The following is a 57,671-nucleotide window of genomic DNA, read 5'->3' on the forward strand; positions in this document are numbered from 1 at the left end:
GCAAACCGTATTGTTTGGGAACCCCAACAAATATTATAGAGCCATAAAACGAAGTGACTACTGTTCGCTTGCCTTATTTTTCTTCTAAACTTACTAGAGTCTGATTCAATAACAAATCAAATGAATTATGTTATTTAAGAATCGAATTAACAGCTTTTCCTAATTTCTTAACTCCCTCGACAATATCTTTTTCGTCAGCATAACTGAAGGAAAGACGGAGAAACTCAATTCCATCGTTTTGGTCCAGGAAAAAATATTTGCCAGGAATGAACGATACCCCCTCAGATAGTGCATGTGTCAACAACTGAGCGGTATCAACGCCAGGAAGGTTAACCCAAACAAAATAGCCGCCATTCGGCACATACCAAGATACTGATTCCGGGAGGAATTGTTCGAGTGCAGAGATTAATACAGCACACTTAGACCGGTACCTATCTCTTAAAAGATTAATCCTTTCCTCAAAAATGATATCTTCCATGAATGTTGCCATAGTTGCTTGAGCAAATGGATGGTCTAAGTCTTTTTTAAACCAAGCTAAAGCAGAAATAAATCCGTTTGTTCCTGCTATCCATCCTACGCGCAATCCAGGTGCTATAACCTTAGATAATGAACCCACATGCAAAACACGCCCATCTTTATCATTTGCTTTTAACGGCTGTGGACTATGATTGAAGCTTAATTCACCGTATGCATCATCCTCAAGAATGAGGAAATTGTACTTAGCGGCTAGCTCCAATACTCTCTGCCGGCGTTCTGCTGCCATGGTTGTCCCTGTTGGATTCTGAAAGGTGGGAATTGTATATAGAAAACGCGGAAGAGTAAGCCCTAATCTTTTCCTTTCGGAGAGCACTTCTTCCAGCAAATCTGTTTGCAGCCCATGTTCATCTACCGGAATGCTAATAAAGTGCTGTGTATAGTTTTTAAAGATTTCTAAAGCCTCCATATACGTGGGAGACTCAACAGCCACGACAGCTTCATCATTAAGCAGAATTCGCGCTATTAGATCGATAGCCTGACAAGCTCCTGAAGTAATCAATAGTTCATCTTTTGAAATAGAAATACCTCTATCTGCCATTCTAACTTGAATCTGCTGTTTCAATTTTTCTATTCTCGGACTTCCTAAATAATGGAGCGGTAAATCCTGTTCCTCTTCAAGCAATTTGGCTACTGCTGCCTTTAGCTGTTCAGAAGGAACAAGAGCAGGTGCCGGAAAACCGGAACTTAGCCGAATGCACTTATCCGGAATCGATGGCATCCATTCACCGGGTGGATCATTTTTAAGGGCTGCTTTTATGTTTTCTGAAAAAAATGATTCAACCTTCACTTTGACCATTCACCTTTCCGTTACTCAAATCATTATCGATACTCTACAAAGTTAAAAGACTTAAAATATAAATAATCTTCTTTCTTATATCGATTTTAAACTTTCTTCTCTGATTAACGACAGTAATTCTTCTTTATATTGGGCAAATTCGGTTGTTCCTTTTACACTGAACTCCCTTGGCCGATCTAATTGGATGGGAACCTTTTTCTTTAAGCGCCCAGGCCTAGCAGTCATTACATAAACAGAGTCTGCCAGAAAAATAGACTCATCTACATCATGAGTGATAAATAGTATTGTTTTTTTGCTTTCATCCCATGCCTTTAACAGAACTTCCTGCATGATATTCCTGGTTTGAGCATCCAGTGCTCCAAAGGGCTCATCCATTAATAATATTTTAGGATCGTTAGCAAGTGCACGTGCGATGGCAACCCGCTGCTTCATTCCCCCAGATAATTGTATGGGATAGTGCTTTTCAAAGCCTTCCAAGCCAATTAATTGCAGGTAATGCCTCGCAACATCGTCCCGTTCTTTTTGCGAGACACCATTTAATTTTAAACCGAACGTTATATTTTCTTTCACAGTTAACCATGGATATAACGTGTACGACTGAAATACCATTCCACGATCAGGGCCTGGCCCATGGATGGCTTCTCCATCAAGCAGCACATGTCCAGAAGTTGCTTCTTCCAGTCCCGCAACAATTCGGAGTACAGTTGACTTGCCGCATCCAGAAGGCCCTAGAATTGTTACAAACTCCCCTTCGCTAATCGTAAAGGAAGTCTTTTCCAGTGCCGTAGTCTCTCCGGTTTTTGTTTTAAAAATTTTCCCGACATCTTTGATTTCGAGTTTCGGTTTCCCCATATGGACTGATTCCTTTTCTCCATTCATTGTATGTGGTGAGACCATTTTACAAACCATCCTTTCTCATCCATGAAAATGAAGCTCGATAAATGGCTTTAAAGATCATATCTGTTAAAAGCCCCAATAAACCGATAATTATAATTCCAACTATTATTTTATCCGGCTGCAGGAATCGGGATGCCTGCATTATCATATAGCCTAATCCACTGGATGCTCCAACAATTTCGGCTACCACTAAATATGTCCAGGCCCAGCCGAACGTAATCCTTAAAGTATCTACAATTCCCGGCAATGCTGCTGGCAATATTACCTTAGTAAATAATTGTACCTTTTTTGCACCTAATGTATAGGAAACCTCAATTAATTCATTTTGAACATTTTTTGTTACATCCATAATCATGAGAGTTAGCTGGAAAAAGGTACCTAGGAAAATGACGCTCATTTTTTCTGCTTCACCCAGTCCAATCCACAGAATTAACAACGGAATAAAGGCGGATGCCGGCATATAGCGAATAAATCCGATGATTGGTTCAAAAGCGCCTTCCATAATTCGTAATGAGCCCATCAAAATTCCTAGAGGGATTCCTATGGCAGCAGCCACAAGAAATCCGACAAGAACCCTTGAGAAAGAGATGCCGATATCAGAAAGAAGACTACCATTTGCAAATAAATCAATAGCTGTTGCTAAAACAGTCGTCGGAGTCGGCAAAAATAACGCATTTACCACTCCACCATAGGTCAAAACTGACCAAATAACCAGAAATATAATAAACGTAAGAAAACCCGCTGAGGTATAAATTGTTTTGGGAATTTCTTTATTTGGCGTAAACAATTTTGCTAGCACTCAACTCACCCAATTCTATCAATGTTTTTAAAAAAGCCTAACATATGAGAGTCTCATATGTTAGGCTCTGAAATAAACCACCAATTCTTAAAACTAAAAATCCTCTTATTGGAAGCTAGGATTAATAATATCTTCCGCTTTTGGTTCTTTTGTTATAATTTCTTGTTCTTTGTAGAAGCTAATTGCGTTTTCTGTTGCTTCATATATGGAGCCCTTTTTACCTTCAGTTCCAAATAGTTCTGCATTATCTTCTTTTGAGTAAAACTTCAAACCTTCTTCAGTTGCCACAAATTCAGCTGTATCGATTTTAAGGCCTTTTGCCATGATCTCATCAGCATCTTCTTTATTCTCTTTCCAGTAATCCATCGCTTCGCCCATTGCCTTCACAAATGCCTTCACATCATCTGGGCGGTTTTTGATTACGTCTTCTTTAAAGCTAACAGTGTCAACAATGATTCCTGGCAGATCTTTTGTTGATAATAGTACTTTTCCATTAGCTTGTGAACCTTTTGATAACCATGGTTCCCATGTTACAGCAGCATCTACTTTTCCTGCAGCAAATGCGGCACCTGCATCACCGGCAGACATTTGAACAACTTCTACATCTTTTTCTGTTAAGCCGCCTTGCTTTAGGGCAGTTAAGGCAAGCAAATGGCTGGTGGAACCAACTTCAAAAGCCATTGTTTTGCCTTTTAAGTCTTTCACATCATTGATTCCATTTTTGACAAGAATTCCATCGCCTCCATAAGAATCATCTAAAATCCAGACTACATTAACCGGAATGTCGGAGGCTGCTAATGTTACCTGAACATCAAGAGCCGTCGCCATCCCATCAATTTTTCCGCTTGCTAATGCTTGTTTCCGTTCAGCCAATCCCTCAACAATGGAAAGCTCCACATCAATACCATTTTTTTCGAAAAATCCTTTTTCTTTGGCTAAAAATAAGGGTCCGTACCCTGTCCAGGTCGGCAATGTCACTTTCAATGGCTCAGACGATTTATCCTTTGAACTATCAGATCCAGATGTCTGCTCTTTACCACAAGCCGTCAAGGCAAATACAAGTATGAATGAACATATGATAACTAACCACTTTTTCAATGATAACTCCCCCAATATTCTCTAAATAATTATTTTGAACATCTCATTAACGTATTGATCAGCCTCGCTGATTGCTGTGATAACCATATCTTCTATCAAAACTGTCAATATTAGCTATAGAGCTTTCTTCCTCCATACCATATAGATTGTTTCAGTGCGACACCTTGTTCAGATAAAAACTGGTCGTTAGAGTCTTTTCAATGATTTTCCTGCTTGTATTCCCTCCAATTAGTGCAGCCTTCTTGCCAAATTTCTCTATGTATAATCCTGTGTCGGTTAATAATCCAGGCTTTCTAATATATTGACCCGGACCTGTTGTAACCTTCAAATACATTCTTTCTTCCTCACTTCAGATGGATAAATATAAATATTATTCTATTAATATAAGTTAATAGTTTTTTTATGTCAATGAGGTTTTTAAATATTAAAATAACTTATATTTAATCACGATTTTGAATAACTATTCCATTTTCGATTGCTATTTCAGGAAAAAGTTTTTCGATACATTTAGTAAACGTGAAAAGACAAAATTAGAGTGCAAAAATTGAAATTACTATAAAAATACGCATTAAAACGTTTGCCCAGCGTTTTTGTTTTTATGATAGGAAACCCGTTCTAAAGATGAATTTTCATTTGCTATTAGACTTGAGGGTAGAGTTACACCTTACTCATTCAAAACTCCTGAACTTTATTTATTATGGTCCTTTTTATATTGCATTAATTATTTACAGTAAATATGTGTTTAATAATTTATGAACTTGTTCAATCCCACGTGTGAATCATATATGATTCTTTATAATGCTTTAGGTGGTGATATTTATGATAGACGATAGAGAACGTGAGCAGGATTTGGAAGGTGAACGGAATCGGAAACGGTGCGAGAAATGGAAGTGGTAGAAACCCGTGTCGGTAACCGGATTTAAGACTATCGGTATGATAAAGATAAGGGCTGCTGAGATATAACTCCTTCCGACTGAATAAATGAGACTCATTTCTTGACATAGATTGCAACAAAGCACGCTGTTATGCGTGCTTTTTCCATTCTTCACTACCGAGCCATTCCTACTGTGCTAGCACAAAAAACTTCGGTCGGAATTAAACTCAGTTTGGATAAATTAATACCCCTTCAAAGTATCCGCCTGATTAGGCAGCGGTTCATTATTCTCTAGTTTTCTTAAAGTCTCAAGAAAGCATTCAATGGCTTCATTTATTTCCGTTACTGCTGAAATATGCGGGGTAATAATAACGTCCTCTCTCGACCAAAGGCTAGAACTCTCCGGCAAAGGTTCTGTCTCCAGTACATCTAAGACAGCGGAATGCAGCTTCCCTGTGTCCAGAGCTTCGATCAGCGCCTCCTCGTCCACTGTTGCCCCTCTTCCAACATTAATAAAAGATCCATTTAGATGGTGAAAAAATTCCTTGTTAAACATCTTATTGGTGTTAGTTGTGAGTGGCAGTGTACTAATAACCCAATCCGCTTTAGATACCAAAGCAGGAGCTGAAGCTGTGTCAGCAACCTCTTTGAAATGCGGTTTTGAGGCACCACTTTGAGATACTCCGTAAACAGTTGCTCCAAAGAGACTAAACGTTTTCGCTACCTCTTGCCCAATAGCACCCGTGCCAAAAATGACAATTGTCTGGTCCCTTAGCATTTTTGGCGTTTTCTGCTCCCACTTTTTTTCCAATTTATTCCTCTGAAAACCCTCATGATATTGAAGGTCCCGAAGGATAAAGCTTAAGCAGTATTCGCTAATCCTCTCGCCAAATGAACAAACCGTTCGGGTGAGCAGTACTTTTTGATCATCCCAGCCATCAATTTCCAGATAGTTATTCACACCCGCATTAAAGGAATGAACCCATTTAAAATACGATGGATGAAAATTTGGAGAAGGCTTAAACCCTACATACGCATCAGTCCAGGAAAGATCCTCATCCGTTATTTCTTCGACAGACAAAAACCTAAACTGCTGCGGCAGATGGACCGTGAGATACTTTTTGAATTCCTCCTCGTAATTTCCTGCGATAAGTATTTTTTTAATTTTCATATGTACACCCCGTTTTATGCTCAAGTATAGATAATCATTATTTTACCATTAAAAATCGAGGAAGCTTCTCTATATTTTTGGTTTTTCGAGACGGGTAGATTTTATCTTACCTTCTGGAAGAAACAATATCTATAACGACATGACTATAGTATTATGGTTATTTATATTTCTGTTTATTCTTTTTAATTATTGTTTTAGGTCAATTGTACTTTTTCTTTCTTAATTATGATCCTTACCATATATGATAAAAACACGCAGGAGATTTTGCGATCAACTGCGAGTTTACTGCTTAACACTAAATAGAACATCATTCTCCTTAAGTCCAAAAAAATAGTACTAATAATAGTTCAAGAATTTTCCCTCTTTACTTTTTGAACAGATTATATTAATATAGTAAATCGTAAATCATACTAAACTTATCGGTTATGAGGTGAAAAGAGTGTCACAAACCAGTTTAAATACATCAAAAGTGATCCATAAATCATGGAATCAAAAATCGACCACTTTTGTCACTAATCTAAGCTCGGTGCAAAAGGGTCTAGTTACCATAGGGATTCTTGCTTCCATTATTCTATTAATAGCTATTGTCCAATCAGCTAATTTGGTTCAGGGCATTCTATTTATCATTGGATTATTATTGGGAGCTACACTGCTTTATGCACGTTTTGGTTTCACATCCGCATTTCGCAGACTCGTCTCCGTTGGCAATGTCCAAGGGCTTCAGGCTCACATGCTATTATTAGCCATTGCTTCAACACTGTTTGCAGTTATTTTAAGCACAGGTTTTACTTTTACCGATGTTACACCAAAGGGTCTTGTTTCCCCTGTTGGTGTTAGCCTTTTAGTCGGTGCCTTCTTATTTGGAATTGGGATGCAGCTCGGTAATGGGTGTGCTTCAGGTACACTGTACAGTCTGGGTGGAGGTTCTACTTCCATGGTGTTAACCCTTTCAGCCTTTATTACAGGTTCAACAGTGGGTGCTTATCATTTTGAATTCTGGATGGAAGATACTCCGTCCCTCCCGCCAATATCTTTGGCTGAATCTACTGGCCTTGGTTACTTTGGTGCTTGGGTCGTACAAATGGTATTATTCATCGCGATCTACCTTATTACTATTCAGATTGCAAAAAAGAAAAATCCGCCAATGATGAAGCCCCTTCCTACCACAACTGGCTGGAAAAAGGTGCTTCGTGGATCTTGGCCATTGTTTACAGCTGCTATTGTTTTAGCATTATTAAACGCTTTAACTCTAGCTGTAAAAGGTTCACCATGGGGAATTACTTCTGCTTTTGCTCTCTGGGGAGGAAAAGCGTTAATGGCCACAGGGGTTGATGTTTCTGCCTGGAGTTACTTTGAAGGTCCTAATGGAGCCGCTCTGACTAATACGGTACTAGCCGATCCTACAAGTGTTATGAACTTTGGAATTATTTTAGGTGCGTTTATTGCAGCATCACTCCAAGGTACTTTTAAACCTAGAAAAATGAAGCCGGGTGTAGCCGGTGCTGCCATTCTTGGCGGACTTTTGATGGGATATGGAGCACGCCTCGCATTTGGCTGCAACATTGGAGCTTACTTCAGTGGAATCTCATCCTTTAGTCTTCACGGATGGGTTTGGGCAGTTATGGCGATGCTTGGTACATTCGCAGCCCTATTCATACGTCCATTGTTCGGATTGAAAAATCCATCATCAAAAGACACGTTTTGTTAATTAAATAGCAGTCCATGAACTTCCGCACAATGTCGTGCGGGAGTTTTTTCACTTTGAATATGTCTGAATCGAATAAAGCATACTGTTTTCTTCTTTCATCATGAATAATTATCTTATCTGTATATTTACATGCCATAATAACGAATAAAAAATGATGATTAATGGAGCATTGTTCATTCTTTGCAATTGGCTTAACTTTCATATTTTTCTTTAATAGTTTTTGCATAAAAAAGAGCAGCGACCGTAATACGCTGCTCTTTCTACATTAGAAATTCTCTAAAATTTTCTTAGCGGTGTTTTCTCCATTTTTAATACAGTCCGGAATGCCGACTCCGTAATAGGAGCATCCGGCAAGCCAAATTCCCGGATATTGATCAGCCAGCCTTTTTTCCAGCTCGGTCACTGTTTCCGGATGGGAAATTAAATAATTTGGCATGCTTTCCATCCAGTTAGTTACTTCAGTTGCTACTGGCTCAGCCGAAAGCCCGAGGCTTTTTTCTATATCAGCTAAAGCTTTCTTAAGCAGTTCCTTATGGCTCATTTCTTTTAAAGAGGTGAACTCTGGAAGGCTGCTTTTATAAAATAACCTTACAAGCAAGTTTCCGCTCTCAGAAGTATGCTTCCACTTTCGGCTTGTCCATGTGCATGCATTACATAATATATCGTCCGAATTGGAGGTGATAAAGCCGGTACCGTCCGCCGGCAGCTGGCTGTCGGGTATATCAAATCCAACATAAATAGAGATAACCGAACTGTTTTTAAGTGCGGCAAATTCATTCTCAAGAACCGGATCTCTGAACAATAGTTCAGCAGCATTATGTGGAATGCTGAGGATTACATGGTCTGCTTCTAGGATGTCCCCATTTGAAAAAGTAATGTGATACCTACCATCTGCTTTTTCAACTTTATCAGCTCTTGTATTTTTTAAAATTTCTGCACCCTTCAAATGGTCCTCGTAAGCATTAATAAGTGCTCCTAGGCCGTCTTTGAAAGAAAGAAATTTGCTCTCACCAGAGCTTTGCCACACTTTCTTGTTTTCTTCAAAGCCTTTTATGATGCTGCCGTACTTTTCTTTATAATCAAATACCTGTGGAAGGGTCTTCGCAATCGTTAAGTCGCTCAAATTCCCGGAATAGACACCGGAAAGCACAGGCGCGATTTGCTTTTCAACCAATTCTTTTCCGAAAAAATGCTCCAGAAATTCTCCGATCGAACTATTCTTTGTAAAGCCTTCATTTTTTGTATAAAAATCCTTCAGGGCCTCTACTTTTCCCTCAGCTGACACAAGCATACTTTTCGCCAATGCTTCCACACTGGCTGGAATCCCGAATACCGTATCCTCAGGAATTGGCTTAAGCTCCCCATCACTGTATATGAATGACCTGCCAGCTGTATTATATACTACTTCATCTTCCAATCCCAGTTCCTTAATAAAATCCATACTAATTGCTTTTCGGGTCACCATCGAGTCTGCCCCTGACTCCATCACGAACCCGCCTGCTTTAACTGTATGGATTTTTCCGCCCAGCTCGTCTAAAGCCTCGGCAAGGACAAGCCTGATATCGGATTGGTTTTCTATCTTCCATTTATTCAGCTCATACATAGCGGCCAGCCCAGTAACTCCCCCGCCAATCACTGCTACTGTTTTCACGTTTGAACACCTCGGTTAACATCCAGTAATACCTAAAGTGTACCACAATATATCTTGATAATTGATTTTGCTTTTGTCCCTAATATGCTTTTTCCATTCAATTTCACAAAATTGCCTCATTCTTAATCCTAGTACGAAATGCGCAGATTTCTATATTCCTGCTAGAATGATATTCAGATGAATTTTCGGAAGACTATGCTTGGAGATGATAACTAATCTGGATCATGCTACTCATTGGGAAGCATATAAGCACCAGCATAGTATGACTTGCGGGCTCACGAATATAAGGCATGACGATCATATTGATTACATTCTTAATAATCATTTGCACTATGAACATCAAGGCACTGGGATAAATGTAACATTCTAATTAAGTAATAATCCAGATGAATGTAAGCCGGTTGACTGGGCTGTAGTCACGATAGCAATTGCGGACATGAAACCTGGTTCCTCACGGAGACTATTGGATTACCTAGTTAATGGCCCGCTTCATCATGCTCACTATGGTCATTGTGATGATCACGTTTCTTTAGAAATTGTGCTTTAAACGACTCAAATCATAACGAAAAAGAGGGCTCCATATAATAGGGAGCTCTAAAGTGTCCTAGGAAACAGCTTTCGTGATAACCTGGGAACAAACAGCACTAAAAATACGGAACGCCCTGCGCTAAACAGTATGAAGGATAGCCATAATCCATGATTCCCGGCAATGGGCACCACTCGAAAATAAGCAATTAAATAGATGAATAAGGCGAGGAGCATGGAATCCCGAATAGGTGCAGCTTCGGTTGCTCCTGTGTAAACTCCAAACAGTACAATACCTAAGCTGATTACAATCGGAAACACGATAATCCAAATTTCATAGTTATGAGCCATTTCAATAATCTCTGGAATACTTGTAAATAGCCTTAGAATGTAATCACTTAACAAATAGTAGGTAGTGGCTATTATCATTGATGAGTAAATAGCCCACTGCCAGGATAACTTGAGCGTCTGCTGATACAGGGATTTATCCTTTGACCCAATTGCTTTTCCTGTCAGGATACTGGAGGCATTGGCAAAACCATCAAAAAAATAAGCCATGATGTAATGGATCTGGATGAGGATTGCATTTGCAGCAAGGGTTTCCGTTCCAAAGGAAGCCCCTTTGGCGGTAAATAAATTGAAAACTGTTAATAAACACACGGTTCGAATAAACAAATCCCTGTTAACCTTCATCATTTTCTTGAATGATGACGGGACTATCACTTTATGAAAAGTGGGAAGCTTCCGTTTGAATGGAGAAGCATTCCAAACAATTGCCAATCCGATGACAAAAGCCGTTATTTCTGACAGTAAAGTGGCTGCTGCTACACCAGAAACACCCCAGGAAAATCCAAATACAAATAGTAGATCAAGCACAATATTCATGCAGTTCATCAACACTTGCAAAAACAGCGAGACCTTGATCATGGACATTCCCATCAGCCAGCCTAGAATGACATAGTTTAAGAGAGCAAAAGGCGCACCCCAAAACCGGATCTGTAAATAATCTTTGGCAAGTGACTGTACGTGGGGATCAGGAGTTAACAGCGGCAAACACAATCCTATAATCGGCCACTGAAGAGCAATCAAACCAATTCCTACTAATACAGCGATAAAGAATGGACGAGCAATAGCAAGAATACCGCCTTCCGTGTCACCTGCCCCATGAGCTTGAGCGGCAAATCCGGATGTACTGACCCTCAAAAATCCAAACAGCCAATACATCGTATTAAAGATAATCGTTCCTACCGCAACTGCAGCAATGTAGGACGGATCTGGCAGCTGGCCCGCCACCGCTGTATCAACTGCCCCCAATAAGGGGGTGGTAATGGTAGAAAAAATAAGGGGAAGCGCCAAAGCAAGATATGCTTTATGATTCATGGATGTACCTCCTTATCCTTCAAAGACATGCAGCAATTCCTTTGTATATGGTTCTCTTTTCAGTGAGAACAAGTCATATTTGCTAAATTCATCTACTATTTTCCCTTGTTTCATCACCATGATTCGGTCGCTCATAAAGTTCACTGCTGCCAAATCATGTGAAATAAATAGATAGGAAACTCCTAAATATTGCTGGAGGTCTTTTAATAGATTCATTATTTTTGCCTGCACCGAAACATCAAGGCTCGCTGTGGGTTCGTCAAGAATGATAAGCGCGGGCTCAATACTTATGGCTCTGGCGATAGTCACCCTTTGCTTTTGGCCTCCGCTTAATTCATGGGGATAACAGGAAAGATATTTCGATGGAAGCTCCACCATTTCAAGCAGTTGTTCTGCTGCCTTTTCTCGCTGATGCCGAATTCCTTTTAAAAAAGATGGCTGGATATTTTTTTGAAAATCCAGTGGTTCCATCAAAGAATCGATGATTTTCAGTTTCGGATTCAGCGCGGCAGCAGGATTTTGAAAGACAGCCTGCACTTCCCTTCTTATGTAACGAAGGTCCTCCTTATTAGCCAAATGCAGCGGCTTTTCCTTAAACCAAATTTCACCCTGATCCACTTTTTCCAACGCTAGGACACACCTGGCCAATGTGCTTTTCCCGCTCCCGCTCTCCCCAACAAGGCCCAAACATTCGTCCTTTTTTATGACGAAGGAGACCTGATCGACCGCTTTCTGTCCGGACGAATATTGCTTCGTAACATTTTTCGCTACTAGCACTTCTTGTTCAACTATCCTCATTTAATTTCCCCATTTTTCAAAATCATATTTTTTATATGGTTACTAGTCGGTTTTTAGTCGACCTCAAAGAAGGAATGGCCGCTATTAATGCTTTCGTATAGGCATGTTGCGGTTGTTGTAGGATCGACGTTTTTGATCCTGACTCGACAATCTCGCCCTTTAGCATGACGGCCATCTTATTGGCATATTTCCGCACATGCCGCAAATCATGGGTTATAAACAAAACCGCGCAGTTTGTTTGCTGTTGTAAATTAGAAATCAGCTGAAGAACATGGGTTGCTGTGATGCTGTCAAGAGCGGTTGTCGGTTCATCAGCAATGAGCAATTTCGGTTTCAACATCATCGCCATGGCAATGGCTGCACGCTGCAACTGCCCTCCGCTTAGCTGAAATGGATAGCTTTTATAGACTCTTTCTTCAGGCAGATTTACGTTTTTTAAAGTTTCCAAAGCCCTTTCTTTTCTTTGTTGTTTTGAATTATTGGTATGAGTTTTCAGCATTTCATCAAAGTGAGCTCCAATGGTCATAAATGGAGTGAAAGCTCCCTGATAATCTTGAAAAATATAGGAAATAACTTTCCCGCGATAGTTTTGCCATTCTTTTTCTTTTAAGTCTAATAGATTTGCTTCACCAAAATGGATCCTGCCAGATGAAATGATAAGCTCACGAGGCAGCAGCCCCCCGATGGAGGAAGCTGTTACGCTTTTTCCGCTTCCACTCTCACCGACAAGCGCTAGCCAATCTCCTTCATTGACGGAAAGTCTGATATTTTGCACCAAGGTTTCTTCCCTATGTTTTATGGTTAGACTCGAAATCGTTAAAACAGACATCATTTGCCTCCGTTCTGATTTTTCACATCATAATGATCTCTCAAGTAATCACCAACTAAATTAAAAATTAGAACAATCACCATGATCGATAAACCTGGAATCAGCATTAAATGAGGAGCATTATAAAAGAATGCCTTTGCTTCATTCAGCATCGCCCCCCACTCTGGGATCGGAGGCTGAGCCCCTAACCCGATATAGGAAAGAGAGGCGATCATTAAAATGATTTTTCCAGCATCCAAGGTCGCAAGTACCATTACATTTCCTAATACATGCGGGATCATATGTCTTCTCAATATATTCATAGGGCCAACGCCATTGACTTTAGCTATTAATATATAATCCCTTTGCTTTTCCGTCAGCACGGTACTCCTTGCTAATCTGGCATACCCGATCCACTTCACCATTACAATAGCAAAGACCAAATTGAATATCCCCGGCCCTAGCAAGCCGCTCAAAATAATCGCGACAATATAGTCGGGGAACGCCATAAAAGCATCGACAAACCTCATTAGAAAACGGTCTAATCTTCCTCCGACAAATCCAGAAACGAGACCAATTGGAACACCAATAAGCAGTGAAATGGCCAAGACCAGGAAACTCGTACCGACTGTCGTTTGGGCGCCTGCCAGTATCCGGGAAAAAACATCTCTCCCTAAATGGTCCGTCCCAAAGAAATGCTCCAAACTTATCGGTTTTAACCGATCCCCCATTTTGACATCTGTTGGGTCAAATGGGGCGATATAAGGAGCAATGATGATGGTAATAAAAAAAAGACCTATTAATAATAAAATTCCTGGCTTTGTTATACGGAATCCATTGATCATCGCCGGTCTCCACCCTTCAAACGGATTTCCGGATTGAGGTATCGATAAGAAAGGTCCACTAAAAGATTAATCATGACGACAAACAGCCCCATAAAAAGTATGTATCCCTGGATGATTGGGTAATCTCTCCTAACGATTGCTTCTACAACCAGCTTGCCAACACCAGGGTATGCAAAAAGGACTTCTATAATGACTGTTCCTCCAAGCAAGCTGCCCAGACTTACCCCAAAAATGGTAATAACCGGTGTGAGGCTGTGGCGAAAAGCGTGGAAAAGAAAAATTCTCCTCTGCGAAAGTCCCCGCGACTTCGCTGCCCTAATAAAATCCTGTCCCAGACTTTCCAGCAGACTGGACCGGAGCAGTCTTACATAGACAGCCGCCATCGCTATTCCCAATGTTAATGAAGGCATCAGCAAATGAAGAACGGTTCCCTTTCCCATAGCTGGCAGAATTCCCATTTTAACAGAAAAAAGCTGCATTAAAAGCAGGCCCAGCCAGAAGCTGGGGATTGAAGCACCTATTAAGGCAAAAATTCTGCTGAGGTGATCAATCCATTTATTCTTATACAAGGCGGCAAGAGTTCCAATTGGTGCTGCTATCATTATCATGACCGCCATAGATGAAAAGGTTAAGGCCATTGTGTCAGGAATTTTGCTCGCCAGTTCCTTCAAGACCGGCTGTTTCGTCATATAAGAATCCCCCAGATCGAACTGAAAGAATCGCATCAACCAATTCAAATACTGTATGTAAATGGGATCGTTAAAGCCTAACTCTTCTCTGAGCTCTTCAATCTGTTCATCGGTAATAGAAACGTCATCAATGTTCAGTATGTACCTTACCGGGTCACCCGGGGCAGCTTTCATGAAAACAAAGCTGATAAAAGATAATAAGAACAGGAACAACACAAGCTCCAAAAGTCTTTTACCTACCTGTTTCACTTTACCCTCACATCTAAATCCTTGGTTAATGTGTAATATTCACTTTTACTGGTCTGCCAATTTAGGACATAGTCCTTATACGCAACAAAATTATTGGGATGAACAAGAAATGAATGCAGGGCTTCCTGATCAATGATTTTGATTGTTTCCTTCGAAAGTTCATTCCGTTTTTTGTTATCTAACGTTTGGTTCAAATCTTCTATAAGCTTGGTAATCCTATCGTTTTGGATCTGCCCTGGATTAATAGCTCCCCCGGCCATATACGCGGAATTAAGGAAATAGCTCGCATCTCCTCGTGGAGCAGTAATTAAGCTGTAAGTGGCTATATCCCAGTCTGTTTTCTCCGCCAGATACTCGTCTATATTTTCAACCTGTTGAATTTCAATGGTAATCCCCAGTTCTTTTGCATTTGATTGCAGCAATTGGGAGATTAATGGCAATTCAGGTCGATAGGAATAGGTCATGAGGTTAAGAGTTAGCTGTTTGCCGTCTTTTACCATCTTTCCATCTTTTAGCTCATAACCTGCTTTTTCTAAATGCTTTTTTGCCTTTTCTACGCTAAATTGCTTCTTTTCATAATCCGGTGAGTATGGAGAATCCGCCAGAAAAGGCCCTTTGGCCACCGTCGCTTGCCCTGCCATAATATCGTCGGCAACCGATTGACGGTCGATCAGGGCATCAAATGCTTTTCTCACGTTGATATCCTTAAATGTTTCTTTACCTGAGTTGTACATAAGAAGATGCGTCCGAAGACTGGCGACCACATCTGTTTTAATTGACTTGTCACTTTTCAGACTTTCAATGCTTTCAATAGCAGGGCGGTAAACAATATCTGCATCTCCGGATTGAAGGGCCGTTGTCCGCGCGTTGGCATCCTCGTTGAATGTCATGGTTGCCCGATCAAGCTTGACCTCTCCGTCCCAGTAACCTTCATACTTTTCCAGTTCCAGCTTGCTATTCGGTTCAAAAGAGACCACTTTAAACGGACCAGTTCCTATTGGTTTTTGTTCAATGTTTTCTGCCATACTATCCACTATTGCCGTGTTAGGATGGACAAGCTCGGAAGGAAAATGAGGCAATTTCCGCTCATTTGAAATGATCAAGGTTTGCCCGTCCGCTTCCATTGTTTTGATTTTTAATGCCGTTTTCATGGCTTCACTCACTTGTATGTTTCGTTCCAAAGAAGCCTTCACAGCTGCTGCATCTACTTTCTTCCCATTTTGAAATGTGATATTTTTTTTAATATGAAAGCTCCAAGTCTGCCCGCCATCACTTGTTTTCCAGCTTTCCGCAAGCCAAGGTTCAATCTCTTGATTCTGATTGACTTTTACTAGTGTTTCGGTAACTCCAGCCCTGACAGCGGTATAGTTTAGATGTGGATCAAGCGTTTCACTTGGAAAATTGGAAAGAAACGTTATCTCTTTCTTTTTTTCTTCTCCACCATTTCTTCCCGTAGATGAATTGGAGCTTTCTATAGAACAAGCTGTAAGAAACATCAAAAATACTACTAGTACTGAGGTAATGCGAAATTTCTTATTCAATGACCTTCCCCCTCGATAAAAAATCATTTTTAATCCCACTGCCCATCAGTGAGATGGTTATTTTCCATTTAGCAGATTACATAACTCCTCTATAACTGAAATACGCTGAATTGTGAAAGATTATTTTGTTTCCCTGTGTAATGTACGTCTTTTTAAACGCGGGGAATATTTCATTAGTTCAATACGATCTGGATTCTTTCGCTTATTTTTGGTGGTAATATAATTGCGGTCTCCTGTTTCAGTACATGCTAATGTAATTTTTACTCTCATTTTTATTTCCTCCAATTTGATTTTTTTTAAACAGAAACGGTAAAGGGTGGAAGTGGATCATCAAATAAATACCAGTCCATATTCATTTCTTCATCCGTCAACAAACATCGGTCTAAAGAAGCTTCGATTTCTTCGCGATTTATATCAATCCCGATTAAAACGAGGTCTGTCATCCGATCCCCAAAATCTTCATCCCAATTTTCCAAAAGCTCTGGTTCTTCCACTAGGATTTGAGTTCTTTCTTGTTCAGGATAAGCCGCAAGCCAATCACCTGCTCCCTGAAGCATAATCGAAGGTCCAGCTTGTGACAGCAAACCTGTAGTATCATTTCTTGTTGGCAGCCAAAAGAAGCCTTTTGCTCTAACGACTTCCACTGGCCATTCCTCCAGCCATTTCATCCATCTTTCGGGGTGAAATGGTCTTTTCCTGCGATAGACAAAGGATGAAATACCATATTCTTCTGTTTCTGGAGTATGTTCTTCCGTTAATTCCTTGATCCAGCCTGCCCCTTGACTAGCCTCTTCAAAATCAAATAAATGGGTATCTAAAATTTCATTTAATGCCACTTGTGAATGGGCACTTTCAATCACTTTGGCATCTGGATTTAACTTTTGAAGGACCGCTTTTAGTTCAGTTAAACTACTTTGATCCACTAAATCAATTTTATTTAAGACCAATACATTCGCAAATTCAATTTGGTCGATTAACAAGTCAACCACTTCACGTGTATCCGCCTCATCTGTTCCTTGCTTTCGATCAAGAAGACTTTCACCTGATGAAAAATCATGCCAAAATCGATTGGCATCTACTACTGTTACCATTGTGTCAAGCCTGCAATAATCAGATAAGTTGATTCCTAGATTTTCATCAACATATGTAAAGGTTTGGGCCACTGGTACAGGCTCCGAAATTCCCGATGATTCAATTAAGATATAGTCAATATCCCCGGTATGAACCAGCCTTTCAACTTCGATCATTAAATCCTCCCTTAATGTACAGCAAATACAGCCGTTTTGAAGCTCAACCAATTTCTCATCAGTTCGAGAAAACCCTCCTTGTTTAATCAATGCAGCATCAATATTCACCTCACTCATATCATTCACGATGACAGCAATCTTTTTATTCTCATGATGGTTTAATACATGATTTAATAAAGTTGTTTTCCCTGAACCTAAATACCCGCTAAGCACAGTAACTGGTATTTTCTTAGCCATTTTCTTCACCTCATTTTATAAATCAAAACCATTACGATTTAAAGGATATAGTTTAACTATACTTCTGCATACTCTATAGCCCCTGGATGGAAAGAACCTTATGTGTATTAAATCCACGCCTTTTATCAAATCGTAATCGTTACGATTAAAATCGTAATAAATCTCTTTCTAAAATGCAAGTGTTTTTCAAAAAATAATTAAAAAGTCCTTTTTCACCTGTTTTGGGAGCATTTCAATTTTCACATTTACAAAAATAAAAAATTCAAAATTTTATTTATAAATTCTAAGGTTATTTTAAAATGTAAACGTAATAATTACGATTAAATGAGAAAATTGGAGCGGGGTTAAAAAAATGAGAATCAATCAGTTCACCCCCTCCCTTCCTCAGGCAATAGATTTCATCCCTGTATTGGCATTTTCCTTCGTTTGATTAACTAGCGTTTGCAGTTCATTGTTTTGATTAACTAGCGTTTGCAGTTCATTGTTTTGATTAAATAGAATTTTATAAACTGTTCTAGCTTGTTCGGAATCTTGATTGTTGTAAAATATCAAGCGCTCTACTAAAATCTAAAAATAGCCGTTAAATCTGCGTTATCATTCTTCATGGTGGCCAGATAAGATTAATAGACACAATTGGCAGGTGTAACAAATGAAATATTTTTTATTTTTCGTCCTCTTAGCCGCTTTTATGGACACTTTTTCACAACTTCCGATTATGTCTCCGTTAGCTCAAGAGCTCGGAGCGAGTTCACTTATGACAGGCCTTATCGTTGGGACATATTCTTTTACTAATATGGGCGGGAATATTATTGCCGGTATCCTGATAGATAAAATTGGCCCAAGGAAAGTCCTGCTTTACGGTTTTGGTGCGACTGGCCTCATTTTGCTTCTATATATATTGGTCCAAACACCGCTCCAATTGTTAACTGTGCGTTTCATCCATGGAGCTACTGGCGGATTTCTGGTTCCTGCTGCTTTTACTTATTTGGGTAATGCTGCCGAACAAGAGAATGGAAAAGGAGAATCGATGTCCAAATCTGGAGCTGCGATTGGGTTGGCAGCTATTATCGGTCCTGCTTTTGGCGGTATTGTTTCATCGAAAATGGGAGTGGGCTATGTATTTACCATCTTATCTATCCTGCTTATTCTGACCGGGATTTTGACAGGACTTCTACTCCCTGAAAACCGTGCTTCCTTTACAGATAAAAAGGATAATGCTACCGGATTGGGACAGCTCGTACCGTTATTTACAGACAAAAACCTGAATATGGCTTTTATCGCTTCGTTTTCTTTACTTTTTGCGATGGGAACGCTCGCATACCTGCTCCCCTTCAGGGTGGCCGAACTTAATTACCCGCAAAGCTTTGCCGGGATTTTATTAAGTTTTTTTGGATGTGTGGCAATCATCTTATTTATTTTGCCGACACATCGGTTGGTTGCGAAAATCTCTGCCAGTGCAACTATGATCTTCGGAATGGGGATAATTGGTTTATCCCTTTGCCTATTAAGCCAGGTTGAAGCGTTAGCGAATATGTTTGTAACGATGGGGATTTATGGAATTGGTTTTGCCCTTCTATTCCCTAGCATGAGTGCTGCTGTTCTGGAAAATACAGCCAAAGAGAACCGAGGAAAGGCTTTTGGAATCCTTTATGCTTTTTTCTCGCTTGGCGTTGTCGCAGGCTCGGCTCTCCTTGGTGCACTGGACACCACTATTCGAAATGGATTTATTACAGGAGGTATTCTCATCTTTTTGTTTGCAGGAATTATGATGTATCTCTCCTTATCAAAGAAAAATGCATCTTTTTAAAAAAAAGCCCCGGGCTGGAGCTTCTACATGTTTACAACACACATATTATTTGCCGCTTGCTTGATATTCCTTTTCTTTGTTATCGCTGTATTGAATTTCAAGCTTTATATCTTTATAATCATCTTTCAGTCCAAGGGCTTTCACCACTTCTGAAATCACTTCTTCATCCGGAGTTTCAGAGTTAATGTCTAATTTATTTAAAGTGGTATTTAATTTACGCATCGCTTCATCGCCCTCTAGTTTCTTATTTTCAAGGCCGTCATCGATGGTTGCTTCTGTTTTACTACCCAATGTATCAAATTCGACTTCATAACTTCCCTTCTCATATTCTGCTTCCAGGTCAAAAACTTTGAAGGTAAAGCCCGCTTCTTTGTTATCCTGTGTTTCTTCATCAGCGCTCGTGTTTTGAGTACTTTCACTTTTTCCGACAGGGGGCGCCGAATTTACTTCATCTTTTTCATTACAGCCAGTTAAAAATATCATGGCAGCGAACGGAACGAAAACGATTGTACTTATCTTCTTCAATTAATTTCCCTCCCAAAGAAGTCTTATCCTCTATATTTCCAAAATCTGAATAATTAAACTTTCTGCCTTCTTTTTCTCTTTTTAACAAAAAGGCTCTGTTAAAGCTCAATGTTGTTTTTTATTGCCTAATTGTTGTTTTTTTGAATCTCCTACACTTACCCTAATAATATTTGGACTTGGATAAATCTATCATTTTCTTACATTAGTCCAAACATATTTTTTGTTCTTTTCATAGAAAGGAGTAAAGACAAATTATGAGGTGATTTTATGGGTTGTTCCAAAAAGAAAAAACGGCATTCCAAAAAGAAAAACCGTTGTAGTAGTTGTAGTAGTTGCTGTTGTCCACCTGTAACCAAACATAAAGAACCATCTGTATGTGAGCAACGACGGGCAGATTTCGCAGCTGCTTCGCCTGTCGAATTGGGCAATAATTTTCGACTTTATTTTGAAAATACATTAGTAACGAGTACTGTTGCACAGGCCCCCTCTCACTGTGATAACTTAACTGGCGACCCAGAATTTGACCTTGCCACAGAAGCGGATTTAAATAATCCCTTTGTTCGGCAAGAACTGAAAGCTCGTTTAACTGCAAATGGAGTCGTATGTTCAATGGTTATTCATGTTGTGGATGCCGACGGTAATCCAGCTCTGGCAAAAATAAAGCCAGGAAGTAAACGCTTTTATAAAATACTTCCAGTAAAGCCCGTGTCCTGTCTTGCTACCTGTCTTGCTTTTACACTTTGTGTTGATAACACACCGTAACACCTCACTTTCTCAGCGTTTTTAAAACAGTGGAAATCATACACTTTGCCGCCTTTTCTTAGGCGGTTTTTTTTATTGTCAAGAATCAACAACAATGTTTAACAGAGCCAACAAAAAAGACGTATATAATTTGACAGACGAAGCCTATCATGAGTATCTGTGATTTAAAACTTCAAATAGCAAGAATATTTACTATTGTGGTTCGTGTTTTCGTTTACTCTTTAGCTCCAATTTACATAAAAAAGCATTACCTCAAAAGAAGTAATGCATAAGCTTTTTAATGAATTAATTTATTGCTTTTCCGTTTGCGGTCTCTTTCCCTTTTAAAATCAATTGATCCAGTGCGTAAGTCTTTGAGCCAGTGATGGCAATTGATAATGCCATAGCCAATAATACTAAATCCAATTCATATCCTGCGGACTGGCCATTTCCTAAAAAGCCTGCAGCTAATTTGACTTTTACAATCGCTCCGGCCATCAGCAATACGAACAATCCTGAAACCACTCTGCTAAATAATCCAATCACTAATGCAATTCCGCCAACCACTTCTATTAAAGCCACACCATAAGCCATAAATTCGGGTAATCCTATGCTTCCAAACCACCCGGCAGTATTTTCAATTCCGCCTTGGAATTTTACTAATCCGTGAATAAAGAATGTTATTCCTAATACAACCCTTAAAATCAAATTGCTTATTTCAAACTTTTTTTCCATTTTCCCTGCCTCCAATTATTTTAATTGTGATGAATTATTTTTTCTGCTACCTTGACTCTCCAAATTGCCACACACTGTGGCTTAGATTTCCGTAGCGGTAGCTGCGATGTAATAATTTTGCACTTCTTTCCTGTTCGGCTGAACCCATTGCATAAAAAAGTGGAATAAAGTGTTCATTCCCATATGGCGGGACCGCAAATTCAGCCGCCGGAGCCAGAGTGCTGTATTTAAACAGGGCTTCCAGATCCCAAGTATTTATACGTCGTTCCAGCCACTCATCAAAACCAATCGCCCACTGATCGACAGTTCCATCACTAGCCATTGTTATAGCCCCAAGATTATGAACGGTTCCTCCGCTCCCAATAATTAAAATGTCATCTTCTCTTAATTGGGATAAAGTCTTTCCTATTTTGTACTGATTCTCTGGTTTGAGATTAGGATTCACCGACATTGAGATGACTGGAATATCGGCATCCGGATAAAGCATCTTAAGAACCACCCATGCCCCATGATCCAATCCTCGTGCTGTATCAACTTGAAAAGGAATGCCTTGACTGTCAAACAGGTCTGAAATCACTTTTGTCACTGTCTCATTACCTTTTGCCGGGTACTTAATACGATATAAAGATTCCGGAAATCCGCCAAAATCATAGATCGTCTCGAATTCATCTACATTGCTCACTTTTTGGATTGATGACTCCCAGTGTGCTGAAAACAGTACAATTGCCTTCGGCTTTGGCAAAGAAGGCCCTAATAACTGCAAAAACCGAGTATATTCATTATTCTCAATCGCAAGCAGCGGTGCTCCGTGAGCAACAAACAAAGATGGCATCATACTGTACTTTTCCTCCCCTACCATTCTTATTTTTCTAAATCTTGAAGCAGCCATTTTGTAAAATCGAGCTGATTTTTTAATGAAATAGTATGGCCTTCCGGATAGGATTGAAAGGTTACATTTGACCCTAACCTTCTGAAAAATTCACTGCTTTCTAATCCCCATTCAAAAGGCAGAATGTTGTCCATTTCCCCGTGAGAAATGAACAAAGAAAGCTGGTTAATAGATTTTACGTCATTATTGTCCTTAACAAATCCTGGAATATATCCGCTAAGAGCGATAATACCTCTGATTCGTCTTGCTATTGTTAATCCAATTGTCATGGATACAATGGCTCCTTGGCTAAAGCCTAGTAAATACAGCTTGCCTTGATCTAATGGATATTGTTCGGTTGCATAATCAATAAAGCTAATAAGCCGTCGTATTCCTTCATCAAATACTTCTTTATGAGGTTTTCCATAGCCCTGAATCGTAAAAAAGGCAAAGCCTGGCGGCTGTGATAAATGACCGCGGATACTAAATATAAAGAATTTTTCCTCCAACCCATCTACAATTGAGAGCATATTTTTTTCCTTACTGCCCATTCCGTGCATAACAAAAAGAGCAGGATAAGTTTTATTAGGCTCAAATTGAGAAGGTCTTTGCAGTTCGTAAATCATCGGTGAACTCAACCTAAATCACCCCCTCTTTCTCGCTTATTATCTTATAAGAATAAAATATTCTTATTTGTAAACAAAATAACAAAAAAAATATAGGGAAACTAAGTTGTTTCTCAATATGAATATTTGTTATTCATAAGATAACAATATCCTTTGTGGATTGTCAACCATAATTTTGCTAATATATAAATATGTTTTTTATTAGGAAACTTTGAGGTGATGATAATGGATATTGGTACCAAGATCCGCGCGCTCCGAAATAGAAAAAAAATTACCATTGCCCAAATGTGCGAGGGAACAGGTTTATCAAAAGGATTTATTAGCAATGTCGAAAACAATAACACATCACCTTCCATTAGTACATTAAGTACAATTGCAGGATTTCTTGGCGTTCCTTTACCCTACCTTCTGCTGGAAAAGAAACAGCACATGCGTGTAGTTCGAAAAGATGCTAGAACAAATTCTTCATTCAACAACTTAAAGATCGAGCATTTAAGTTCAAAGGGCGGAATCAGAATGATGATAGTTGAATTCCCCCCAGGAGCCTCGATTGGAGAGCCCCATTCACATGAGGGAGAAGAATGCCATTTAGTGATGGAAGGAAAAGTTCTGGCGGAACAAGGAGAAGAGTCCTTCATTGTTGAAGAAGGTGACTCCTTCAGCTGGAATGCAAGTGTCCCGCATTACGTGAAAAACATTGGAGATTCAAAAGCTGTAGTTTTAATCTCGATTTATTCAGACACTGAATTGAATGATGTATTATAAAAATCGAGCATGGTTACAAAGTAAGGGGATTCACCGGAATGCCAGTGATATTGCTGGCTTTTTGGGTAATTATATGACCATAATCTTTACTGGAGTACACAGGATAACCAGTACTCTTAGGTGTTTGTGCATACTTGTCGTCAAACTCCGCAGATAAATTATCTGGATAAACCACGTCATAAATCTCGATGTCTGCCCTATTTATCCTTCTAATTCTTTGCTTTTCATATTTCCGTATAGACGAGTTACATTTTTATCGATCTAAAAATAGGTTAATAAAAGGCGGATTAAAAGAGCATCTAACACTCATTTTTTAGCATCGGAGGTATAAGTATGATCAATTTTAATTCATTTCGCGGAACGGTCACGACGATTAGTGACTTTATGATAAGTGCAGATGATGAAAACGGAGGATGCTATAAGTTATTTACTGTAGAAAATGGATCAGGAGGAATGGTAAATTTCGTAGTGGCCCCATCTACTTATTTTGTTGACAATGCGATGATATCGGTGGGTGACAGGGTAACAGGATATTATGATGCCAATGCACCTGTTCCTCTAATTTACCCGCCACAATATCGGGCACTGGTAATGGTCAAAGATAACCCATATCAAAATGTAAAAGTTGATTATTTTAACAATCAGCTAGTTAGCAGTGATGGCATGCTGAAATTAAACCTATCTTCTAATACGCTAATCGTATTGCCAAACGGGCAAGCCTTTTCAAGAATTCCTGCCAACCGAAATCTAATTGTTATCTATGGTCCATCCACAAAAAGTATCCCAGCCCAAACAACGCCATATAAAATAATTGTTATGTGTTAAGGATGAATTTGGCTCACATAATCGGTAACTCAACTGCCATTCACAGAATTAATCACCGGTATTCAGCTTTATGTCACTTTTGAGCAACAGCCTTTAGCGAAAGCCAGGCAGAGTCATTAATTTGCCTGGCCTTGTTAATCAGTTATAAAAAGTATATACAGTTTTTTGATTTTTTGGGTAAAAGCTATTGTTATTTTACTACTTTGGATATTTGTCTAGTTATCTTTAAAACATAATGGAAAAGTGAGGCATCATTATGTATAAAACGTATTGCAGACTGTATCAGGGTGCGTTCAGAGTCATTACTCGCTTTCTCGCATGGCGGGAACCACAGCTATTAGAGGGAGAAAATAGCTTAATTAAACTGCCGGCTCTCATTAAAAACAACAAAATTGAAAACGTTTTGATTGTAACTGATAAAGGCATTACATCGCTCGGACTAATGGACGGATTGCTTAAAGGGTTAGACGCCGAGGGAATCAGCTATTTTATATATGACAAAACTGTACCTAATCCCACCATTGAAAACATTGAAGAAGCACTAAGTATTTACAAGGCAAACAATTGCCAGGGTATTATTGCTTTTGGCGGCGGTTCTCCTATGGACTGTGCAAAAGGTGTTGGAGCCCGAGTTGCAAGGCCCAACAAGAGCATCCCGCAGATGAAGGGTGAATTAAAAATTTTAAAGAAAATCCCTCCATTATTTGCGATTCCAACAACCTCCGGGACCGGAAGTGAAGCTACTCTTGCGGCGGTTGTATCAAATAGTCAGACACATGAGAAGTATGCTGTAAATGATACCGTTTTGATCCCTCATGTTGCTGTACTTGACCCGCTGCTTACAGTAAAACTTCCCCCGCATATTACTTCATCAACAGGAATGGATGCTTTGACACATGCTGTTGAGGCCTACATTGGCCAAAGTAACACATCAGAAACATATCAGTACAGCAAAGACGCAGTAAAGCTCATTTTCGAAAATCTCTATGAAGCATATTCAAACGGAACGAATAGTGAGGCCCGCAGAAATATGCAGAGGGCTTCCTACCTGGCCGGATTGGCTTTCACCCGTGCTTATGTTGGCTATGTGCATGCTATCGCCCATACTCTCGGAGGGTTTTACTCTTTCCCGCATGGCTTAGCAAACGCTATTATCCTGCCATATGTCCTGGAATACTACGGAGACTCAGCACACAAACCACTGGCCGAGCTTGCTGAATTGGTGGGACTCGGTACACCAAATCATACCGAGGCACAAAAAGCAGCCATGTTTATAGAAGCAATAAAAAATCTAAATGAAAATATGAACATTCCTAAAAAGGTCAACGGAATAATGGATAACGACATCCCCATTATGGTAAAAAGAGCTTTGAAAGAAGCCAACCCGCTTTATCCAGTGCCTAAAATTCTATTTGAAGGAGATATGCTAAATCTTTACGAGATGATTAGAGAATAGTAATGATAAGTCACAAACAGAGATGGATTACTTAAAAGAGTATATTATAGAGGCTGGGAGGTTGAATCTATGGAGAACTATTTATCACTGGTAGATAAACAAAAAAAGTTTTTTCGAACCGGTAAAACAAAAAATTTAGCATACCGGGAAAAGGCACTGCAAACGCTGAGAGAGACCATTCGGACACATGAAAAACAGTTCATTGAAGCCTTAAAAGCAGATTTAAATAAATCTGAATTTGAAGCTTACTCCACTGAAATAGGAGTTGTATTAGAGGAAATTCGCTTCATGCTCAAGAATTTCCGTTCTTGGGCTAAGCCGCAGAAAGTTAAAACTCCGCTTACCCATTTCGGTTCCAAAGGATATATTTATCCTGAACCATATGGTGTGGCTCTTGTCATTGCTCCATGGAACTATCCATTTCAATTGGCTGTTGCCCCATTGATAGGTGCAATTGCTGCCGGAAATTGCGCGATATTAAAACCATCTGAATTAACACCGAAAACATCTAAAGTACTAGCAAGAATTATTTCGGATATTTTCCCTGAAGAGTACATTGCAGTTATTGAAGGCGGAGTCGAAACAACCCAGGCACTGCTGAATGGAAAGCTTGATTATATATTTTTTACCGGCAGTGTGCCAGTCGGAAAAATTATTATGGAGGCTGCTTCAAAAAATTTGACTCCAGTAACACTGGAATTAGGCGGAAAGAGTCCCTGCATAGTTCATGAAGACGCTAATATTAAGCTTGCTGCGAAGCGGATTGCCTGGGGTAAATTTATGAACGCTGGGCAAACATGTGTAGCACCTGATTACCTATATCTTCACCAAAACATCCGGGATAGTTTTATGCAGAACTTAATTCAGGCTATTAAGGAATTGTATGGAGATCAGCCGTTACATAACCCCAACTATACGCGGATTGTCAGTAAAAGGCACTTTGATCGCCTCCAATCTTTCCTTACTGATGGTGAAAGAACCTTTGGCGGAGAATCAATTGGAGAAAAATTATTGATTGAGCCAACCGTGCTTACGAAAATCACATGGGAACATACGGTGATGCAGGATGAGATTTTTGGACCTATCCTCCCTGTACTGGAATACAATGATCTATCGGAAGTGATCGAAGGTATACATAACCATCCGAATCCGCTTGCACTGTACCTTTTCTCAGAATGTAAAAACGTTCAGCAAGAAGTATTAAACAGTATTTCCTTTGGTGGAGGCTGTATTAATGATACTGTTTACCATTTAGCTTCCCCTTATTTGCCTTTTGGCGGAGTTGGAAGCAGCGGAACCGGGGCTTATCACGGAAAAGGAAGTTTCGACACTTTTACTCATCACAAAAGCATCTTAAAGCAAACAACTCGATTTGATCTTCCAGTAAGATATCCGAATGTAAAAAATGGTTTAAAAATGATAAAGTACTTCTTAAAATGATGGTTCGATAATATCAGAGGTATTCATATTCAATTATTACGCGGTTCACTTGATAAGGGTAAAAATAAATCTTATTGCCTAAAATTGATGAAGGGACGGATTTTTTTAAAAAATTATTTATAAAGACATGGTTTCATTTATGTAAACGCGGGGTTACAAAGAATGTCGCAATAAAATAGAAAATACCGAGATTCAAAAAATTCCACATTGGTAAATCCGTAGGAAGCACTGAAAAACTTTTGGAGGAACAGTAATTTCCTGTATTAGCTACTTTGGGGAAAGATTTGCTTTCCCGACGTGACGATGGAAACTTCATCCCAATCTATATTTAGTGGTTTTGCTAAGTATAGGCAGAGTAGACTGCTAAATAGAGCAGGTCTTGCTCCATATTCCCTTAATGAGAAGAAGAAGCCTATACCAAGCGGTACAGGCTTGTTTCTTTCATTTTTTTAGTCACCATACTAAACGAATCGCTTGTCCACCACTTAAATTATGAACATTTTTATAAGATCATTTTTTGTAAAATTCATTGAAGGAACGATTTTACTTTTATCGTAGCCACTTCTTACTATCATAAAGTGTAGTACAGGTTCAGTTTTAGATAGAAATGTCTTTTAAAGAAACACTGTATCATTCTAACGAAGGAATTCATGTGTAAACCAGGAATGATTGAAATTGCTCCTCAATCACCCTTTATCGTATCCCTTCCTCCAAACATGTTAATGCTGCATTCTCTATCTAGGGACTCTTGAAAATGTACTCATATTACTATTTCAATAGTGATTCTATTGTTTTTCACTTGCAATAACATGATTTACTCCATTTTCACCGACATACAAGCAATCTCCTGTTCTGTTTTGAACATGTCCATTCCCAAAATGTCCTTCTCGAAATCAGGAGCAGGAAGAGGCGGGCTGAAATAAAAACCTTGTAATTTAGTATTTATACAGGAGGAAATATATTTAAGTTGTTCTTTATTCTCTATTCCTTCAACGATCACATCTAAATGCAGCCCTTTCGTAATTTCAAAAATCCCATTAAGCAAGATTTGGTCTAAAGGCTTCGCTGTTATATTCTTAATAAAATTCTGATCTATTTTGACCACATCAATTGGCAGCTCCTTTAAGGATAACAAAGAAGAAGCCTCTGCTCCAAAATCATCTAAAGCTATTTTTATATTTCTTTTTTTGATTTCATTTATAAATTCTCTAACCTCTTTTAAATCAAAACCAATGTCACTTTCCCTAATCTCAAGTTGGAGCATTGCAGGAGAAAGCAGATGGTTGCTTAATACGTTATCTAAAACTTCTATAAAGCTATGATCTTTCATTTGCGACATTGATATATTAACAGACAGAATCAACTTGTTAAAACCTTTTTGTTTCCATTCAAATCCTTGTTTTATAGCTTCCTCTAGGACCCAATATCCGATGACTGGCATTAACCCGCTCTCTTCAGCGATAGGAATAAATTTATTAGGAAAAATAATTCCCTTTGCAGGATGGTTCCACCGTAAGAGTACCTCCACCCCGACAATCTCTTCGTCCTTGCTGCAGACTATAGGCTGATAATATAATTCTAATTCCCTGTTTTGCACCACATTTTTTAAGTCTTTCTCCAGTTCCATTAATAATTTATATTCATTATTTCCCGTGAGCTCAGAAAAGAAGCAATATTGGTTTTTCCCCTTTCTTTTTGCTTCATACATAGCAATATCAGCACTTTTTAAAACTTCTTCAAGTGTACATCCGTCATGCGGAAAAACACCGATACCCACACTCCCAGTGACAAAAGTTTTAAAATTAGATATCCGATATTCTTTTTGTATTTCCATTAAAATGTTTTGAATTATCATTTCAAGAACATGTCTCTCCTTATAATTCAGCAGAACCAGGAACTCGTCACCGCCATATCTAGCTATCATGCCGCCATAGCCTTCAACAATAGGAAGAATTCTGTTAGAAACCTCTTTTAATAATGTATCCCCTAATTCATGCCCCAGAGAGTCATTTACTCGTTTAAAACCATCGAGGTCGAGAAACAAAATTATAATTTCTCCGTTGTTATTTTGAATTCTTTTGGTAAACTCTTGAAAAAACATATATCGATTTGGAAGGAAAGTAAGCTGATCATAGTAAGCCAGATTTCTGACTTCATTATGTTTATCCTCTAATGATGCAAGAGTTTCATTTATGGAATTTTCAAGAATGGTGAGTTCATCTTTATTGTTTTTACTTCCACTAATCCTTGCTCTAATATCTTTTTGAGTCTGGATTTGTTTTAATTCCATAGATAGATTGCTTACTCGGGTCAGTAAAAAACGATTGAGAAGGAAAATAATAAGAAGCATAGAAAACAAACTTACAGTAATTAAATAGAAAGTTATGTGATTGACTGAATTCTTTTTTTGTATATAAAAACTTCTTGCTTTAACAAAACTTATTTCATAAGCATTTTTTTTAGCATAATCAATTAGTAATAGTGAGCCTTTGAGTTTAGTCTCATTAAGGTTTTCAACCATTAATAGTTCCTTATTATTAATATTTTCATTAGGTTTAAAAGTAAGATCTATGGAAAGTTCTTTCTCCACTTCTTTTATAACGTTTTCTCCAAATAATCTTCCCATTACTAGCGTCCCAGTGGGCGGACCCTGACCATTGCTGCGATAAATGGATTCTAAAGAAAACATTGCTAATCCATGTTTTGTCGAGACTAGATTTTTTTCGCTAAAACTATCCTTGTTATGTAAAATGGGCAAGAACACATTATAAAAATCTGTTTGTAATTGCAGCGGTTGATGGTTTTCTAAGTCATACCCTTTTTGGTATACCAATTTATTTTGATTATTGATAAAGCAAATGAAGTTAAGCTGAATATTTTCAAAGGTTGTATTTTCAAGACTACTATCTATATACACTTGATTTCTATCAACGATAAAACTATATGTTTCATCCCAAATAGCCCAGTCGCGATTTATCATGCGAAGTTCATCCATATTCGAATGGATATTATTATTTACTCTCTCTAGCTCTTGTACTGTTTGATCTTTGTCAAGATTTGCAGCTTCTTGAAGTAACATAGGGGATAACAATGACAAGAGGATGATGATGAGAAGCGTCATTGTTATCCCTACAACAAAAATCGTTTTAAATTTTAGCTTCAATACGTTTCCCTCACTTTATATACAACATGGCGGCTTTCGAATTAGCTCCTTAATCTCAGTGCTTAATTAACTGCAAAGAAGTCTTTAACATCAGTTTTTCAGCACAAGAGTATTCAATAGATGATCTCCAATACTTGTTAGAATTAATTCCCCATTTATTGATTATTCAATTAATTAATAGTAAACGCTTTCCAATGCAATTTATTGGATTGCTAAATAACCGTTTACAAAAAAAACGCCCTAAATAGGACGTTGAAATCTAATTAAAGATTGCAACTGGCTGGCGTGTCAAAAGATTTAGCCCCTATAGTTTTGCGTCCTGCCTTTTCAGGCAGTTTGCCATATTTAGGAATTAATTACTACTGCCATTATAGTACTAAATAACCATATTGTAAAACTATATCCTAACAAAATAAAAGACTTTTCAGAAAAGATCACGTACATTCTCGGGTAATTAACATCTCCAAGCATTTTGCGTGCCAGGAAGAGGAAAATTTCTGAGTTTTGTCTTTCAGTGATTTTATTAACTCAGCCACCTCATTACACTCTCCAAAAGAAATTCATGGTATATTGGCTTATTCTTCTCAGTGAGAAGAATTGCATTTTATTGAAAACTTATTATTTTTCATATAAATAAAGAATAGATCTCTGTATTCTTGTGTATTTATTGACCATTCTGGGTAAAAGGAAAAAGAGCATTGATGAATGGGGTGAACTAAGTTTATATGAAAATCATTTTGATTGTGGCTATTATTATAGTTGCCTATTTGGCATATAAGAAATTTGTTAAACGCCGATAGAATCAGGGGCTCTTCAGAGTCCTTTTTTCTATCAGCGTATGAGTTTTCTATAACTTGTTTAGCGTCTCATGGGAAGTAGAATATATTCACTGAAAATGTGAACATCTCACACTTCCAACTTAAGGCCGAGGTTTCCCATCTTGATTTACCGTTGAGCAATAACTACCTTCGCTGAAAAAATCTTTACATACTTCGTTAATGGATTGCAATGTCCTAAAAAACTCCAATACATCATAGGTTGAAATGTATCTTTGAGTTCTCTCCTTTCACCTGTTTTGGAATGCAAATGGACTACCATGCACCATCCCAACGGACATCAATGTCAAACATTCTATCCACACTTTCCAGCTCAACCGCAGTTGTGTTTCCGTCCACACCTTTTTGTTCAGTCTTAATAATCCACACTTTCAGAACCCTCCATCCGAATACATTTGAATTAAGGTTAACCACATATGTCTTGCTTTTATTATTAATATAAAAAGGTTTTTCTGACAAAGAAGCATTTGTTCCATTCCTAATCTTTCAAAGCAATAAAATTAAATTTTTTTAAAATTTTTTCTAGTTATTAAATTAAGAATTGAAAAGTTCTGACTTATCAAGTAAACTTTTGATAATCCAGTACGTAATCACCAAATTATAGTCATGAGTAGTTTGTTGTGATAATTTATTTTTTTGCAATTGCATCTTTAAAATTCTTATGTCGGCTTGGAGGGAAAAATTATGAGAAACATAGGGAAAGTAATAATGCGCAGACGTAAAGAACTCCATTTGACACAAGAAGACTTAGGCAAAAAATTGGGTGTTTCCAAAAGTTATATTTGTCAACTTGAAAGTGGATTTAGACAGCTCAGCATTGATAAATTGGAATCCGTAGGTAAAGTGTTAGACATAGATATTTTTGAATATGTCCAGTTAGAAAATGATTTGCTTAATAAATGGAAAGATGTAATTAACACATTTGAGGCGCATGATATTACTCCGGAAGAAGTAAAGACATTGATTGGCATCATGACCCACCTAAAGACTGGATGATCGGATTCAAACACTCTCATAGTAAATTCTAATTCTTACAAGTATAGATTAGAACGAAGATTAATAATGAGTATACGGTGGATGTTTCATTTTTCCATGAACATGATTATAGTAAACCGTTAAAAAATCACCAATTGATTTAGGAAATACATAGAAAAATCTGTGCTTTCAAGTTTAACAACTGATACCAAAAGAATTTGATTCAGGTGAATTATGTATTAATTTAGCAAGTCATGCGCTCACCCATGCACGAACTTATAGAAGTGCTGGGTTACTTATGGGTGGGGAGTTTATGAAAGACTCCCCCTCTTATGTGTACCAATTTAAATAATTTTTTCTGCAAAGAATTGTATTGAGCATTAAATTGTACAATGCCGGGTTTATTAAAAAAGGTTTTGCTATTATTGCCGGAAATAGAGATATAATTTGCAGAAAAAAAAGTCCGGTTCCAAATTTGGGACTGCACCCATCATTGGTATGAGCAACTATAATAGCAGCATAAGACATTCCAAAACCAAAATTAAATCAAATTGAATGCGCCCAAGTTGTTCCGTCTTCCCCTATCAATGTCTCTCCAATCTTTGGTATTCCAGCCCGCTTGCTTCCATCTGGGTTCTAATCAAAACCTGGTTCAATTGTCCCCGTTGTCATTAGTGCTTGTTCAACACCATCTGAGCCCACATTTTTTGCAATTTTTTTTCGATTATCTTGTGTAATAATTATCCCTCCTATATTTACAGTTCCTGTATTGTCTACGGGTTTACACTTTTCCTATACATAGATAGATAGACAGTAAATGTTTCGCAATAGTCAATTCTTAAAATTACAAAATCCCTCGATTTTATCTATATATCTCCCCGAATGTAACTAATTCGCATATTTTGTCGAAATTATTTCATTGTTTAACGTTACGAACGAACGTTCTTTATGTTACTTTAAAACCATAACATAATTACTGCTTAATATAATTTCCTACAATCTCTGCCGCAGGTTGTTGTATCGCTAAGCAGAAAAAGTGGTTGAATTAGCGAGCCTGGCTGGCAATCTGGTAATTTTTAAAAAAATATCTAATCCTACAGATACTTTTTTACCACATAATTTTTGTGGATGAAAAGTTCATGTTCCCAAAAAAGGTGTCCCGCACTTTGGGGACACCCTCTTACTGATATCTGTTTTAACTCGGATAGATCAATTGATTCTATTCATCATCTGTTCTTTTTACACCCTTGCTTTTGTATGGTTTGGCGCTTTTCGCTCTGTTTGAGCTCGCCTGCCATCTGTTCCAGCCTTTTTTGCCTGTTCCTCTGCCTGTTCCGCTTTTACCTTTTGCTTTGCTCATATGTTCACTCCGTTAACTGTTTTCGGACCGGCCTGGACCAAAAAACTTAATTTAGCAGCACAATTCATTATTTAATTGCTTTGCTTACCTTCAGCTTCTTGCCCTTAATTGTTGTATTCTCCATTGCCTGCAGCACAAGTGACCCTTTTCCATTTAGAATATCCACATAGGACATATTGTCATGAATGGTAATAATTCCGATATCATCGGCTGTTACTCCAGGAATATTCGCTATCGTTCCCACAAAATCTACAGCCCGGATTTTCTTCTTTTTTCCGCCGCTGAAATGTAGTTTTATGATGTCTTGGTTAATTCTAGCTGTTTTATTGTTTCTGATGACTCGTCGGCCGCTGATTTTTTCTTCGAACGCTGCTTTTCCTCTTGCAACTTCCGCTGCGGCAGGGGCTTCCATTTTCGGTATTGCAAAGCCAATATATCTTTCAATTGCCTTTAAGAATTTGCTTTCATGCGGTGTAGCAAACGTGATTGCTGTCCCTTTATTTCCAGCACGCCCGGTTCTGCCTGTTCGGTGGACATACCCTTCTTTTTCCATTGGGACATCAAAGTTGATGACAAGAGAAACATTGTCCACATCAATCCCTCTTGCTGCGACATCGGTGGCTATTAGATATCGGAAATTCCCCATTTTAAAACCATCCATCACCGCAAACCGATCTTCCTGCTCCAAACCGCCATGAAGTTTTTCACACGAGTAATTGGCCTCTTCCATTTCTGTAAAAACTGTATCGACGTTCTCTTTCGTTCTGCAAAAAATGATGCAGCTATCCGGGTTTTCTACGACCGTAACATCCTTAAGGAGTGAGATCTTTTCTTCTTCTTTCACCTCTATTAAAAAATGTTCAATGTTGCTAGTCGTAATCCCGGCAGATTCAATCTCAATGTGAACCGGTTCTTTCATATATTGATGACAAAGATTTTCAACATCCTTTGGCAAGGTGGCGGAAAATACCATTGTTACTCTGTTAGAAGGAATTTCTTTTATAATAGCTTCTACTGATTCAATAAAACCCATATTCAGCATTTCATCCGCTTCGTCTAATATGAGATATTTAACCTGGTCTAATGACAGCGTGCCTCTTTCTATATGGTCCATCATCCGGCCGGGTGTGCCAACGACAACATGGTTTTTTTGCTTTAACTCTTCTTTTTGTTTTGAAAATGGTTCTTTCCCATAGACCGCCATAGCTTTTATCCGTTTGAACCTGCCGATATTGGTTATATCCTCACGGACCTGAACTGCCAGCTCCCGGGTTGGTGTAAGAATTAATGCCTGCGGGCTCTTTTCCTCCCATTCGGCCATTTCGCAAAGCGGTATTGCGTAGGCTGCCGTTTTGCCGCTGCCTGTTTGGGATTTTACAACAAGGTCTTTCTTTTCCAGCGCTGCGGGTATTACTTCACTCTGCACCTCAGTGGGTGTATTATACTTTAACACATCAAGTGCCCTTCTAATTTCCTCACTTATTTGAAAATCCTCAAATCTTCTTTCACTCATGAATGTTACCTCGATTTTCTAAATTAATCTGACTTTTCTATAGGATTCTCTGGAAGAAATATCTTATGCAAAATCTGACTACTGTACATTATACTCGAAAAGTCCTAATGAAAAGGGTTTTATTATGAATGTCATTAAAACCTTCATATAATTTTGTACGAAAAACTCCAGAATCATAAAAATCACTGGATTTCTGAGCTTTGTTGATGAGGAGATAAGTGGATTGTTTTCCCATGACTGGTCATTCTGCCGGGACATGAAAGCTATGCTTGCAGTAATAATTAACTTACCAAAAAAATAACCCGATGTTGGATATTATTCCTTCAACGGGTCTTCTTATTGTTTTTCCTATGCTATAGCCTCTGGAACAGCTTGGGATTGTTTCACAACTTTATAATTTTTATGATTTACCACTGTTCTGTCACTTAGAAATTCTACATCTTCAGGATTGCTGGTAATCACAACAATCACAGAGTTTTCATTTACCTTTTCAACAATGCCTTTAACTGTATTCTTAAATACTATTTCATCACCGATATTAGCCATTGTCATCATTCCCTATGTTCCTCCCCAGAACGAGTTATAGTATGTATATTGATAACTATATTCCCCGTTTAATAGGTATTAAAACATAAAGGTTGTGATTGTGTTTTGTTATTGGGCTCACTGATAAGATTAAGAATGACCATTTTCAATTTGCTTTTATTTAAATGTGGAGTTATCCAAGCTGTTTTTAGCTGTTTTATCGTCAGTACACCTAAATCATTAATATCTCCCTTATATCCTCTTCAGTCAGCGAGGTTGGAGCTTTGTCTTCTGAATGGATGATTTCATCTATCAGCTGTCTCTTTTTCTCCTGGAGTTCGTTCATTTTGTCCTCGATGGTTCCGCGGGCAACAAGCTTGATAACCTGCACAGCATTAGTCTGGCCCATCCGGTGGGCACGGTCAGCTGCTTGTTCCTCAACAGCAGGATTCCACCAAAGGTCATATAGGATAACAGTATCTGCACCCGTGAGGTTTAGGCCTGCTCCTCCAGCTTTCAATGAAATAAGGAACAAATCCCGTTCGCCTTCGTTAAATCGATTGCAGATTTGCACTCTTTCTTCTGAAGTTGTTTGTCCATCAAGGTAGAAAAAAGGGAGGCCTTGAACCGTTAATTCCCTGCCTATTAGTTCAAGCATCTTTGTAAATTGCGAGAAAATCAATATCCTTCTTCCAGACAGCCTTGATTCCTCTACAATCCTCTTTAGCTGTTCGAATTTGGCGGAGCTTCCCTTATAACCCTCAACAAACAGTGCTGGATGGCAGCAAATCTGCCTTAACCTGGTTAATCCAGCCAGAATTTTAATCTTATTTTTCCGCAGTGTATCCTTGTCCAAATGCTTTAAGGTGTCATGCCGCAGCTTCGCCAAGTATGCAGCATACAGCTTCTTTTGATCAGAAAGAAGTTCCGCTGATTCTATCACTTCAATTTTCGCCGGAAGCTCTCCAAGTACATCTTCTTTAAGCCTTCTAAGCATAAATGGGCGGGTTCTGCGGGCAATTGACTCTTTGGAAAGGAAGCTATATTCCTTTAATCCTTGGAATAGCTCGGGAAAGACTACATGGAAAATAGACCACAATTCTTCTATGGAATTTTCTACGGGGGTTCCAGTGAGCGCATACCGGTGATCTGCCCGGATTTTCTTCACAGCACGTGCTGTTTGTGTGACTGGATTTTTAAAAGCCTGTGCCTCATCAAAAAATACCGAATGGAAGCCTTGCTTTTCATACCACTTGATATCCTTCCGCAATAAAGGATACGAGGCTATAAGAACATCCATATCATCTGCTTCGCTCTGGAGCTTAGTTCTCTCGAATTTGTCCCCATCGATGACAACGGCTTGAATATCCGGGGCGAATTTCATGATTTCACTCAGCCAGTTATATGTCAGGGATGAAGGACAAACAATTAGGACAGGATCCTTCTTTTTTCGGATATTAGGGAGTTCCGAAAATATAAATGCGATGCTTTGGAGTGTTTTCCCTAGCCCCATATCATCTGCGAGAATTCCGCCAAAGCCGTAGCTGGCAAGTGACTTCATCCATTTGTAACCATGTTTTTGATAATCCCGCAAGATCGGTTCAAGGCTTTCTGGCACTTTAAATTGCAATGTCTCAGGATTTCGAATGTCTTCAAGAAACTTCCGGAATGAATCCTCTAATGTGATAACATTGCTATTTTCTATAGACTCTAGCATATGAAGGCCGCTAACAATTGGTACATTCAAGCCGCTCTCCAGATCTTCCTTTTGAACAGGAACTGTATTCAAAAATCGCTGAATTTCTTCAAATTCCTTTGTTTCCAGCGAGAGCAGTGAACCATTGCGCAGACGATAATACTTCCGTTTCTCCTCCAGGGCGTCTAATATCTCGCGTATTTGATTATCCGGGATTCCGTCCATTTCAAATTTGAATTCCAGCCAATTGGTCCGTTCTCTTTTAACCTTTACTCTTATTTGAGGCTTGGTATTTTCTCTGAAAATGCGGTTTCTAACCGCTGTAGTGGCATAAATTTGTACTAGCTTTTGCAGCTTCGGAACAATGTAAGCTAAAAACTCATACTCCAGCTCTTCATTTCGCAATACATATCCGCCGTCTGTTTTGGCAAACAACCCTTCGTCCATAATTTCCAGGATTGTATCCTCTTTGGCCACATCTCTTATGAGCATAGATTCTGCCACCGGTTCACGGCCTTCCAATGGATTCATAACAATTTGTTCATAATGAAACTCCAGCCCCGCAAGCAGCCTGTCTTTTACCCGGTCCAGGTACAGCTTTGCAACAAGTGGTGTTTTTAAGTATTGCTCTGTTATCGCTCTTGATATTTGTACAGTACCAAGCTTTTTTAAACCCGGAACTACTTTTACCATGAAAAAATCTAATTGATCATGAAGAATGAGAATTTGGTTTGTTCCTGAAGAATCAAGCATTATCTTTAATTCAGCAAGACGTTTGAAGTCTTCTCTTTTCAACTGAACTACCTTTCCTCCGGATAGAACAATACCATATGAATTCAATATAATCATATGATTTAAGCCTTTAATATTCAGTTTATAGCCGTTGCCAACAGCTTCTGAAAAGTCAAATTGTAATGGAAGTGGTTGGTCGGATAGAAGAAGGCCCGCAAACGACTGTCCGTTATATTCCAGCTTAACTAATGGCATTCTTGATAAAAAAGGTAAAAGCTGTTCCAAGGAAGAAGGTGGAATCAGTATCAGGTGATTGCTCATAAAATCGTCTGACGTTTCCTGCCATTTATCAGTATAGAGCTTTTCATCAGAAAACACCTGGACCAGCTGCTGAATGACCAAGTCTGATTCAATATCAAAGCAATGCAGACTCGAATCATATGTAAAGGCAGCGGACAGCATACAAGACTTGCCGTCCTTTATATCCTTCAGAAAACCTCGGATGTTTTGGACATGTGTTGCTCCAATCTTTAACTCGATTCCAAACATGTACTCACCGTTACCTGTCAGTACTGGTTTACAGACAAACTCTGCATCCAGCACTTTTCTGTTTTCAAAGTGCAGCTGATGGGCACTTGAGCGTTTCGGCTGATCTGTGAAAAGGGTCAATAACTCTTCCGAAAGTACCTCTTTTGAGGAGGAAGGAATCATCTCTAAAGGTATGGTTCCCCTGCGCTGATGCTCGTATATAGCCAACAGCACAGCAGCAATATGCTGGCAATCACTTCGTATCGAAGCAAGCTTTGGGCAGCTGCATTGAGTCAGCAAGACGCCTTTTTTATCCTTTTCAATTATCACATCGAAATCTTCCGCAGCTGAAACCATTGCCTCACAACGGTCACTATTATAATGTTTGAATGTTACTTTCTTTTCACGATAAAAAGCATCTCCCCTTTTGAAGGAGACTGTACCGCATATTTCTTTAATGATTTTATGTGTTAATCTTATATTCAAATGCCTTGCTCCTTCGGATATGATTTTGCTTCTGTTTTAAAGGCTATTTAAATGATTTTCCTGTACATTGATTACCATACTATAAATCCAATAAGCAGGATTGTAAATAAGGGTTTCCCTGCGAGTTGTACCCCACTTCTGACTGCATAGTAAAAAAGCTTGTCTCAAAAGTCTTGGCATCAAAATCTTTTGGGACAGCCTTGTCGGAGTATGAAAATTATCAATTTGAAGGATCACTGGTCAATTACACGAAATGTTTTTATGCCCGCAAAAAAAAGGCGCCCAAAAATAACTTATTGGACAGCCTCTCCTATCACACTATTTCAGCAAACCTGCCTGCTTTAATATTTCAGAAAGCTGCTGTTTTTTATCTTCACTTAGTAGCCTGGCTGGTGGTAGCACAGCTGCAGAAATATCCACCCCCGTTAACCGTATTGCTTCTTTTACAACGTTTACAAACGGTGAATCCAGTTTATACAACAGCGGTAAATATGATAACCGGCGGTGAAGTTCCATAGCCGTATCAAAATCCTTTTCCTGGAAGGCTTTATAGATCCCTACCGTTAATTCGGGTGCGAAGTTGCCGCTTGCGGAAATGGCCCCATCGCCGCCCAATGCAAGGGTGTTAAGCAAATGATCATCAAACCCTGCAAGCACTGAAAAATGAGGGTATTTCCCTTTAACCTTTAAGATCATTTCCCTGATATGTCCCGCTGTATCTACAGTTTCTTTAATACCTACGATATTCGGGTGTTTTTCTACAAGCTGCAGTACGATTTCCGGGCTAAGGTCCTGTCCAGTTAAATTCGGAAAATTATAAAGCAGAATCGGCAGTTCAGTATTCTCTGCAATTTCCCCATAATGTTCAAGCAGGTTGGCTTCTGTAATATTCCAATAATAAGGATTTATAATCACTACAGCATCTGCGCCCGTTTCGTTAGCATGATGGTTTAAGGCAATGATTTCTCTTGTGTTGGTTCCGCCTGTACCGATTAAAACAGGAACTCTTTTGTTTACATATCCAACTGCAAATTCGGCGACTTCTTTTCGTTCGTTAACAGACATTTGGCTGAATTCGCCGCCCGTACCCAAGAAAAATAATCCGTCAACACCTGATTCAATTAAAGAATCAATAAGTTTTCCCATCCCATTACGGTCTAATTGCAAGGAATCATCAAATATTGTAGAGACAGGAGGTATAATGCCAGAAAATATTGCTCTCACAGCCCTTCCTCCTATTCTTTTTCCTTTAGATTTACTTTAGCTTTCACATCACGATTAACCAGATATGATGGATAATAACCTGACAGCACATCTGCAACGTTTTGAGCTGATTTACTCTGCAGCTCTACCTCAGATTGTTCAGAATACCATGCGATATGAGGGGTGATGATCACATTGTCCATAGAAAGCAGCGCACTATCAGCTGATAGTGGTTCCTCTTCAACGACATCAAGTCCTGCTCCTGCAATTTTCCCAGCCTGAAGTGCACGGATCAGTGCCTGCTCATCGATTACTGGACCTCGGGCTGTATTAATAATAAAGGCTTCTTTCTTCATTGAATTGAACTGCTCGTCACTGATCATGCCACGGGTACTCTCCATTAAAGGTGCATGAACGGAAACGAAATCTGACTGGCTGCATACTTCATTCAATTCTAATAGCTCTACATTGAGCTCTTTCGCTGCTTCGGCAGGCATAAATGGATCAAACGCAACTACCCTCAATCCAAAGGCTTGTGCCTTTTTTGCTAAGGCCTGTGGAATTCTTCCCAGACCAACCAATCCTAATGTCCGACCGCGCAAACGAAATACAGGTTTGCCTAAATTGAAGTCCCATACTCCGCCCTTCACTTCATTATTTAATTTGACTACTTTACGTGCCAGCGCCAAAAGCAGCGCAAACGCATGGTCTGATACTTCATCAATTGAATAGTCCGTTACATTTCCAACGATAATCCCCTTTTCTGTTGCCGCTTCTAAATCAACTGTGTTCACTCCGACACCATAACGGGCAATCACTTTGCAATTTTGGAGATTTTCAATTACCTTGCGTGAAATGGGAGCATATTGATTAAGAATACCGTCTGCATCCTTGCATGCTTCGATGACTTCTTCTTCCGTTCTGCACTGTGCCGGTACAAACTCTACATCCAGATGTGATAAAGCGTCTTTCTCAGGCTGAAGGGATTTATATTCATAATCTGTAACTACAACTTTAAACTTTTTCATAATTGCACTCCTTTGTGTCCTTTTCTAAGAGAAACCTTCATTATCCTAATAAATATATAAGCGGAGTAATCGTCGCTACGCTTACTAATGTTGTTATAAGAGTTATACTCGAAACCAGCTCAGGCTCCGAATTGAATTGCAGCGCATACATGGCAGTTGTGGCTGCTGATGGCATCGCTGAAGAAACAATTAGCACCTTCTCAAGCAAAGCATCCATCGGAATCAAGTATATGATGCCGACAGCGAGAATAGGTGAAATGAACCATTCTCACCGTTACACCGAAGGCAATTTTATCCCATTTAAAATGTTTTAATTCAATTTCGGCCAGCTGCATTCCCAGAACCAGCATGACCACAGGGATGCATGCATCTGCTACGAGATCAATCGCAGAGACAATGTTTTCGGACAGCTCGATATGTAAACCCTGGCATAAAAGGGCAGCTATTACTGCATATGTAGGAGGCATTTCAAGCACAGACTTGACTGCAGCTTTGATCCCCGCTTGGCCTCGAGCAGCGTAGTATACCCCAAAAAAATTCATGATGATTGCCTGAAGCACCAGCATGGATACAGCATAATTAAATCCTGCAGTTCCATAAGCAAACAAAATAATCGGTGCTCCGTAATTTCCTGAATTCATAAAAGCTGTAGAAAGGATAAGCCCGCTTTCTATTGAACGAGGGGTTTTCCTTACATAGGAATAAATTTTGTTAATCATTATCAGCAGGAACAATAGAATAAAGGAAAAAGCAACCATGTTCATGTATTGAAGATTTAATTCCGTTTCATAAAAAGTGCGGAAAACAAGCCCGGGAGTCAGCACATATAAAGCAAAGGTTGAAATAATACGGATATCGAGCTTTTTCCATTTTTGCAGCCCGTACCCTGCTAGAAAAATCAGCAGTACGGGCAGCACAACCTCAATAAAGATTTTCATTTTTCATTACCATTCTGCTACAGAGCCGTCCGCATGTCTCCAAACGGGATTCTTCCAGTTGTGGCCTGCTTCCGCCATTTTCCGAACATATTCTTCATTCACGTCAATGCCCAGACCAGGATTCTTCGGCATCTTTACAAAGCCATTTTGATATTCAAAAACAGAACGATCGGTAATATAATCCAGAAGGTCATTCCCTTTATTGTAGTGAATACCGAGGCTTTGCTCCTGAATAAACGCATTATGTGAAACAGCGTCAACCTGAAGGCAAGCTGCCAGTGCAATCGGACCCAATGGACAATGCGGTGCCATTGCAATATCATATGCTTCAGCCATTGCCGCGATTTTTCTAACCTCAGTGATTCCACCTGCATGTGAAAGGTCAGGCTGGATAATATCAACATATCCGTCCGCAAGAATCTTTTTGTATTCCCAACGTGAGAACATCCGCTCACCGGTAGCAATAGGAATATTTGTAGCATGGGCAATATCTCTTAGCGCTTCATTGTTTTCAGCTAAAACAGGTTCTTCTATGAACATTGGCCTGAATTGCTCTAGCTCTTTTGCGAGGATTTTTGCCATAGGTTTATGAACCCGTCCATGAAAGTCGATGCCAATTCCAAAATCCTTTCCGCCAATCTCCCGAACCGCAGCGATCCTGGCTACTGCCTCATCAATTTTTTCATAGGAATCAATGTATTGTAATTCTTCGGTTGCATTCATTTTTACTGCTGTAAATCCGGTTTCCTTCGCTGCTTTTGCGGCTTCCGCCACATCATTTGGGCGGTCACCGCCAATCCAGCTGTATACGCGGATAGATTCCCTGACCGGTCCACCGAGCAAATCATAAACCGGTGCGTTATGGTATTTTCCTTTAATGTCCCATAAAGCCTGGTCTATTCCTGCGATTGCACTCATTGTAATCGCCCCGCCCCGATAAAAACCGGCCCGATAAAGAACTTGCCAATGGTCTTCAATCTTTAGCGGATCCTTTCCAATGATATATTCACTTAACTCTTCCACTGCTGCTTTAACAGATGCAGCTCGTCCTTCAACAACCGGTTCTCCCCATCCGGTTATTCCCTCATCTGTCTCAATCTTTAGAAAGAGCCATCTCGGAGGAACAATGAAAGTTTCAATGTTTGTTATTTTCATATTACTTCGACTCCTCGCGAGTCTTCTTAATAATTGATACAAAATTACGGGCGATATCGGTTAACACTTCATAACGTTCCTCTGCAATCGCTTCTTTATTTAGCAGCGTTCCGCCTGCACCGACTGCGACTGCCCCATTTTTAATAAACTCACTGACATTATCGAGAGAAACACCTCCAGTTGGCATTAGCGGAATGTGTCCAAGAGGTCCTCTTAATTCTCTTAAGTAGTTAGGCCCTAATGAGCTAGCAGGGAAAACTTTAAGAATATCTGCACCTGCCTGATATGCTCTTACTACTTCAGTAGGAGTCATTACTCCAGGTATCGAAATTTTGCCATAGCGGATGGTTGTTTCAATTGTCTTTTCATCCACGATAGGAGAGAAAATGAAGTCTGAACCTGCTTCAATTGCTGTCTTTGCTGTTTCTGCATCAAGGACCGTGCCCGCACCAACAAGCACTTGCTGGCCGAATTCCTGCTTTATTTTTTCAATCATCCGGAAAACTCCGGGTGTGTCTACCGTAATTTCAAGCGCTCCAACACCGCCCTTTACAAGAGCCTCCGCGATAGAGCTAATCTGCTCCATCTTGGGACGGCGGATTACTGCCACTAGTCCAGAATCTGTTAATCTGCCAATGTTTTTCAACTTTTCCATAATAAACACTCCTTATCTTAGAACATCCTGGGCATCATGAGCGCCCTTTATCAATTGCTCGACTTCTTCATTAGTTGGAAGACCTTCGACATCTCCATTTACACCTACTACAATGGCGCCTACCGCATTTCCTCGCCTTACAGCTTGAGAGACATGCTCATTACGCAGCAATCCGCTTATAACGCCAGCTGCAAAACCATCACCCGCACCAACAGGATCAGCAATTTGGGCTACCTTGAACCCATCCACATACCCCTGTTCAGTACTCGTATGATAATAGGCACCTTTTTCACCAAGCTTGATAACGATCGTCTTTTCCTGGCCAAAGCTCAGATACTCAGCAATCTCTTCCGGTGTCTTTCTTCCGGTCATTAGTTCCCCTTCATCCAGCCCTGGAAGTATGATATCTGCTTCTTTTGCGATTTCAGACATGACTTCTCTTGCCTCTTCATGGCTCCACAGCTTTACACGCATATTTGGATCAAAGACAATTTTTACGTCATGTTTTTTTGCGATTTCAATTGCTTTAAAGACAGCATCACGGCTAGCCTGACTCAATGCAGGCGTTATTCCTGTTACATGCAGAAACTTTGCACCAGCTATATATTCCTCGTCTAAATCATCCGGAGAAAGCAAACTGGCGGCAGAATCTTTCCGGTAATAAAAGACTCGTATATTAGTAGACGATCTTTTCTCCTTAAAGAATAGCCCAGTAGGTGCTTCATCAGTGTAAAGACACCGAGAAGTTTCAACACCTTCACCACGGACGAATTTATGTATGTATCTTCCAAATGGATCATCCCCGAGTTTACTGAACCAGCCTGCCTGATGGCCAAGACGCTGCAGGCCAATGGCAACGTTTGATTCCGCTCCGCCAATTTGTTTTAAAAATTTATGGTTATATTCGAGCGGAACCATTTGTTCAGGTGTAAACAAAACCATTGTTTCACCAAATGTTACTACATCTAACTGTTTCACATTGTTTTCCCCCAAGCTAAAGTCGACGTTGACAGTTTTAAAAGAGAAAACCTATTCATCCGAATAGGTTTGGAATTACTAGTGAAATCCAAGGAACAAAAAGCATAATAAGCAGACCAAAGGTAAGAATCAATACAAACGGGAAAATCGCTTTCGCTACACGTTCAATGGACAGCCCTGATATACCTGATGCTACGAAAAGGTTAACACCAAGAGGAGGTGTCATCATCCCGATCTCAGCTCCTACTACTAGCAAAATTCCAAAATGCACTGGGTTTACGCCTAATTGCTCCAGCACAGGCAAGAATAATGGTGCTAGAATGATAATGATAGACAAAGTCTCCATAAAAGTTCCTACAAATAGAACCAATGCAGTGATCAATAGAAGAACAACATATTTATTATCGGAAACTCCTAAAATCAAGTCTGCCAGCTGATTCGGGACCTGGTACATTGTTACAAGCTTACCGAATCCAGTAGCTGTACCAAGGATAATCATTACAGAACCAGTAATCATTGCAGAAGAGATTAGAATCTTAGGGATATCTTTCCATTTCAATTCTTTATAAACAAATATACCGATGATTAATCCATACATAACCGCAATTACTGCAGATTCAGTGGGTGTAAACACACCGCTGTAAATACCGCCAAGAATGATTACAGGAGCCATTAATGCCCAGAACGCATCCTTTGAAGCCTTAGCAAATCTGGCAAAGCTGAACTTTTGTCCAGTTCCAACGTATCCTCTTTTTTTCGAAATGAAGTAGATTAAGATAATCATTAAAAGTGCTAAGAAGATCCCTGGAACAAATCCAGCCAAGAACATATCACCAATTGAAACTCCAGTAACAACACCATAAATAATCATTGGAATGGATGGAGGGATAACAATCCCCAATCCGCCGCCAGAACCTGCTACTGCTGCTGCAAAGTCTTTGCTATAGCCTCTGGCGATCATAGCTGGAATCATAATCGATCCAATCGCCGCTACTGTTGCCGGGCTGGATCCTGAGATTGCAGCAAAGATTGCACTCGCGAGAATCGTAACAATACCAAATCCGCCTGTAATATTACCCATTGCTTCTTGGGCTACATTGATAATTCTCTTTGATAACCCGCCGGTTTCCATTAAAGCTCCAGCTAAAATAAAGAACGGGACAGCCATAAGCGGAAAGGAATCAACTGCCGTAAACGACTGCTGGGCAATAAAGGATGCCGGCACCCCTCCTACCAATAAAGCTGATACAGTAGCGATACCGATGGAAAATGCGATCGGCACGCCGATAAGTAAACAAAGTATTAATACTATCCCTAATACTAATGGTGCTGACATAATTTCACCCCTCTATTGCCCGCTGTAATTTTTCTTCATCTGTCATTTCGTCATCTCCACGGAAGCGTCCAATAATGCCTTGCAGCACTCGGAATGCAATTAGACCGAAGCCTACAGGTATAACTGAATATACAAACCCCATTGGCAGCTGTACAGCTGGGGATAATTGTCCATGTTCAAAAACCATCGTTACCATTTCATAGCCATTAAAGGCTACAAAAACGGCGAAAGCAATCCATAGCAAATCTGAAAGGACTCCAAACCATTTTGATATAGACCTTGGAAGAAGTGTGTCAATCACTTCAACTCGGATATGGCGGCGGTGTTTTGCAGCCATTGCCGCTGATATATACACCAGCCATACAAAGATAAAACGGGAAATCTCTTCTGACCATCCAAGGGAAAGATTAAAAACAAAGCGTGAAAGAACTTGTGCAAACGTTAGAAGTACCATTGTTGCAAACAACACAACAACTATTGACTCTTCAAAATAACGGTCAATTTTCTTTAGTACTGACATCTTGTTTCCTCCTTACAAGGAATCTTTATGTATTTACTACTAGCTGTGTAAAATACGGGGACTGGAAGGATGGCTTCCTGTCCCCGCTGTGTTTCTTATTACTGTGCGTCTTCTACTGCTTTTTTCACTTTTTCAATTGTTTCTTTTCCAATTTTATCTGCGAATTTTTCAACAGCAGGATCTGTAATGGCTTTCATTTCTTCACGTGCTTCAGGTGTAACTTCTGTAACAGTCATTCCTGCTTTTTTCAAGTCTTCAAGGTTTTGTACGTTTGCTTCACGGATTAGTTTACGCTCATATTCCCCAGCTTCCTGAGCTGCTTTTGTCATGATATCTTGCTCTTCTTTTGAAGATTCATCCCAGAATACTTTGCTTAATAACACAACGAATGGGCTGTATACATGGTGTGTTAAAGAAAGATGCTTTTGGACTTCGTTATATTTTTGCAAATAAATCGTTGCAATAGGGTTTTCCTGGCCGTCAATTGTACCTTGCTGCATAGCTGTAAATACTTCAGCAAACGCCATAGGAGTCGGGTTAGCTCCTAAGGCTTTAAATGCTGCGATGTGCAGCTGGTTTTCCATCGTACGGATTTTCAGGTTTTTGAAATCCTTTGCAGTTGCTACTGATACTTTATCGTTTGTTAAATCACGGAATCCATTTTCCCAGTATGCTAAACCTACCATTCCTTGAGCTGGTAACTTATCTAATAGTTCTTTAGCAACATCACTTTCTAATAAAACTTTATCGGCCACTTCTTCGCTTGGGAAAATAAATGGAATATCATATACAGAGAATTCAGGAACAAAGTTTGCAATTGGCGCTGTAGAAGGAATTGTCATCTGCTGAGTTCCAAGCTGAAGCGCTTCCATCATGGCGCGGTCATCACCTAATTGACTGCTGTGATATGTTTCTACTTTAATTGAACCATTTGATTCTTTTTCAACAATTTCCTTGAACTTTAATAGAGCCAAGTATTGAGGATGCTTGTCGTTAAGACCGATACCTGCACGAATTACTCTGGCCTTCCCGGACTTTTTCTCTTCTCCGCCGCTTGCCTTTTCGCTGCTTCCGCAACCCGCGAGAACTGCGGTGAAAAGAGCTACAACCATAAATACTGATAGAAACTTCTTTAACATTTTGCTGCCCCCTATGTGATTAGTTTAATTTCGTGAGAGAATACGCTTACAAAAGAGCAAGATTTTCTCCCAAGTTAAAGCACTTTTGAAAATTATATTTTACTAGTAAATGACTAGAAAAATAGCATATTATCGTTCTTTGGCATTTTTCCTGCCAGTAAAGTCGGCTGGAACCGATGGATCTGCGGCTCTATTACTAAGTCGCTGTGTTCAATCCTCTTTAACAGCAATTCTGCTGCTTTATTTCCCATTTCGAAAGCAGGCTGGGCAAAGACTGACAAAGATGGTTCAAAAACGGTAGCGAAAGGAACATTATCAATTCCTACAACTGCTAATTGGCTGGGAATTTGGATTCCGCTTTCTTTTGCAAACTTCACTACTTCATAAAGTGAAAGATCATTTGATGCGATCAGCGCTGTGGGCGGTACCGGCAATGAGAACATTTCTTTAAGCCCAACATGAAGCTTGTCCACATCCATACTTTTGATGTAACCGGTTTCTAAAGGGAGCCCAAATTTGTTCAACGCCAGTTTAAAGCCGTTAATCCTTTCAATTCTGGGTGTAATCTTTCTTTCAAGTGAGGGAGTCACTATCCCTATGCGAGAGTGGCCGTGTTCTGCCAGGTGTTTAACCGCTAAATATGAAGCGTTTTCATTGTCCAGTAAAAAAACGTCAATATTTACTCCCTCGATGATCCGGTCTACAAAGACTACAGAGTAATTTCTTTGGACCATAGAATGATAGAGATTCAGGTTGCCGCCTGTGGGAAAAATAATCATTCCATCCACTTGCTTTGCCAGGAGCATCTGTATGTATTTCTCTTCCGTAACAGGATCGTCATCGGCATTGCAGACAATCACATGAAAATCATTATCCCTGCATGTGTCTTCGATAGCCCGTATGACTTGGGTAGAGAATGAATGAAGGATATTAGCAACAATGACGCCAATTGTCGAAGTGCGCTTTTGTTTCAAGCTTCTGGCCACAATGTTCGGCTGGTATCCCAGCTTTTCAATGGCTTGCTCAATCCGGAGTTTGGTCTCCTCACCCATGTAGTCAAACCTTTTATTTAAATACTGTGACACCGTGCTTTTAGAGACACCTGCACTCTTGGCAACATCCACCATTGTTACTCTTTTCATTATTGTCTCCGCCTCTTTTTCTACTAAACCGATTTACTAAACCGGTTTATGAAGTTAGTATAATTTATCATGAAACCCTTTTCAATAGTTTTTTTATTTTATTTTTTCGAAATTCTTCTTATTTCGACATTTATTAAGAATATTACAACAAAAATGGATAGCCTCGATTGGCTATCCTATAGGTTTGCTCTATTTTAGTTTACGAGATACTGTTATCCCGTCTTCTTTGAAACTCGGCAATTATTTTAAATTCTTCTTCTAGGTTTTTATATACTCTCTCATACACTCCGAACAGTTCACGGTAAATAGCCGCATTTTCAGAAATAGCGTTTTGGACTGCAGAAACATGTACCATTTCTTTTACTTTTTCTAATGAGTCAATGTGTCCTAAAGCATATAAAGTTAAAACAGCGGCACCGAGTCCTGAACTCTCATGACTTTCAGGGACTACTACACTTTCGTCAAAAACATCGGCAACAATTTGTCTCCATATGTCGGATCTGGCGAAACCTCCTGATACCCGTATTACTTTACTGCTCCCTGCCAGGCTGTTTAATACCTTACCGACACTATAGACAGCATATGCTACCCCTTCCATTACAGAGCGAACAAAGTGCTCCTTTTGATGAGCAAGACTGATTCCAAAAAATACTCCACGCGCGTCAGCATTCCAATGGGGAGCCCTTTCCCCTGTTAAATAAGGCAGAAACAGTAATCCTTGTGCACCTGCCGGAATATCGCTGGCCGAGTCAATTAAAGCTTCAAATGAATCTTTTTCAGTTGGAATCGCATTTTCATATGAGACAAATTGGTCCTTGAACCACCGGAGTGCTATCCCTCCATTATTTACCGGTCCGCCGATTACCCATTTGTCTTCAGATAATGCGTAACAAAATGTCCTGCCTTCAGGATCTGTAAGCGGCTGACTGACGACAGTTCTTATTGCTCCGCTTGTTCCGATGGTGACGGCTAATTCTCCTTCTTCGATTGCACCGACTCCTAGATTAGCAAGAACTCCGTCGCTTGCCCCTGCTACAATTGGTATATCAGCGGGTATGCCCATAAAATCTGCAGCATCTCGATCCATTCCTTGATAAACAGCAGTTGTTGGTACAGGCTGCGATAATTTTTCTTTATCGATGCCGAGGAGTGTAAGCACATCTTGGTCCCATTCTAATTCATTCAAATTAAATAACCCAGTCGTAGAAGCAATTGAATAGTCCACAAAGTATGTATGAAACCATTTCCATGTTATATATTCTTTGATGGAGATCCATTTTGCAGCCTTTGCAAATATATCCGGACGTTCACCCTTCATCCACAATAACTTGCTTAGAGGAGACATTGGGTGAATCGGAGTCCCAGTTCGCATATAAATTTGATGTCCGTTAAGGTCTTCTTTCAATTTCCTCACATAATCGATGCTGCGATTATCGGCCCAAATAATACTATTAGTAAGCAGCTCTCCTTCTTGGTCAACTGCAATTAAACTATGCATAGCTGAACTTATGCCAATACCAATTAACTGCGTACCATGGATATCTGCTTTAATAATCGCACTTCGAATTGAATTTAATACAGCCAGGTAGATCACAGACGGATCCTGCTCAGCCCAATCAGGTTTCGGGTGGATAATTGGATATTCAATTGAATGGGAAGAAACAAAGCGGCCGCTCTCTGTAAAAATTGTAGCCTTCGTGCTAGTAGTGCCAATATCCAAGCCGGCTATGTATTTGCTGGTACTATCCAATTGACTTTCCTCCTAATATGTATCAATAACATTCCAATTGATTATAACAGAAGCTAATGTGTTTAAAAGATGGCAGCGAAAAAAATAAACGAATGATTGCTATATCAATAGTTCCTCAGGCTGCCGCCAATTATCTTCATGATTGATTACCATACTATCCAATTAGCAGTTTTGTAAATAAAGGTGGAGCAGAAAAATGGTCCCCACCTCAGGGACCATTCCCAATTAATTTTTCATCTAATCCGTTGAATAAACTTTTTTCCAACGAATTTGCGTTAGTTTTTGTGACCTTTTGTCTCATGCTGGCATGGTCAGCAGGACGGACAGATGGCAATGAATCCATTGTCGCAAAAAACGGAATTTAGAAGGTTTGAACTCTTTTATTGGTGTGTGAACCGCATGCCCTTTCTTTCCAGGCTGGGATGGTTATATGCCGCTTCTTTTTTAATTACCTGCAGCTACGGCTTCTTTTTTCTAAATGGAAGAAGGACTGACTCCGCCCAATCTATGAACATTTCTGAAACTTTTTCTTCACTCTCAGCTGTAAAAATTACAACACCAAAATCCTCGTCTCTTTCTGCTGAGAAATCAAAAAGCCCTGCGTCCAAAAAATCCTCATAGTAGACAGTCCAAGTCCCATCCTTGTTTTTGAATGCTATCCCCTCAATGCATTCGCCGTTCTCATAATAACCTGGGTGAAAATGCCTTCCAGCAAGATGAACATCGATAATATTCCGATATTCGTTTAATGAGATTTGTACTTTTATTAACTTTTGGTTATTGGTAAGAGGAAGTTCCTTTTGAGATGGCTGTGGTATCTCTTTTTTATCATCCAGCATATATCCTATATGTATTGCGAGAACTTCCTTAGCATGTTCTATCGTTTCTTTCTTACTTCCTGCATAAGAAATTTCTAATCCGTCCGATTCATCAGCAGCAAAGTCAGGAAATGTAACAATATAAAAACCATCCTCATCTTTTTCGATTATAGCTGGATAGATATATAAATCTTGATCCGAAATCACGATGCAGCCTCCTACCTTTAACTTGAGATAAAATATTTTACCACACCACAACTTGGACTAATTCTCACAGGTTTTTACTGCTACAATTACTGTTATTCGTTTTTTTTAAATCTGAGGGTAATTTATATATTCTGACGAGGTTTACAGTTTAATAAATCCATCCAAAATTGGGCTGTACTAATCTATAATGAACTCCAATTAAACTTTTTTCACTGATTGCGATCTGAGGGGGTAAAGTATATTCTTCCGAGGTTTACTTATAAATATTCCGAAGAATTCAGCTATCTAAAAAACCTATCAGATTGACTGATAGGCTCTTGGATCAGCAGTTCTTCTATCTACTGATGGTCAGCCAGGAAATCATTTCGTGCTTACTGCTTTACAAACCTTCTGTCATTTCATCGTTTGCATTAGCCGTCCTCATATTCCGAAGAAATGTTTATTTGGATTTTATCCAATTGTGGTTGACTGCCTATAACTCCTTCGATGATAAGGGTAAAAAAAGTTTTATTCCGCGTTTATTGAATGGCAAGAATCGCATATCAGCGGCTAAATGGCTGATATATCCCGCCATGCAGGCAGCAAACACCCCCTCAATTCCTAGAGCTTCCTGAAATTGAGAAGAAATGACGCCAAAAAAAATGACTCCTAATATGGAATGTGTATAGCTTCTATGAGGAACAAATGAAGCGATTATTATAAAACCTGCTAAAAGTATTAACCAGCTTTCATCCAGCGATATTCCGCCGGCCAATACACCTATTCCAGTGACAGTTAACATACGTCTTTGAGTAATATACATGGATATCGCGATAATGCCTATGCCGACTCCGATTCCTAACCATTTTTCGGTCTCAGCACCAAGAAAAAAGCTATAAATCATCATTAGAAAGCCAATAACCTGAGCAATCGAGCGAATGATCTTATGAGAGAATGTTATCTTATTGCTTAATTTGCCATCAATATCTATGTCTGGCATAAGGCCTGCAACTGCCCCTATCGCTATTAATAATCCTGTCGCAGCAGGTTCTGTTTGTACAATATTAGCGACAATGTATCCTGCCCCTGCCCCTATTGCTAAATGTGCTGTTCCTTTCAACTTCCTATCCCTACTTCCATTATTAAAATATAGATTTTGTAAAAATAATTCCTCTTCATGAAAAAAAGCATCCCTGATAGTGATTTATTCATTTTGATCTCAAATTTAACAATATAATATATTTCGATATTTTCGTCAATTTTTCAATAAAAAAATGAAATAGATAGCAAATGAACTACAAACTTAATAAACCTCTTCCAAAAAGGAAATAATGAAAATATCATTAAGATTTGGAGGATATAAAAAGATGAGCGCCAATGAGACTTTATCCATTTTCGCCTTGGGCGGCATTAATGAAATCGGTAAAAACATGTATGTGCTCCAATATGCGGACGATATCTTTATCATCGACTGCGGCGGCAAATTTCCAGATGAAAGTTTGTTAGGTATAGATTTAATTATTCCTGATATTAGATACCTCGCAGAGAATAGAGAAAAAATCCGGGCATTAATTGTGACTCACGGTCACGAAGACCATATAGGCGGTGTTCCCTATCTTTTAAGAGAGCTAAATGTGCCAATTTATGCGACCAATTTTACGCTTGGTTTAATTGAATTAAAGTTAGATGAGCACCGGCTAAGAGCGGAAACTAAACTCCATCCGATTGACTCTGATACCGAGCTTGAATTTGGAGAGGTCAAGCTTTCCTTTTTCAAAGTCAGCCATAGCATACCCGATTGCCTAGGGATTGTTTTTGAGACGCCTGAAGGAAAAGTTGTCCATACAGGTGACTTTAAATTTGATTTAACACCGGCAAATGACCAGGCTGCCGATATTCACAAAATGGCTCAAATCGGCAGCGATAGTGTATTAATGCTGATTTCGGAAAGTACTAATGCTGAACGGACTGGGCTTACCCCGTCGGAGCAAATGGTTGGCGGCCACATGGAAGAGGCTTTCATGAAAGCCGAAGGAAAAATTTTTGTTTCTACCTTTGCATCGAACGTGAACAGGGTACAGCAAGTGGTGCAAGCTGCCATTAAGACAAATCGAAGGCTTTTATTACTTGGACGGAGTATGGTTAATGTTGTGAATGTTGCGATCGAACGGGGTTACTTACATGTGCCAGAAGGTATGCTGATTGATCCTCGCACAGCTGATAGGCTAGCACCTGAAAAAGTCGCCATTTTATGTACCGGAAGCCAGGGAGAACCAATGGCAGCCCTTGCCCGCCTTGCCAGCGGAAACTACCGGGATATTTCAATCTACCCAGGTGACACAGTCATTCTCGCAGCCTCACCTATTCCGGGCAATGAACGGGATGTTTCACGAATTATTGATAACCTGTTCCTGCTCGGAGCCAAAGTGATTTATGGTTCCGGCAGCACTACTGGAATGCATGTTTCCGGACATGGCTATCAGGAAGACTTAAAGCTTATGCTTACATTAATGAAACCAAAGTATTTTATCCCGATTCACGGAGAATACAGAATGCTGCACCATCACCGTTTGCTGGCAGAGTCCGTCGGCGTTGAAAAAGGACGCACATTTATCATTAAAAATGGTGATGTAGTTGATATTGAAAAAGGGATTGCCCGCCAGACCAGAACGGTTCCCTCAGGGGTTACATATGTTGATGGCATGGGCGTCGGCGATGTCGGTGATGTGGTGCTGCGTGACAGAAAACAGCTTTCAGAGGACGGCATGCTAGTAGTCGTCGTCACGATCAGCAAATCAGAACGAAAGATTATTTCAGGGCCAGATACTATCTCAAGAGGATTCGTCTATGCAAGGGATTCCGAAGATCTCTTTACGGAGGTTAATCGTCTCGTCAAAAAAAGAGTCGATGAACTGCAGGAAGCAAATATAAGCCAGTGGAATGTTATGAAACAAAACATTAGGAAAACAGTGGGACAATATTTATTTTCACAAACGAAAAAAAGGCCAATGATTCTGCCTGTAATTATTGAGATTTAACTGGGTAAACACGCTGGCTAGTCCGGATTGCCATATTCAATGAATGATTTTGGAATCTAACGTTAAAGATGAGGCTGCCCTGGCAGCCTCATCTACTTATAAGGGGTATATACTGGTTAGACTTTTATCCTCCGGGAATTTCCGGATGTTTTCGAAGTAAAAACTGGCAGTTTTTCCTCTTTTTTTATCCGTAAACTAAGCAAGATTATAGTCTGCCCCGTACAGCTAAGGAATTTCACTGATATTTAGTATAAATATGCAGATTTAAGGTCAAATACCCCTACCCTGTATAAGTACATCAAATAAATATCGGCAACTTTTCGAGTTTATCATCGACTTCGAAGATTTATCAGCAACTTTCGAATTATATCGGTGAGTTCAGAGATATATCGGCAACTTTTGCAATATGCCGATTTTTCGACCAAAATTGGCAACCCAACTGCCTCACTATTAACTCCATAAACATTCCGGAAAGTTACAAGGACCAATACATGCTGATTCTATCGCATATGTTGGTCCTTGTTTATATGTATTCTTTTAAATGCTACTACATTAATCTAACGCTCTTGCTGCTGCACATCCGTTGGCTCAATGTTCTCCGCTTCCTCTTTTGAGACTGTCTCGTACCCATAGCCAGTTGAACTAATGACTAAGACATCTTCTTTTGATGTAAGATCGTTTTTCTTTTCTTTATTCAATATCGACACTCCATTCGGCTTTTTCCTAGTGTTACTCGCTTTTCCTTTTTTATGTGCGGCAATTATTCAGATCGCAAGCAATAGAACAGTATAAAGAATAACCCCGCAGGCAAAGGCAATAAAATTGCTTTCTCTTTCTTCAGGAAGCTCCTCTTTTAGGACATTTAACACGATCCCTCCAGCTAGAAAGGCAAATAGCATACTAATTACTTTTTCGTTTATTTCGAAGGCTACACTGGTACCCCAGCCAACCATGATAGAAAAAGCGAGGAGCCAGCGGCCATATTTGTCATAAGACTGTTTGTGAAGCTGCCGTAGACTATGATCATTCGACATAAAGTGGAAAGAAAGCGCCAGAAAATAAAGAAACATGGTTGTTGTATCTTTGCTGTTCTCCCCTCTCAACAGGAGATAGGCAATGATGAAATTATATACTGAAAATGACAGGATATGGATCCAGAAAATTTCCGTTTTCTCCTTATTTCCTGACTTTTCAAGCCTTCGCTTTGAAGTCTTTACCATTTTTTCCAACCCATAAAACACTGTAAGTCCAATCATTGCACTAAGATAAACATTGTTTTCCGCTAAACCAAAAGCCTCTGAGGGAAAACCTGTGTGATCTAATTTTTCCTGGTGAGAATTTAATTCCGGCAGCAAATGCATAAAAACATAAGCTACAGAAATTCCGCCTGCAACTGAAAGCAGCTTGCTTCTCGGATTGATATGTAAAAACTTCATATATTTTGAAAACACATGAATCAAAGTAAATCCTAAAGCAAAAAGTAAACTTTTCACTATTAACAATCTCATATCCCCTTTCTTTACCTTACTATTCCCGTTCAATTTTTCGAAAAACGATCGAAAAAAAGTTTTTTCTTTGTGAACGGAAAGATCGAGAATCAAAAAAGACACCCCCAGTTTAACTTCGATGTAAGTTATACGGATGGCGTCCTATGAATTGATGGTGAGTTTCATTGCTAAAGGAAAACTTATATAATTTTTTATATGCGGTAAATAGAATTCATCCCTCGAATAATCCTTCTTTATCTCGAAAAGTAATATCAGCAATAACTCATTATTCTTTTTGTCTCTCAAAAACTTTAGGTGTGTCCGGAATCCTAATGATTACCGATTGTCATATTCCTTAGCCAAACTAGAATATGGGCACATATTCACCGTGCCCACTATCCAAAAGAGTTAAAAAGTATGTGCCATATCCTGAGCACGGGCAATACCGTTCTCTTTTATTTCCTGTGCTCTGTCAGGCATTGCCGCATGCCCCTCGATGAAGATTCCTTCAAATGAAGGTACTCCAAAGAATTGCATTATGATATTAAGGTAACGGTGGCCCATTTCCATTTCGGCTGCTGGCCCTTCTGAATAAATTCCTCCGCGAGCTTGAATATGCAGTGCTTTTTTATCAGTCAAAAGACCTACAGGCCCCTGCTCTGTGTATTTAAATGTTTTGCCGGCAACCGCAATAGCGTCAATATATGTTTTCATAACTGGGGGGAATGAAAAATTCCATAACGGAGTTACAAACACATATTTATCTGCTGCAATAAATTGCTCACACAGTTCAGACAGTCGGCCAACTTTCGCCTTCTCTTCAGCAGAGAGCTCCTCAAAGCTTTG

Annotated in this window: 48 protein-coding genes, 1 pseudogene and 1 riboswitch (1 of these 50 running past the window's edge); of the genes and pseudogenes, 9 read left to right on the forward strand and 40 right to left on the reverse strand. The window is 39.4% G+C overall.

Going from position 1 to position 57,671, the window contains the following annotated elements:
- Positions 1 to 130: 130 nt before the first annotated feature.
- From D0469_RS09325 to D0469_RS09350, 6 genes are all read right to left on the reverse strand, one after another.
- A complete protein-coding gene (locus D0469_RS09325) occupies positions 131 to 1,324 on the reverse strand; it encodes an aminotransferase-like domain-containing protein (protein ID WP_117326480.1) in 1,194 nt (397 codons plus the stop codon).
- Positions 1,325 to 1,408: 84 nt separating this feature from the next.
- Positions 1,409 to 2,230 carry an ABC transporter ATP-binding protein gene (locus D0469_RS09330; protein ID WP_233523003.1) on the reverse strand — a complete coding sequence of 274 codons (822 nt, stop codon included), beginning with the start codon at positions 2,228 to 2,230 and terminating at the stop codon, positions 1,409 to 1,411.
- A gap of 1 nt (position 2,231) precedes the next feature.
- Positions 2,232 to 3,029 (reverse strand): ABC transporter permease, encoded by a 798-nt coding sequence (locus D0469_RS09335; RefSeq protein ID WP_117326481.1) that lies wholly within the window; start codon positions 3,027 to 3,029, stop codon positions 2,232 to 2,234.
- A 105-nt stretch (positions 3,030 to 3,134) separates the two neighbouring features.
- Complete coding sequence (locus D0469_RS09340) at positions 3,135 to 4,127, reverse strand: ABC transporter substrate-binding protein (RefSeq protein WP_117326482.1); 993 nt, start codon at positions 4,125 to 4,127, stop codon at positions 3,135 to 3,137.
- Between the two features lie 151 nt (positions 4,128 to 4,278).
- Complete coding sequence (locus D0469_RS09345) at positions 4,279 to 4,461, reverse strand: hypothetical protein (RefSeq protein WP_117326483.1); 183 nt, start codon at positions 4,459 to 4,461, stop codon at positions 4,279 to 4,281.
- Positions 4,462 to 5,242: 781 nt separating this feature from the next.
- Complete coding sequence (locus D0469_RS09350; protein WP_117326484.1) at positions 5,243 to 6,172, reverse strand: D-2-hydroxyacid dehydrogenase; 930 nt, start codon at positions 6,170 to 6,172, stop codon at positions 5,243 to 5,245.
- A 439-nt stretch (positions 6,173 to 6,611) separates the two neighbouring features.
- On the opposite strand from D0469_RS09350, the gene D0469_RS09355 reads away from it, so the two are divergent.
- On the forward strand, positions 6,612 to 7,880 hold the full coding sequence (locus D0469_RS09355) for a YeeE/YedE family protein (RefSeq protein ID WP_233523004.1): 1,269 nt from the start codon (positions 6,612 to 6,614) through the stop codon (positions 7,878 to 7,880).
- 265 nt (positions 7,881 to 8,145) lie between these two features.
- Here the strand turns inward: D0469_RS09355 and hemG are convergent, their stop codons facing one another.
- The 9 genes from hemG to D0469_RS09405 form a co-directional block, all read right to left on the reverse strand.
- Positions 8,146 to 9,531 carry a protoporphyrinogen oxidase gene (hemG, locus tag D0469_RS09360; protein WP_117326485.1) on the reverse strand — a complete coding sequence of 462 codons (1,386 nt, stop codon included), beginning with the start codon at positions 9,529 to 9,531 and terminating at the stop codon, positions 8,146 to 8,148.
- Between the two features lie 594 nt (positions 9,532 to 10,125).
- On the reverse strand, positions 10,126 to 11,436 hold the full coding sequence (locus D0469_RS09370) for an MATE family efflux transporter (RefSeq protein ID WP_117326486.1): 1,311 nt from the start codon (positions 11,434 to 11,436) through the stop codon (positions 10,126 to 10,128).
- A 12-nt stretch (positions 11,437 to 11,448) separates the two neighbouring features.
- Positions 11,449 to 12,234 (reverse strand): ABC transporter ATP-binding protein, encoded by a 786-nt coding sequence (locus D0469_RS09375; protein ID WP_117326487.1) that lies wholly within the window; start codon positions 12,232 to 12,234, stop codon positions 11,449 to 11,451.
- Positions 12,235 to 12,265: 31 nt separating this feature from the next.
- Positions 12,266 to 13,063: an ABC transporter ATP-binding protein gene (locus D0469_RS09380; RefSeq protein WP_117326488.1), complete on the reverse strand. Its 798-nt coding sequence runs from the start codon at positions 13,061 to 13,063 to the stop codon at positions 12,266 to 12,268.
- Positions 13,063 to 13,887 carry a nickel transporter permease gene (gene nikC / locus D0469_RS09385; RefSeq protein ID WP_117326489.1) on the reverse strand — a complete coding sequence of 275 codons (825 nt, stop codon included), beginning with the start codon at positions 13,885 to 13,887 and terminating at the stop codon, positions 13,063 to 13,065. Before nikC ends, D0469_RS09380 begins: the two co-directional genes overlap by 1 nt.
- Complete coding sequence (nikB, locus tag D0469_RS09390; protein ID WP_117326490.1) at positions 13,884 to 14,825, reverse strand: nickel ABC transporter permease; 942 nt, start codon at positions 14,823 to 14,825, stop codon at positions 13,884 to 13,886. Before nikB ends, nikC begins: the two co-directional genes overlap by 4 nt.
- Positions 14,822 to 16,321: a nickel ABC transporter substrate-binding protein gene (gene nikA / locus D0469_RS09395; RefSeq protein ID WP_407675735.1), complete on the reverse strand. Its 1,500-nt coding sequence runs from the start codon at positions 16,319 to 16,321 to the stop codon at positions 14,822 to 14,824. The genes nikB and nikA overlap by 4 nt, the downstream gene beginning before the upstream one ends.
- A gap of 165 nt (positions 16,322 to 16,486) precedes the next feature.
- Positions 16,487 to 16,636: a 50S ribosomal protein L33 gene (gene rpmG, locus D0469_RS09400; protein ID WP_117326492.1), complete on the reverse strand. Its 150-nt coding sequence runs from the start codon at positions 16,634 to 16,636 to the stop codon at positions 16,487 to 16,489.
- A gap of 26 nt (positions 16,637 to 16,662) precedes the next feature.
- The gene (locus D0469_RS09405; RefSeq protein WP_117326493.1) at positions 16,663 to 17,850 is read right to left on the reverse strand and encodes a GTP-binding protein; all 1,188 of its coding nucleotides are present in this window, start codon (positions 17,848 to 17,850) and stop codon (positions 16,663 to 16,665) included.
- A 649-nt stretch (positions 17,851 to 18,499) separates the two neighbouring features.
- Here D0469_RS09405 and D0469_RS09410 point away from each other — a divergent pair.
- Complete coding sequence (locus D0469_RS09410; protein WP_117326494.1) at positions 18,500 to 19,657, forward strand: MFS transporter; 1,158 nt, start codon at positions 18,500 to 18,502, stop codon at positions 19,655 to 19,657.
- Between the two features lie 45 nt (positions 19,658 to 19,702).
- On the opposite strand, the gene D0469_RS09415 is transcribed toward D0469_RS09410, so the two are convergent.
- On the reverse strand, positions 19,703 to 20,182 hold the full coding sequence (locus D0469_RS09415; protein WP_117326495.1) for a YusW family protein: 480 nt from the start codon (positions 20,180 to 20,182) through the stop codon (positions 19,703 to 19,705).
- Between the two features lie 267 nt (positions 20,183 to 20,449).
- Between D0469_RS09415 and D0469_RS09420 the strand changes: the two genes are divergently transcribed.
- Positions 20,450 to 20,944: a hypothetical protein gene (locus D0469_RS09420; protein ID WP_117326496.1), complete on the forward strand. Its 495-nt coding sequence runs from the start codon at positions 20,450 to 20,452 to the stop codon at positions 20,942 to 20,944.
- 285 nt (positions 20,945 to 21,229) lie between these two features.
- Here the strand turns inward: D0469_RS09420 and D0469_RS09425 are convergent, their stop codons facing one another.
- The 3 genes from D0469_RS09425 to D0469_RS09435 are packed head-to-tail and all read right to left on the reverse strand — an operon-like array spanning position 21,230 to position 23,164.
- Positions 21,230 to 21,658 carry a DoxX family protein gene (locus D0469_RS09425; protein WP_117326497.1) on the reverse strand — a complete coding sequence of 143 codons (429 nt, stop codon included), beginning with the start codon at positions 21,656 to 21,658 and terminating at the stop codon, positions 21,230 to 21,232.
- Between the two features lie 46 nt (positions 21,659 to 21,704).
- A complete protein-coding gene (locus tag D0469_RS09430) occupies positions 21,705 to 22,493 on the reverse strand; it encodes a DODA-type extradiol aromatic ring-opening family dioxygenase (RefSeq protein ID WP_117326498.1) in 789 nt (262 codons plus the stop codon).
- A gap of 26 nt (positions 22,494 to 22,519) precedes the next feature.
- Positions 22,520 to 23,164, reverse strand: coding sequence for an alpha/beta hydrolase (locus D0469_RS09435; protein ID WP_199478447.1), 645 nt, complete (start codon positions 23,162 to 23,164; stop codon positions 22,520 to 22,522).
- A gap of 213 nt (positions 23,165 to 23,377) precedes the next feature.
- Here D0469_RS09435 and D0469_RS09440 point away from each other — a divergent pair, with 213 nt between their 5' ends.
- The 4 genes from D0469_RS09440 to D0469_RS09455 all read left to right on the forward strand — a co-directional run bounded on the left by D0469_RS09440 (position 23,378) and on the right by D0469_RS09455 (position 27,638).
- Entirely contained in the window at positions 23,378 to 23,917 is a 540-nt protein-coding gene (locus tag D0469_RS09440) for a helix-turn-helix domain-containing protein (protein ID WP_117326499.1), read from the forward strand.
- A gap of 333 nt (positions 23,918 to 24,250) precedes the next feature.
- A complete protein-coding gene (locus D0469_RS09445; protein WP_117326500.1) occupies positions 24,251 to 24,742 on the forward strand; it encodes a hypothetical protein in 492 nt (163 codons plus the stop codon).
- A gap of 256 nt (positions 24,743 to 24,998) precedes the next feature.
- Positions 24,999 to 26,198: an iron-containing alcohol dehydrogenase gene (locus tag D0469_RS09450; protein WP_117326501.1), complete on the forward strand. Its 1,200-nt coding sequence runs from the start codon at positions 24,999 to 25,001 to the stop codon at positions 26,196 to 26,198.
- Positions 26,199 to 26,267: 69 nt separating this feature from the next.
- Positions 26,268 to 27,638 (forward strand): aldehyde dehydrogenase, encoded by a 1,371-nt coding sequence (locus D0469_RS09455; protein WP_117326502.1) that lies wholly within the window; start codon positions 26,268 to 26,270, stop codon positions 27,636 to 27,638.
- Positions 27,639 to 28,452: 814 nt separating this feature from the next.
- Here D0469_RS09455 and D0469_RS09460 read toward each other — a convergent pair.
- Positions 28,453 to 30,801, reverse strand: coding sequence for an EAL domain-containing protein (locus D0469_RS09460; protein ID WP_117326503.1), 2,349 nt, complete (start codon positions 30,799 to 30,801; stop codon positions 28,453 to 28,455).
- 268 nt (positions 30,802 to 31,069) lie between these two features.
- A riboswitch (cyclic di-GMP riboswitch) is annotated at positions 31,070 to 31,152 on the reverse strand.
- A gap of 1,169 nt (positions 31,153 to 32,321) precedes the next feature.
- On the opposite strand from D0469_RS09460, the gene D0469_RS09465 reads away from it, so the two are divergent.
- On the forward strand, positions 32,322 to 32,633 hold the full coding sequence (locus D0469_RS09465) for a helix-turn-helix domain-containing protein (protein ID WP_117326504.1): 312 nt from the start codon (positions 32,322 to 32,324) through the stop codon (positions 32,631 to 32,633).
- A 1,198-nt stretch (positions 32,634 to 33,831) separates the two neighbouring features.
- Here D0469_RS09465 and D0469_RS09470 read toward each other — a convergent pair.
- The 17 genes and pseudogenes from D0469_RS09470 to D0469_RS09550 form a co-directional block, all read right to left on the reverse strand.
- Entirely contained in the window at positions 33,832 to 33,972 is a 141-nt protein-coding gene (locus tag D0469_RS09470) for a DUF3934 domain-containing protein (protein ID WP_117326505.1), read from the reverse strand.
- Between the two features lie 67 nt (positions 33,973 to 34,039).
- Positions 34,040 to 35,485 carry a DEAD/DEAH box helicase gene (locus D0469_RS09475; protein WP_117326506.1) on the reverse strand — a complete coding sequence of 482 codons (1,446 nt, stop codon included), beginning with the start codon at positions 35,483 to 35,485 and terminating at the stop codon, positions 34,040 to 34,042.
- 348 nt (positions 35,486 to 35,833) lie between these two features.
- Entirely contained in the window at positions 35,834 to 36,037 is a 204-nt protein-coding gene (locus tag D0469_RS09480) for a DUF2187 family protein (protein ID WP_117326536.1), read from the reverse strand.
- 205 nt (positions 36,038 to 36,242) lie between these two features.
- Entirely contained in the window at positions 36,243 to 39,452 is a 3,210-nt protein-coding gene (locus D0469_RS09485) for a DEAD/DEAH box helicase (RefSeq protein ID WP_117326507.1), read from the reverse strand.
- Positions 39,453 to 39,770: 318 nt separating this feature from the next.
- Positions 39,771 to 40,676 carry a dihydrodipicolinate synthase family protein gene (locus D0469_RS09490; RefSeq protein WP_117326508.1) on the reverse strand — a complete coding sequence of 302 codons (906 nt, stop codon included), beginning with the start codon at positions 40,674 to 40,676 and terminating at the stop codon, positions 39,771 to 39,773.
- 11 nt (positions 40,677 to 40,687) lie between these two features.
- Positions 40,688 to 41,683: a C-terminal binding protein gene (locus tag D0469_RS09495; protein ID WP_117326509.1), complete on the reverse strand. Its 996-nt coding sequence runs from the start codon at positions 41,681 to 41,683 to the stop codon at positions 40,688 to 40,690.
- Positions 41,684 to 41,723: 40 nt separating this feature from the next.
- Positions 41,724 to 42,621: pseudogene (locus D0469_RS09500) on the reverse strand (AEC family transporter).
- A gap of 6 nt (positions 42,622 to 42,627) precedes the next feature.
- Positions 42,628 to 43,776, reverse strand: coding sequence for a galactonate dehydratase (gene dgoD / locus D0469_RS09505; RefSeq protein WP_117326510.1), 1,149 nt, complete (start codon positions 43,774 to 43,776; stop codon positions 42,628 to 42,630).
- A gap of 1 nt (position 43,777) precedes the next feature.
- Positions 43,778 to 44,431 (reverse strand): bifunctional 4-hydroxy-2-oxoglutarate aldolase/2-dehydro-3-deoxy-phosphogluconate aldolase, encoded by a 654-nt coding sequence (locus tag D0469_RS09510; protein WP_117326511.1) that lies wholly within the window; start codon positions 44,429 to 44,431, stop codon positions 43,778 to 43,780.
- A 12-nt stretch (positions 44,432 to 44,443) separates the two neighbouring features.
- Positions 44,444 to 45,409, reverse strand: a complete 966-nt coding sequence (locus tag D0469_RS09515; protein ID WP_117326512.1) for a sugar kinase — start codon at positions 45,407 to 45,409, stop codon at positions 44,444 to 44,446.
- Positions 45,410 to 45,464: 55 nt separating this feature from the next.
- Complete coding sequence (locus tag D0469_RS09520) at positions 45,465 to 46,745, reverse strand: TRAP transporter large permease (RefSeq protein ID WP_117326513.1); 1,281 nt, start codon at positions 46,743 to 46,745, stop codon at positions 45,465 to 45,467.
- A 4-nt stretch (positions 46,746 to 46,749) separates the two neighbouring features.
- Positions 46,750 to 47,265 carry a TRAP transporter small permease gene (locus D0469_RS09525; protein ID WP_117326514.1) on the reverse strand — a complete coding sequence of 172 codons (516 nt, stop codon included), beginning with the start codon at positions 47,263 to 47,265 and terminating at the stop codon, positions 46,750 to 46,752.
- A 98-nt stretch (positions 47,266 to 47,363) separates the two neighbouring features.
- On the reverse strand, positions 47,364 to 48,404 hold the full coding sequence (locus D0469_RS09530; protein WP_117326515.1) for a TRAP transporter substrate-binding protein: 1,041 nt from the start codon (positions 48,402 to 48,404) through the stop codon (positions 47,364 to 47,366).
- A 113-nt stretch (positions 48,405 to 48,517) separates the two neighbouring features.
- Positions 48,518 to 49,546 carry a substrate-binding domain-containing protein gene (locus D0469_RS09535; protein WP_117326516.1) on the reverse strand — a complete coding sequence of 343 codons (1,029 nt, stop codon included), beginning with the start codon at positions 49,544 to 49,546 and terminating at the stop codon, positions 48,518 to 48,520.
- A gap of 199 nt (positions 49,547 to 49,745) precedes the next feature.
- On the reverse strand, positions 49,746 to 51,296 hold the full coding sequence (locus D0469_RS09540) for a gluconokinase (RefSeq protein WP_233523007.1): 1,551 nt from the start codon (positions 51,294 to 51,296) through the stop codon (positions 49,746 to 49,748).
- 458 nt (positions 51,297 to 51,754) lie between these two features.
- Complete coding sequence (locus D0469_RS09545) at positions 51,755 to 52,321, reverse strand: type II toxin-antitoxin system HicB family antitoxin (RefSeq protein ID WP_158553408.1); 567 nt, start codon at positions 52,319 to 52,321, stop codon at positions 51,755 to 51,757.
- 472 nt (positions 52,322 to 52,793) lie between these two features.
- A complete protein-coding gene (locus D0469_RS09550) occupies positions 52,794 to 53,420 on the reverse strand; it encodes a metal-dependent hydrolase (protein ID WP_117326518.1) in 627 nt (208 codons plus the stop codon).
- Positions 53,421 to 53,667: 247 nt separating this feature from the next.
- Here D0469_RS09550 and D0469_RS09555 point away from each other — a divergent pair, with 247 nt between their 5' ends.
- A complete protein-coding gene (locus tag D0469_RS09555; RefSeq protein WP_117326519.1) occupies positions 53,668 to 55,338 on the forward strand; it encodes a ribonuclease J in 1,671 nt (556 codons plus the stop codon).
- Positions 55,339 to 55,895: 557 nt separating this feature from the next.
- On the opposite strand, the gene D0469_RS21075 is transcribed toward D0469_RS09555, so the two are convergent.
- The 3 genes from D0469_RS21075 to D0469_RS09565 all read right to left on the reverse strand — a co-directional run.
- The gene (locus D0469_RS21075) at positions 55,896 to 56,045 is read right to left on the reverse strand and encodes a hypothetical protein (RefSeq protein ID WP_158553409.1); all 150 of its coding nucleotides are present in this window, start codon (positions 56,043 to 56,045) and stop codon (positions 55,896 to 55,898) included.
- A gap of 57 nt (positions 56,046 to 56,102) precedes the next feature.
- Entirely contained in the window at positions 56,103 to 56,831 is a 729-nt protein-coding gene (locus D0469_RS09560) for a ZIP family transporter (protein ID WP_325048941.1), read from the reverse strand.
- A gap of 402 nt (positions 56,832 to 57,233) precedes the next feature.
- A protein-coding gene (locus D0469_RS09565; protein ID WP_117326520.1) for an FMN-dependent NADH-azoreductase crosses the window boundary here: on the reverse strand, positions 57,234 to 57,671 show its 3' portion. It continues 198 nt past the right edge of the window; only the last 438 of its 636 coding nucleotides appear in the window; its start codon lies beyond the right edge, outside the window; its stop codon occupies positions 57,234 to 57,236.

This window comes from Peribacillus saganii, from assembly GCF_003429095.1.
GTDB classification, from domain to species: Bacteria; Bacillota; Bacilli; order Bacillales; family DSM-1321; genus Peribacillus; species Peribacillus saganii.

What these genes read in the sequence shown, in the direction of transcription:
- D0469_RS09380 (WP_117326488.1), bottom strand. Translation starts at nt 13,063, where the DNA reads ATGTCTGTTTTAACGATTTCGAGTCTAACCATAAAACATAGGGAAGAA.
- dgoD (WP_117326510.1), bottom strand. Translation starts at nt 43,776, where the DNA reads ATGAAAATAACAAACATTGAAACTTTCATTGTTCCTCCGAGATGGCTC.
- D0469_RS09455 (WP_117326502.1), top strand. Translation starts at nt 26,268, where the DNA reads ATGGAGAACTATTTATCACTGGTAGATAAACAAAAAAAGTTTTTTCGA.
- D0469_RS09555 (WP_117326519.1), top strand. Translation starts at nt 53,668, where the DNA reads ATGAGCGCCAATGAGACTTTATCCATTTTCGCCTTGGGCGGCATTAAT.
- D0469_RS09470 (WP_117326505.1), bottom strand. Translation starts at nt 33,972, where the DNA reads ATGAGCAAAGCAAAAGGTAAAAGCGGAACAGGCAGAGGAACAGGCAAA.
- D0469_RS09425 (WP_117326497.1), bottom strand. Translation starts at nt 21,658, where the DNA reads ATGGAAAAAAAGTTTGAAATAAGCAATTTGATTTTAAGGGTTGTATTA.
- D0469_RS09405 (WP_117326493.1), bottom strand. Translation starts at nt 17,850, where the DNA reads ATGGCTAAGAAAATACCAGTTACTGTGCTTAGCGGGTATTTAGGTTCA.
- D0469_RS09440 (WP_117326499.1), top strand. Translation starts at nt 23,378, where the DNA reads ATGGATATTGGTACCAAGATCCGCGCGCTCCGAAATAGAAAAAAAATT.
- D0469_RS09375 (WP_117326487.1), bottom strand. Translation starts at nt 12,234, where the DNA reads ATGAGGATAGTTGAACAAGAAGTGCTAGTAGCGAAAAATGTTACGAAG.
- D0469_RS09420 (WP_117326496.1), top strand. Translation starts at nt 20,450, where the DNA reads ATGGGTTGTTCCAAAAAGAAAAAACGGCATTCCAAAAAGAAAAACCGT.
- D0469_RS09465 (WP_117326504.1), top strand. Translation starts at nt 32,322, where the DNA reads ATGAGAAACATAGGGAAAGTAATAATGCGCAGACGTAAAGAACTCCAT.
- D0469_RS09520 (WP_117326513.1), bottom strand. Translation starts at nt 46,745, where the DNA reads ATGTCAGCACCATTAGTATTAGGGATAGTATTAATACTTTGTTTACTT.
- D0469_RS09450 (WP_117326501.1), top strand. Translation starts at nt 24,999, where the DNA reads ATGTATAAAACGTATTGCAGACTGTATCAGGGTGCGTTCAGAGTCATT.
- D0469_RS09330 (WP_233523003.1), bottom strand. Translation starts at nt 2,230, where the DNA reads ATGGTCTCACCACATACAATGAATGGAGAAAAGGAATCAGTCCATATG.
- D0469_RS09370 (WP_117326486.1), bottom strand. Translation starts at nt 11,436, where the DNA reads ATGAATCATAAAGCATATCTTGCTTTGGCGCTTCCCCTTATTTTTTCT.
- D0469_RS09530 (WP_117326515.1), bottom strand. Translation starts at nt 48,404, where the DNA reads ATGTTAAAGAAGTTTCTATCAGTATTTATGGTTGTAGCTCTTTTCACC.
- D0469_RS09495 (WP_117326509.1), bottom strand. Translation starts at nt 41,683, where the DNA reads ATGAAAAAGTTTAAAGTTGTAGTTACAGATTATGAATATAAATCCCTT.
- D0469_RS09510 (WP_117326511.1), bottom strand. Translation starts at nt 44,431, where the DNA reads ATGGAAAAGTTGAAAAACATTGGCAGATTAACAGATTCTGGACTAGTG.
- D0469_RS09535 (WP_117326516.1), bottom strand. Translation starts at nt 49,546, where the DNA reads ATGAAAAGAGTAACAATGGTGGATGTTGCCAAGAGTGCAGGTGTCTCT.
- nikA (WP_407675735.1), bottom strand. Translation starts at nt 16,321, where the DNA reads ATGTTTCTTACAGCTTGTTCTATAGAAAGCTCCAATTCATCTACGGGA.
- D0469_RS09410 (WP_117326494.1), top strand. Translation starts at nt 18,500, where the DNA reads ATGAAATATTTTTTATTTTTCGTCCTCTTAGCCGCTTTTATGGACACT.
- D0469_RS09445 (WP_117326500.1), top strand. Translation starts at nt 24,251, where the DNA reads ATGATCAATTTTAATTCATTTCGCGGAACGGTCACGACGATTAGTGAC.
- rpmG (WP_117326492.1), bottom strand. Translation starts at nt 16,636, where the DNA reads ATGAGAGTAAAAATTACATTAGCATGTACTGAAACAGGAGACCGCAAT.
- D0469_RS09430 (WP_117326498.1), bottom strand. Translation starts at nt 22,493, where the DNA reads ATGATGCCATCTTTGTTTGTTGCTCACGGAGCACCGCTGCTTGCGATT.
- D0469_RS09345 (WP_117326483.1), bottom strand. Translation starts at nt 4,461, where the DNA reads ATGTATTTGAAGGTTACAACAGGTCCGGGTCAATATATTAGAAAGCCT.
- D0469_RS09480 (WP_117326536.1), bottom strand. Translation starts at nt 36,037, where the DNA reads ATGACAATGGCTAATATCGGTGATGAAATAGTATTTAAGAATACAGTT.
- nikC (WP_117326489.1), bottom strand. Translation starts at nt 13,887, where the DNA reads ATGATCAATGGATTCCGTATAACAAAGCCAGGAATTTTATTATTAATA.
- D0469_RS09475 (WP_117326506.1), bottom strand. Translation starts at nt 35,485, where the DNA reads ATGAGTGAAAGAAGATTTGAGGATTTTCAAATAAGTGAGGAAATTAGA.
- D0469_RS09350 (WP_117326484.1), bottom strand. Translation starts at nt 6,172, where the DNA reads ATGAAAATTAAAAAAATACTTATCGCAGGAAATTACGAGGAGGAATTC.
- D0469_RS09525 (WP_117326514.1), bottom strand. Translation starts at nt 47,265, where the DNA reads ATGTCAGTACTAAAGAAAATTGACCGTTATTTTGAAGAGTCAATAGTT.